Origin of the sequence: Pseudomonas cyclaminis (assembly GCF_015163715.1) — a bacterium.
Lineage (GTDB): Bacteria > Pseudomonadota > Gammaproteobacteria > Pseudomonadales > Pseudomonadaceae > Aquipseudomonas > Aquipseudomonas cyclaminis.
Genome location: NZ_JADDUM010000019.1, coordinates 1 through 50,184, shown reverse-complemented (window position 1 = coordinate 50,184; position 50,184 = coordinate 1). Strand labels below are relative to the sequence as shown.

45 protein-coding genes and 3 pseudogenes are annotated in these 50,184 nt (G+C 53.7%); 15 read left to right on the top strand and 33 right to left on the bottom strand.

The window, feature by feature from the left end:
- On the top strand, nucleotides 1–732 hold a 732-nt coding region (locus IQK56_RS02285; RefSeq protein WP_193901522.1), incomplete at its 5' end, for an efflux RND transporter permease subunit.
- A complete protein-coding gene (locus IQK56_RS02280; protein WP_193861950.1) occupies nucleotides 729–1,079 on the top strand; it encodes a copper-binding protein in 351 nt (116 codons plus the stop codon). The genes IQK56_RS02285 and IQK56_RS02280, both read left to right, overlap by 4 nt.
- Nucleotides 1,080–1,538: 459 nt before the next feature.
- Here the strand turns inward: IQK56_RS02280 and IQK56_RS02275 are convergent.
- A pseudogene (locus IQK56_RS02275) lies at nucleotides 1,539–2,104 on the bottom strand (aldehyde dehydrogenase family protein).
- A 66-nt stretch (nucleotides 2,105–2,170) separates the two neighbouring features.
- Nucleotides 2,171–2,788, bottom strand: coding sequence for a TetR/AcrR family transcriptional regulator (locus IQK56_RS02270; protein WP_193861951.1), 618 nt, complete (start codon nucleotides 2,786–2,788; stop codon nucleotides 2,171–2,173).
- Between the two features lie 137 nt (nucleotides 2,789–2,925).
- Here IQK56_RS02270 and IQK56_RS02265 point away from each other — a divergent pair, with 137 nt between their 5' ends.
- Nucleotides 2,926–3,519, top strand: a complete 594-nt coding sequence (locus IQK56_RS02265; protein WP_193861952.1) for a carbonic anhydrase — start codon at nucleotides 2,926–2,928, stop codon at nucleotides 3,517–3,519.
- Nucleotides 3,520–4,030: 511 nt separating this feature from the next.
- On the opposite strand, the gene IQK56_RS02260 is transcribed toward IQK56_RS02265, so the two are convergent.
- The gene (locus IQK56_RS02260; protein ID WP_193861953.1) at nucleotides 4,031–4,834 is read right to left on the bottom strand and encodes an HD domain-containing protein; all 804 of its coding nucleotides are present in this window, start codon (nucleotides 4,832–4,834) and stop codon (nucleotides 4,031–4,033) included.
- A gap of 543 nt (nucleotides 4,835–5,377) precedes the next feature.
- On the opposite strand from IQK56_RS02260, the gene IQK56_RS02255 reads away from it, so the two are divergent.
- Entirely contained in the window at nucleotides 5,378–6,259 is an 882-nt protein-coding gene (locus tag IQK56_RS02255) for an NmrA family NAD(P)-binding protein (protein ID WP_193861954.1), read from the top strand.
- Between the two features lie 51 nt (nucleotides 6,260–6,310).
- The gene (locus tag IQK56_RS02250) at nucleotides 6,311–6,772 is read left to right on the top strand and encodes a MarR family winged helix-turn-helix transcriptional regulator (RefSeq protein WP_008071425.1); all 462 of its coding nucleotides are present in this window, start codon (nucleotides 6,311–6,313) and stop codon (nucleotides 6,770–6,772) included.
- Between the two features lie 78 nt (nucleotides 6,773–6,850).
- On the opposite strand, the gene IQK56_RS02245 is transcribed toward IQK56_RS02250, so the two are convergent.
- From IQK56_RS02245 to IQK56_RS02220, 6 genes are all read right to left on the bottom strand, one after another.
- Complete coding sequence (locus tag IQK56_RS02245; RefSeq protein ID WP_193861955.1) at nucleotides 6,851–7,540, bottom strand: haloacid dehalogenase type II; 690 nt, start codon at nucleotides 7,538–7,540, stop codon at nucleotides 6,851–6,853.
- 340 nt (nucleotides 7,541–7,880) lie between these two features.
- Nucleotides 7,881–8,369 (bottom strand): copper chaperone PCu(A)C, encoded by a 489-nt coding sequence (locus tag IQK56_RS02240; RefSeq protein ID WP_024777165.1) that lies wholly within the window; start codon nucleotides 8,367–8,369, stop codon nucleotides 7,881–7,883.
- Complete coding sequence (locus tag IQK56_RS02235) at nucleotides 8,369–8,971, bottom strand: SCO family protein (RefSeq protein ID WP_193861956.1); 603 nt, start codon at nucleotides 8,969–8,971, stop codon at nucleotides 8,369–8,371. The genes IQK56_RS02240 and IQK56_RS02235 overlap by 1 nt, the downstream gene beginning before the upstream one ends.
- 156 nt (nucleotides 8,972–9,127) lie before the next feature.
- Nucleotides 9,128–10,429 carry an MFS transporter gene (locus tag IQK56_RS02230; protein WP_024777167.1) on the bottom strand — a complete coding sequence of 434 codons (1,302 nt, stop codon included), beginning with the start codon at nucleotides 10,427–10,429 and terminating at the stop codon, nucleotides 9,128–9,130.
- A gap of 1,379 nt (nucleotides 10,430–11,808) precedes the next feature.
- The gene (locus IQK56_RS02225; protein WP_008071430.1) at nucleotides 11,809–12,519 is read right to left on the bottom strand and encodes an SDR family oxidoreductase; all 711 of its coding nucleotides are present in this window, start codon (nucleotides 12,517–12,519) and stop codon (nucleotides 11,809–11,811) included.
- A gap of 96 nt (nucleotides 12,520–12,615) precedes the next feature.
- Nucleotides 12,616–13,155 (bottom strand): hypothetical protein, encoded by a 540-nt coding sequence (locus IQK56_RS02220; protein WP_008071431.1) that lies wholly within the window; start codon nucleotides 13,153–13,155, stop codon nucleotides 12,616–12,618.
- 463 nt (nucleotides 13,156–13,618) lie between these two features.
- Between IQK56_RS02220 and IQK56_RS02215 the strand changes: the two genes are divergently transcribed.
- Nucleotides 13,619–14,656: a GlxA family transcriptional regulator gene (locus tag IQK56_RS02215; protein WP_193861957.1), complete on the top strand. Its 1,038-nt coding sequence runs from the start codon at nucleotides 13,619–13,621 to the stop codon at nucleotides 14,654–14,656.
- Nucleotides 14,657–15,097: 441 nt separating this feature from the next.
- Here IQK56_RS02215 and IQK56_RS02210 read toward each other — a convergent pair whose 3' ends face one another.
- The 10 genes from IQK56_RS02210 to IQK56_RS02170 all read right to left on the bottom strand — a co-directional run bounded on the left by IQK56_RS02210 (nucleotide 15,098) and on the right by IQK56_RS02170 (nucleotide 22,649).
- The gene (locus IQK56_RS02210; RefSeq protein ID WP_024777170.1) at nucleotides 15,098–15,718 is read right to left on the bottom strand and encodes a glutathione S-transferase family protein; all 621 of its coding nucleotides are present in this window, start codon (nucleotides 15,716–15,718) and stop codon (nucleotides 15,098–15,100) included.
- Between the two features lie 42 nt (nucleotides 15,719–15,760).
- A complete protein-coding gene (locus tag IQK56_RS02205; protein ID WP_008071435.1) occupies nucleotides 15,761–15,991 on the bottom strand; it encodes a hypothetical protein in 231 nt (76 codons plus the stop codon).
- A gap of 35 nt (nucleotides 15,992–16,026) precedes the next feature.
- Entirely contained in the window at nucleotides 16,027–16,638 is a 612-nt protein-coding gene (locus tag IQK56_RS02200) for a LysR family transcriptional regulator (protein WP_193861958.1), read from the bottom strand.
- 22 nt (nucleotides 16,639–16,660) lie between these two features.
- Nucleotides 16,661–17,257: an SIS domain-containing protein gene (locus IQK56_RS02195; RefSeq protein ID WP_008071439.1), complete on the bottom strand. Its 597-nt coding sequence runs from the start codon at nucleotides 17,255–17,257 to the stop codon at nucleotides 16,661–16,663.
- Between the two features lie 78 nt (nucleotides 17,258–17,335).
- Nucleotides 17,336–18,076 carry an aldehyde dehydrogenase family protein gene (locus tag IQK56_RS31375; protein WP_279649173.1) on the bottom strand — a complete coding sequence of 247 codons (741 nt, stop codon included), beginning with the start codon at nucleotides 18,074–18,076 and terminating at the stop codon, nucleotides 17,336–17,338.
- 28 nt (nucleotides 18,077–18,104) lie between these two features.
- Nucleotides 18,105–18,743, bottom strand: coding sequence for an aldehyde dehydrogenase family protein (locus IQK56_RS31370; protein ID WP_279649171.1), 639 nt, complete (start codon nucleotides 18,741–18,743; stop codon nucleotides 18,105–18,107).
- Nucleotides 18,744–18,845: 102 nt separating this feature from the next.
- Nucleotides 18,846–19,967, bottom strand: coding sequence for an alkene reductase (locus tag IQK56_RS02185; RefSeq protein ID WP_193861973.1), 1,122 nt, complete (start codon nucleotides 19,965–19,967; stop codon nucleotides 18,846–18,848).
- Nucleotides 19,968–20,046: 79 nt separating this feature from the next.
- Nucleotides 20,047–20,808 (bottom strand): SDR family oxidoreductase, encoded by a 762-nt coding sequence (locus tag IQK56_RS02180; protein ID WP_024777175.1) that lies wholly within the window; start codon nucleotides 20,806–20,808, stop codon nucleotides 20,047–20,049.
- 208 nt (nucleotides 20,809–21,016) lie between these two features.
- Nucleotides 21,017–21,898: an NmrA family NAD(P)-binding protein gene (locus IQK56_RS02175; RefSeq protein ID WP_063321042.1), complete on the bottom strand. Its 882-nt coding sequence runs from the start codon at nucleotides 21,896–21,898 to the stop codon at nucleotides 21,017–21,019.
- A gap of 109 nt (nucleotides 21,899–22,007) precedes the next feature.
- On the bottom strand, nucleotides 22,008–22,649 hold the full coding sequence (locus IQK56_RS02170) for an HD domain-containing protein (protein WP_024777177.1): 642 nt from the start codon (nucleotides 22,647–22,649) through the stop codon (nucleotides 22,008–22,010).
- A gap of 103 nt (nucleotides 22,650–22,752) precedes the next feature.
- Between IQK56_RS02170 and IQK56_RS02165 the strand changes: the two genes are divergently transcribed.
- The gene (locus tag IQK56_RS02165) at nucleotides 22,753–23,799 is read left to right on the top strand and encodes a GlxA family transcriptional regulator (protein WP_032830645.1); all 1,047 of its coding nucleotides are present in this window, start codon (nucleotides 22,753–22,755) and stop codon (nucleotides 23,797–23,799) included.
- A gap of 80 nt (nucleotides 23,800–23,879) precedes the next feature.
- Here IQK56_RS02165 and IQK56_RS02160 read toward each other — a convergent pair whose 3' ends face one another.
- Both IQK56_RS02160 and IQK56_RS02155 read right to left on the bottom strand, forming a co-directional pair.
- Nucleotides 23,880–24,713, bottom strand: a complete 834-nt coding sequence (locus tag IQK56_RS02160) for a DUF2182 domain-containing protein (protein WP_193861960.1) — start codon at nucleotides 24,711–24,713, stop codon at nucleotides 23,880–23,882.
- Nucleotides 24,710–25,378: a DUF1326 domain-containing protein gene (locus tag IQK56_RS02155; protein ID WP_246500121.1), complete on the bottom strand. Its 669-nt coding sequence runs from the start codon at nucleotides 25,376–25,378 to the stop codon at nucleotides 24,710–24,712. Before IQK56_RS02155 ends, IQK56_RS02160 begins: the two co-directional genes overlap by 4 nt.
- Nucleotides 25,379–25,480: 102 nt before the next feature.
- On the opposite strand from IQK56_RS02155, the gene IQK56_RS02150 reads away from it, so the two are divergent.
- Nucleotides 25,481–26,461 (top strand): GlxA family transcriptional regulator, encoded by a 981-nt coding sequence (locus IQK56_RS02150; protein ID WP_193901521.1) that lies wholly within the window; start codon nucleotides 25,481–25,483, stop codon nucleotides 26,459–26,461.
- A gap of 75 nt (nucleotides 26,462–26,536) precedes the next feature.
- On the opposite strand, the gene IQK56_RS02145 is transcribed toward IQK56_RS02150, so the two are convergent.
- Nucleotides 26,537–27,145 (bottom strand): SCO family protein, encoded by a 609-nt coding sequence (locus tag IQK56_RS02145; RefSeq protein ID WP_193861961.1) that lies wholly within the window; start codon nucleotides 27,143–27,145, stop codon nucleotides 26,537–26,539.
- Nucleotides 27,146–27,316: 171 nt separating this feature from the next.
- Here IQK56_RS02145 and IQK56_RS02140 point away from each other — a divergent pair, with 171 nt between their 5' ends.
- Entirely contained in the window at nucleotides 27,317–28,345 is a 1,029-nt protein-coding gene (locus IQK56_RS02140) for a GlxA family transcriptional regulator (RefSeq protein WP_008075257.1), read from the top strand.
- Nucleotides 28,346–28,620: 275 nt separating this feature from the next.
- Here the strand turns inward: IQK56_RS02140 and IQK56_RS02135 are convergent.
- Nucleotides 28,621–29,198 (bottom strand): annotated as a pseudogene (locus tag IQK56_RS02135) (TetR/AcrR family transcriptional regulator).
- 172 nt (nucleotides 29,199–29,370) lie between these two features.
- Between IQK56_RS02135 and IQK56_RS02130 the strand changes: the two are divergent.
- The 4 genes from IQK56_RS02130 (at nucleotide 29,371) to IQK56_RS02115 (ending at nucleotide 35,655) form a co-directional block, all read left to right on the top strand.
- On the top strand, nucleotides 29,371–29,649 hold the full coding sequence (locus IQK56_RS02130; protein WP_024777185.1) for a LysR family transcriptional regulator: 279 nt from the start codon (nucleotides 29,371–29,373) through the stop codon (nucleotides 29,647–29,649).
- A 140-nt stretch (nucleotides 29,650–29,789) separates the two neighbouring features.
- A complete protein-coding gene (gene mexE / locus IQK56_RS02125; protein ID WP_193861962.1) occupies nucleotides 29,790–31,034 on the top strand; it encodes a multidrug efflux RND transporter periplasmic adaptor subunit MexE in 1,245 nt (414 codons plus the stop codon).
- Nucleotides 31,035–31,045: 11 nt separating this feature from the next.
- Nucleotides 31,046–34,237 carry an efflux RND transporter permease subunit gene (locus IQK56_RS02120; RefSeq protein ID WP_193861963.1) on the top strand — a complete coding sequence of 1,064 codons (3,192 nt, stop codon included), beginning with the start codon at nucleotides 31,046–31,048 and terminating at the stop codon, nucleotides 34,235–34,237.
- Nucleotides 34,237–35,655 carry an efflux transporter outer membrane subunit gene (locus IQK56_RS02115; protein ID WP_193861964.1) on the top strand — a complete coding sequence of 473 codons (1,419 nt, stop codon included), beginning with the start codon at nucleotides 34,237–34,239 and terminating at the stop codon, nucleotides 35,653–35,655. The genes IQK56_RS02120 and IQK56_RS02115 overlap by 1 nt, the downstream gene beginning before the upstream one ends.
- 194 nt (nucleotides 35,656–35,849) lie before the next feature.
- On the opposite strand, the gene IQK56_RS02110 is transcribed toward IQK56_RS02115, so the two are convergent.
- The 7 genes and pseudogenes from IQK56_RS02110 to IQK56_RS02080 all read right to left on the bottom strand — a co-directional run.
- On the bottom strand, nucleotides 35,850–37,364 hold the full coding sequence (locus IQK56_RS02110) for a UvrD-helicase domain-containing protein (RefSeq protein ID WP_193861965.1): 1,515 nt from the start codon (nucleotides 37,362–37,364) through the stop codon (nucleotides 35,850–35,852).
- A complete protein-coding gene (locus tag IQK56_RS02105; protein ID WP_193861966.1) occupies nucleotides 37,361–39,112 on the bottom strand; it encodes an ATP-dependent nuclease in 1,752 nt (583 codons plus the stop codon). Before IQK56_RS02105 ends, IQK56_RS02110 begins: the two co-directional genes overlap by 4 nt.
- Nucleotides 39,113–39,796: 684 nt before the next feature.
- On the bottom strand, nucleotides 39,797–41,290 hold the full coding sequence (locus IQK56_RS02100) for a tyrosine-type recombinase/integrase (RefSeq protein WP_193901520.1): 1,494 nt from the start codon (nucleotides 41,288–41,290) through the stop codon (nucleotides 39,797–39,799).
- Entirely contained in the window at nucleotides 41,274–41,780 is a 507-nt protein-coding gene (locus IQK56_RS02095) for a hypothetical protein (RefSeq protein WP_193861968.1), read from the bottom strand. Before IQK56_RS02095 ends, IQK56_RS02100 begins: the two co-directional genes overlap by 17 nt.
- Nucleotides 41,773–44,028, bottom strand: coding sequence for a hypothetical protein (locus IQK56_RS02090; protein WP_193861969.1), 2,256 nt, complete (start codon nucleotides 44,026–44,028; stop codon nucleotides 41,773–41,775). The genes IQK56_RS02095 and IQK56_RS02090 overlap by 8 nt, the downstream gene beginning before the upstream one ends.
- A gap of 57 nt (nucleotides 44,029–44,085) precedes the next feature.
- The gene (locus tag IQK56_RS02085; protein ID WP_193861970.1) at nucleotides 44,086–46,158 is read right to left on the bottom strand and encodes a hypothetical protein; all 2,073 of its coding nucleotides are present in this window, start codon (nucleotides 46,156–46,158) and stop codon (nucleotides 44,086–44,088) included.
- 138 nt (nucleotides 46,159–46,296) lie between these two features.
- Nucleotides 46,297–46,806, bottom strand: a pseudogene (locus IQK56_RS02080) (U32 family peptidase); the annotation flags it as partial.
- A gap of 160 nt (nucleotides 46,807–46,966) precedes the next feature.
- On the opposite strand from IQK56_RS02080, the gene IQK56_RS02075 reads away from it, so the two are divergent.
- Nucleotides 46,967–48,034 carry an AI-2E family transporter gene (locus IQK56_RS02075; protein WP_150761780.1) on the top strand — a complete coding sequence of 356 codons (1,068 nt, stop codon included), beginning with the start codon at nucleotides 46,967–46,969 and terminating at the stop codon, nucleotides 48,032–48,034.
- 3 nt (nucleotides 48,035–48,037) lie between these two features.
- Here IQK56_RS02075 and IQK56_RS02070 read toward each other — a convergent pair whose 3' ends face one another.
- From IQK56_RS02070 to IQK56_RS02060, 3 genes are all read right to left on the bottom strand, one after another.
- The gene (locus tag IQK56_RS02070; RefSeq protein WP_099584879.1) at nucleotides 48,038–48,220 is read right to left on the bottom strand and encodes a hypothetical protein; all 183 of its coding nucleotides are present in this window, start codon (nucleotides 48,218–48,220) and stop codon (nucleotides 48,038–48,040) included.
- Nucleotides 48,221–48,311: 91 nt separating this feature from the next.
- Entirely contained in the window at nucleotides 48,312–48,506 is a 195-nt protein-coding gene (locus tag IQK56_RS02065; RefSeq protein ID WP_032886687.1) for a hypothetical protein, read from the bottom strand.
- A 234-nt stretch (nucleotides 48,507–48,740) separates the two neighbouring features.
- Nucleotides 48,741–49,094 carry a hypothetical protein gene (locus IQK56_RS02060; RefSeq protein ID WP_099584880.1) on the bottom strand — a complete coding sequence of 118 codons (354 nt, stop codon included), beginning with the start codon at nucleotides 49,092–49,094 and terminating at the stop codon, nucleotides 48,741–48,743.
- A 156-nt stretch (nucleotides 49,095–49,250) separates the two neighbouring features.
- Between IQK56_RS02060 and IQK56_RS02055 the strand changes: the two genes are divergently transcribed.
- On the top strand, nucleotides 49,251–50,069 hold the full coding sequence (locus IQK56_RS02055) for a shikimate 5-dehydrogenase (RefSeq protein ID WP_193861971.1): 819 nt from the start codon (nucleotides 49,251–49,253) through the stop codon (nucleotides 50,067–50,069).
- Nucleotides 50,070–50,184 lie beyond the last annotated feature (115 nt).

Here is a 50,184-nt window from a genome sequence, read left to right as displayed (position 1 = left end):
CCGCCGATGCTCAAGAGCGAGAACGCACGACCCTCTGGTTGGGTGTACATCGACGTGCGTGGCCGGGACATTGCCTCGGTAGTCGCCGACCTGCGTCGGGTCGTCAGTGAACAGGTCAAGTTGCAGCCCGGCATGAGCCTGAGTTACTCAGGGCAGTTCGAGTTTCTCGAAAGGGCCAACGCACGACTCAAACTGGTGGTGCCTGCCACGCTGTTGATCATCTTCGTGCTGCTCTACCTGACTTTTGCCCGCTTCGATGAGGCCTTGCTGATCATGGCCACTCTGCCATTCGCACTGACTGGCGGGGCATGGTTCCTCTATCTGTTGGGGTTCAACCTGTCAGTCGCCACCGGGGTCGGCTTTATCGCGTTGGCCGGTGTCTCTGCGGAGTTTGGCGTAATCATGCTGCTCTATTTGAAGAATGCCTGGGCCGAACGTGAAGACCTTGGCGACAGGACCGAACGCGGACTGGTGGCGGCGATTCGCGAAGGCGCCGTGCAGCGAGTTCGGCCTAAAGCCATGACCGTGGCCGTCATCATTGCGGGCCTGTTACCCATCTTGCTGGGCAGCGGGACCGGTAGTGAAGTGATGAGCCGCATCGCCGCGCCCATGGTCGGCGGCATGGTCACGGCACCCTTGCTTTCCCTGTTTGTCATTCCGGCGGCCTATCGCTTGATGCGCCGCCGAAACCTCCCCATTGAACCCGTCACCCTTGAAGGAAAAGTCGTATGAAACTGACCCTGATTGCAGTTGCCAGCACCGCTGCTGTGTTCTCTCTTGCTACCCATGCGCAGGACATGCCGGGAATGAAAATGGACGGTATGGAAGGCATGGAAATGAAGCAGGAATCGAAGCAAGCTCCTGTCGCCAGTGCCGAGGGCACGATCAAGGCTATCGATCCTGCGAAACATACGGTGACCCTCGCTCACGGCGCTGTTCCGGCCGTGCAATGGCCGCCGATGACCATGGCCTTTTCCGTGGCAGAGGACCAGTTGACAGGGCTTTCGGTGGGAGACCGTGTATCGTTTTCCTTCCGACTAGAGGGTGGAAAAGCAACGATTGTTTCCATCAAAAAATGAAATATTGATGTTGTTCGTAGCCCGGCACGCATCGTCGTGCCGGTTTGACCATTTTCACAATAATCAGCAAATCAGCGCTTCGGAGACGAGGCGTGAATGGCTGCTTCTGACCCAGAGCGTGTAAAAACGTTTTTGAGCGCGACAGGCACTCAAAGCTGGACTGGAAATCGCGCTTCTACGCGAAATCCACATCTGCTGACGTGCCGATAAATTTCAGATTTAACGTAGACGCGCACACTTCAATTTTGGCGAAGCGTTTTTACACACTCTGGGCCGCTTTCTGCCTGTCGTGAAGGACAGAAAACGACCCAGGCAAACGTTCGCCAATGCCCCTTGATGTAATAAAACGATAGTCTAGGCGGGGGCGTAGCCGCGTCTTGAATCGGTTGACGTGCTCTGTCCACTCATCCATTTACAGAGCGCGTCCAGGCATTCGACTAGTCGTCCACCGTCTAGGTATTAGAAGAACCCCAACGGATTGATGTCATAGCTCACCAGCAGGTTTTTTGTCTGCTGATAGTGATCAAGCATCGCGACCAGCACGGTAATGCCCAGCGGGGTTTGCTCGGCAGGCTTGAGCACCACGCAGTTACCGGCGGCCAGCGCTGGGGCGAGTTTCCAGGCGGCCATCAGGATCGGGAAGTTCCACGGGATGATCTGCCCGAACACGCCCCGCGGTTCATGGATGTGGTAGGCCACAGTATTGCCGTCGATTCGGCGGCGCTGATGCAACCGGCGAAGTAGCGAAAGTGGTCGGCGGCTAGCGGGATGTCGGCGTTCAGGGTTTCGCAAACGGCTTTGCCGTTGTCCAAGGATTCGGTGATTATCAGCAGTTCCAGGTTTTGCTCGATGTGGTCGGCGATTTTCAGCAGCACCAACGAGCGCGCCTAGGCGGACGTGGCGTCCCAGGCATCGGCGGCGGCATGGGCAGCGTCCAGGGCCTTGTCGATGTCTTCGGCAGTGGAGCGTGGGAATTCGGCAATTGGTTGGCTATTTGCTGGCGAGTTATTGGTGAAGTACTGCAACGCAAAGCGGTAAGATAAGAAAAAGTGGGATCAAGAAGCTGCCGAGGATCGGTACAGCCCGGAAAATTAGCCTGCTCTGGCAGTTAATAATATTTCAGCTATCTGCTTGTTTAGTTGCGCGATTTTTACATTGCCTGAGGCGTGGGCAACAACGGTAGTTCCGGTAATAAGGCTTAGAAACTGTGGGAGAATAATGTCTGCCTTTTCGGGTTCCACGAACAGGGACAAGCGCGCCATAATGAAGTTAGCCCATTCAACGAAATGCACGCTGACTTTGGCGCGTAAAATTTTCGATGCGTCATCATTAAAGTCATTCAGACCGCGAGCAAATGCGCAGCCTCTGAAATCTTGTTCTGAAAACCAATATTCAAGGAAATCAAAGATCGCCAAGAGTTCGGCTTTTGGATCGCCACTCACTCGCGCGGCGAACTTGTTCAGGTTCGTAAAACGGAGCCAATGCCAAAAATCCAAATAGGCAGCAATCAGATCAGCCTTTGAAGGGAAGTAATTATAGAAGGTTCTCTTCGATACACCGCTTTCAGCAATAACTCGATCAATTCCGACGGTGTGCACGCCACGTTCATTAAAGAGGATTATTGCCGTCTTTAATATACGATCCCGTGGCTTGAGAGATGCAATGTCCTCGAAGCGAAGGTCTTTGAAACTTGAAGCAAAATTCGTCATGGAAATCCTCCAGCTTCCACCGTAGCAGGGGTAAACAGATCTGTCTACTTTTTCTTGAAAGAGTAGACAGATCTGTGTACTTTTAGCTGACTGGCTCGGTCCAGTCACAAAATATTCAAGAGCGCTGGAGACACAAAATGCCCAACTTCAATGATTTCTCTTTCAAAGCACAGCCTTGGTACAACGAAGCGGAGTTCCGTCCGCTCTTCGCCAAGGCGGTGAGTCTCAACACCATCGTCATCCACTGCTTCGATCCACGTGCTTCGGAAATACCGGCCGTTGTTGCCAAGCATTTTGGTGAGGTTTACCCAGGCGAGAACGTTCTTGATGAAGCTGGAAATCGGGTAGGACATACGACGACCTTATTCCCAGTGTCTGTCGCTGGTGGTCGTGCTGTCGCAGGTGTGCAGTCGATCGCCACGATGGTCCATCTCTTCGGCATCGAAAGGGTAGTGGTTGTGCACCACTCATTCTGCGGTGCTACGTCTTTCACCAATGAAGGCATCATTGACGCGTTCAAACATGAGCATGGCAGCGATATTTCCTCGGCGTTTGACCATGACAGCATCTGCATTTCGGATTTCGAGACCTCGCTCAAATACGATGTCGGAGTTGTTCGAGCAAACCCAGGGGTGCCAGCGCACGTGAAGATCTACGGCTTCTTCTACAATATCGATACGCTGGAACTGACTGAGGTAGTGAGCGACATTCCTGACCAGGCCAAGGCCTGATTTCAGAGCGGCGACTGACATTGTTGGTCGCCGTATTTACGTGCAGTTGGATGTGGTCTTCAGCCCCCAGGTGGCTGCACGTCTCTCATTGAACAGCCCTCGACCGCCGAATAAATGGCGGTGCGGCCGTTGCCGACTCTCGCTCGGAGTGGAACGGCAACGTTGAACTATTTACTTAATTGTTAAGCTGTTTTAGGCGATCGATGAAAACCCCGACGCTTGGGTCCCTGACATCTCGCCTGTGCTAACCACGCACGTGAAGGTCTGGTAGGCGACTCGCTACAGTATTCTCCCTTAGCCTACTGCTGACGATCTCGCTGCGCTCCGCTTTATCGCATGCTAGACAAGTATCCACAGAGCTTTTCCTTGTAAACGTCCAACTCGTTTGTATTTTGAACACTGATTAAGATCATCACAACGTCAGTGGGCTTATAAGATGTTTCGGAAGGGCAGAAGCCAGGCTGGGAACTACTAACTAAGTAAGTCGCAGCCTGGACATTCTGTAAGCAGATTAAACGAAGGGAGGTAAATCAAGTGCGTGCGGAACTGTTTCCACCAGCCCACTTGTCACGGCCTTAAATGAAACTTCAAATCGCGTGCCGACGAGGTGTTCAAATGCTGTCGCGCTGAATACGCTGTAGAGTTCGTCTCGGGAGTACTTGGCAAGCACATCTTTTATTGATTGTTGAGACATTCGTGACACACCTGTGCCGAACACATCACAGATAGCGCCGCGCGTAACCAAGAATGCCTCTGCACCATGTTCCTCAGCCGGAACGTGATAATTAAGGTGCACTGCAATGGCGTGCGCCACCGTATCGGCATGCGCGCGCGCGAAGCCCTGTCCTAGCAGGAAGTCTCGTGCGTGCACGCCACCGTTGACGGCGAAGCAACAGTCACACGGTCGCGGGTCAGCTGTGGGTGTTAGGCCAAGGTCGTGAAGCATGGCCGAGGCGAAACCTAGTTCACGGTCAAATTCGATACCATCGTGCAACGCGATCATTGATCCGAAGTAGTAGGTGCGCCAGCAGTGTCTCATTAGAGTCGGCTTATACAAGTCCTGAACATAGGCTAGAGACTCTCTGACCATTTTGGTATCAGGCGGTAAAAGGTCATCGATGGAAATGTACTTTGGATTCAGAAGGCCAAGTCGGTGGCGTTCTGCATCCAGATTCTCTTGGCTAAATATGTACTTCAAGTTTTCGATGAGCTGGACTTGTTCGCTCTCACGGAGAATGCCTTTGGTGGATTCTCCCCATTCCACGGATCCGACTGAAACATCGAGTGCGCTTGATGAGCTAGACACAATCTTCATTCTTAACTCCTGGACGTTTTCGTCACGGTGTTGCGACTACTACTTATTGCAATTCAGCAAAGTGCTGTAAGTAGGGATTTGATTTTTTACTGTCCTGCCGAAGCAAAATGGTCTGAGAACCTCGCTGGGTCTGCGTTCCGATCTTGCGACAGCTACCCGCGGGCTTTAGAGCTACCCGCTTGAGACTGAGAATACGGGGGGAGGTTTGTGGTAACCAATGGCGATATCGACATAATCGGAGTCGATATCGACACCTTCTGGTTTCGCTGGCTAAGTGACATTGATGACCTTTTGCGTTGTCGCATGCTGCTCGGGGACCCATTGGATCGGCCACTAAATAGGCTTTAACCCCAAGTAGTACAAGGCCCCGCGTCCGGTAGCAAAGAAGCAGCGGGGTCCCCCAGACTGGTCGACCCGCCGAACGGTCATGATCATTAATTGACAATAGGAGCGCATGCTCCTATCTTGAGTTCCAGATAGGGGCATATACTCCTATCGTGAATCAACGAGCATATGCTCCATTCAATTGAGAGGATTACGAACATGAGCGCAGCAGATATTCTTGTAAGCGGTGCAACCGGGCGGACTGGCGCAGCAGCAATTGATGAGCTGCTTAAACTGGGCAAGAGCGTCCGCGCTTACGTGCGTTCGGACGACGAAAGGGCTGCTGCTTTGCGCCAGCGCGGAGTTGAAATTGCAATTGGCGATTTCACCGACATCGATGCTATTCGTGCAGCAATGGAAGGAATTCGCTCGGCCTATTTCCTTTATCCACTTGCACCTGGGATCGTCGAAGGTGCAGCCTATTTTGCCCAGGCAGCGAAAGAGGCTGGGGTAAAGGCAATCGTGAACATGTCGCAGATCTCCGCGCGCCGCGATTCCAAAAGTCACCTAGCGCAGGATCACTGGATATCAGAGCGCGTTTTCGACTGGTCAGGCGTACCGACAACGCATCTTCGCCCCACTTTTTTCGCAGACTGGCTGGCGTATCCTCACTTTGCAAAAGAAATCTGGGCCAAGAAAAAAATCGAGTTTCCCTTTGAAAATGGCCGCCACGCGCCTATCGCGACCGACGACCAAGGCCGGGTGATTGCCCATATCCTGGCCAACCCAGCGGGGCACGAAGGTAAGATCTACAGCCTTCATGGCCCGGTCGAAATGAACCATACCGAAATCGCCGCCGCCATGAGCGAAGTGCTTGGCGCGGAAATCCAGTACGCACCGACATCAATCGAGGCGTTCGAGCATAAGATGGAGCACGAGTACAAGTTTCCAGCGGCTCTCGTGCAGCATTTGGTCGAGGTTGCTCAGAACTACCGTGAGGGCGTCTTTGCGGGTGAGAACGACGTAGTAGAGAAGGTTACCGGTACGCCCGCTCTGTCGGTGCAGGCCTTCGTGGAAAAGTACCGCGACGTGTATGTGTGACCTGAATACCCAGGGCACAAAAAATCAAACAGTAGTGAAGAGGAAGTAGAGATGCTGCCGGTGAAACAACCACTAGGGATCGACCATTGCAACTGTTCCGCCATTAGGAAGGCGAGCCGGCAGATCACCCGTTTCTATGATGCGCAGCTCGAGCCTTCGGGGCTTCGAATCACTCAGTACCTTGCCCTGGCAGCGCTTAATGAGTTGGGAAGTGCTGCAATCAATACCCTTGCTGAGCGGCTCGACATCGAGCGCACGGCGATGGGAAAAATGACCGGCTTGCTGGAGCGCGATGGATTGATCTCGATCAGTCCTTCGCCATCCGACGCCAGGAGTCGCCTGGTTAAATTAACCGAGGCGGGGCGAGACTTGTTTGAAAGAACAGCGCCTCTATGGGAAGAGGCTCAACGGCAATTTGAGCAGTTGAACGGCACGGAACAAGTAAGCTCGTTGCGGCAGGGGCTGGCTGCTATGGTGGTCGGTGATATCGAGCGCGTCGTATCGAACGACTGAGTTATCGCACTGCCTTCCAGGGGGAACCCGGGCACAACAATCACCGACAGATTCCTCCGACTCCTGCCTCCGTATCAATTAGCGGATCTGTGCAGTCACACGCGAAGCTATGCCGCTCAATGATTCGAGCTTCGTTGCCTTATCGTACAACCCATATTCTTCGAGCTGCCTGGATCGATTAAGCCAAAACGCGTGGAAACCGAACGCATGAGCCCCTATGGCATCCCAAGCGTTGGATGAGAAAAAAGCGATCTCTTCGGTCGACGACACATTCAGTGCTGCTACTGCAATCTCGTAGGCCGCCGGATCCGGCTTGTAGATTTGTACCTGCTCAATGGAAAGGCACTCATCAAGCAAAATATCCAAACCCGCAGACCGAACCGCGCTTTCCAGCATCCGGGGAGATCCATTCGAAAGGATCGCTGTTCGTACGCCTGCTTCGCGAAGGCTGTGCAATGCTGCTGGGACATCAGCGTAAGCGTCCAGCGTCAGGTAGCTTGTTAGTAACGTCTGTTTTAGCCGCTCATTCTTCACATTGTAAAAAGCCAGGGCATAGTCGAGCGCTGCCTCGGTTAACGTCCAGAAATCTGTATGGTGCCGCATCAGGGTATGAACCCACGAATACTCCAGTTGCTTGGTGCGCCATAGGATCGATATTTCGCGAGCGTGCTTACCCAGCTCATCGGCATGTCTTGCAACCGCCGAATGTACGTCGAAAAGAGTCCCGTAGGCATCAAACACGCAAGCGGAGATTCGTGGTGTGGTCATGATTGCCCCTAAACATTCTTAACTGGTTAACAGGGTTTGGAACTCGCGCATTTGCTTATCGTGCAGCTCCCTCTGTAGCGTTAAAGCGCTTAATCGATGCATCAAAGCCTTGGGTTGTTTCTGAAAACTCGTTGGCGTCGCTGCTCTACTGTGCCCTAGATACTGAAAGGGGGGCGTAAAGCGCTCTCAGCTGCGTGGGCGTGAGACGGATTTCGGCTATCGCTGAGTATTCACTGTGAGGTGCTCAGTCTTTACTTTCCGATAAGGTTTTGTGCCGCGGATCCTGGTAATCGTAGCCTGACCACCAGGATTGAATTTCGTCGAGTAAGAAGGGGAGAGGTTACTTCATGTCGTCGCTGTCAGACGCATTCAGTGCTCGTGCATCGACGTCCAGCTTGACTGACTCCTTCTTGCCGGTAGCGTCTTCCACTGTCAGTGTCAGAGGCACTTTGTCACCTTCTTTCACTTGGGCGGATAACCCTATGAACATCACGTGGTAGCCGCTTGGGTCAAAAACGATGGTTTTACCAGCAGGTAACGCGACCGAATCAACGGGGTCCATGTGCATCACTTCGTTTTGCATGGTCGTTCGGTGAATCTGGACCATTTTTGCCGCCGGGGATTGAACGTTAACCAGTTTACTGTCCGTACTGGACGTCACCTTCAAGAACGCGCCAGTCGATTGCTGCCCAGGCACGGTTGCCCGAATCCATGCGTCTTCAATTTTGGTCTGAGCGCTCGCTTGCCAGGCCATCCCCAGCAAAGAAAAAAGTACCACGATTTGTCCCAGAGGCTTGATGAGCGATTTTTTGTAGGATTGAGATTTCATTAGCTGACCTTCATGACAGTGAGTAGATCTTCCGCGCATTCCTGTTCCGTGAGCGACTGACTCAACCCAAGACACAGCGTCCCCTTGGAGTCATAGACATAGCTCATTGCGGTGTGAGAAATGGTGTAGGTCTCGCCGAGGGGGACTTTTTCATAGATAACGCCAAATTCTGCAGCTGTTGCCGCCGTGGCTTCGAGGCTTCCATACAGTGCCTCAAACGTTGGATCGAAAGTTTTTACATAGGCGTCCAGGACGGCTGGCGTATCGCGCTCCGGATCTAACGTAATAAAGACGACCTTCAGTCGGTCGCCATCAGGACCTAAAAGTTTTTTGATTTTTGCGGCTTTGGACAGTGTGATAGGGCAGACGGCTGGGCATTGGGTAAAACCAAAAAAAATCATCGCGACCGAGCCCTGATAGCTCGACAGCGTCTTTTGATTGCCTTGCGTGTCGTTCAAGGTGAACGAACGTCCGCGCGCCTGACCTCTCAAATCCCATCCGTTTTTAAAGGTCGAAGCGAAGCTATTGAAGCTTGCAAAAATGCCTAGGCCGAGCACTCCCATACCTGCGATCACGTTGCGGCGAGTTAAAAGAGTATTCATGTGCAGGTACCTATATGAAGATGAATGTGCCGCCGAATTTCAATGTGTGTGCTCCTCCCTGAGCTGGTGATTTAACGAAAAGCGTCAAAATTCGACACCCTAACGGTTGGCGCGAACGGAGCCACCAACCGCATGAATTGACCTATCTAGAGTTGTTCAACTCGCAGCTTGGACAGCCGTTGCGATTTTCTTTTCCTGCTGTCTGATCGTCATGATGGCTACCGCGGCAATCAGACAAAGCGCACCGCCCGTAAAGAATGCAGGCAGGTAGCTCAGGAGTGTCACCCGTGACCAACCGGCCCCAAAAGCGGCGGCGGCCGCACCGATTTGATGACCGGCAAAAATCCACCCGAATACAAGCCCTGCGCGCTCCGCACCAAAACGGGAGGCCGCAAGACGCACGGTTGGAGGAACGGTCGCGATCCAGTCGAGGCCATAAAACACAGCGAACAATGACAGGCCGTAGATCGAGAAGTCAGTGAAAGGCAGCACGATCAATGACAAACCACGAAGGCTGTAATACCAAAACAGCAGGTGGCGGTTATCGAAGCGATCGGACAGCCAGCCGGACGCGATGGTGCCGACAAGATCGAATACACCCATGGCTGCGAGTAAGCCGGCAGCTTTCACCTGCGAAATACCAAAGTCACCGCACATCGGGATCAAGTGAACTTGCACCAGGCCGTTGGTTGTCGCGCCACAGATGAAGAATGTTCCGAACAGGATCCAGAACACCTTGGTTTTTGCGGCGTCGCGCAGGGCGCCGATTGAGGCGGCGATGATCGACGCGCTGCTTGACGTAGGTACAGTGATCGGATCAGTTCCGACATCTCCGTAGGGCCTCAAGCCCATGTCACTCGGACGATCACGCATTACCAGCAGCACCGCCAATGCAGCAATCACCAACATGACGCACATCAAACCGAGAGCCCAGCGCCATCCCCATTGGTCGGTGATGCTTGCGAGAATCGGCATAAAGATAAGCTGCCCAGTCGCTGTACTGGCGGTGAGAACGCCAACGACGAGACCTCGACGAGCACTGAACCAACGTGACGCGACTGTGGCGCTGAGTGTCAACGCTGTCATGCCAGCGCCGATGCCGACTGCGACGCCCCACAAGACTACCAGTTGCCAGACCTTCGTCATTCCGAGCGAAAGCAACAGGCTGACCACAATGATCGTCAATGCAGTGAGGGTGACATGGCGCAAGCCGTATCTGTTCATCAGTGCGGCGGCGAAAGGAGCCATCAGCCCGAAGAGCACGAAACGGATCGAAAGGGCGGAGGAGATCTCCACGGTGTTCCAGCCGAACTCCATCTGCATCGGTACGATAAAGACACCCGGCGCACCTACCGATGCAGCACTGATGAGGGCGGTTAAGAAAGTGACCGCGATCATGGCCCAGCCGTAGTGAATGTTACGGCGGGCGAGAACGCTCGAGAGCCATCCGGAAATCATAGGTACTCCTTTTTTGTGGCACTCATCGCCACTACGATTGCAAGAAAGTGAGAGCTGTCGAACGATGAATTCAACAGCTTTTTAGCGGCTCTCGCCTCGCGTACCGTGCGTTTCAAGCTCCAAGGAATCACTCGTCAGTCTTCATTTCGACCGAGGTATTCAACATCGCTGAACAACAGGAGAACTAGCGGCCTGCCGGCTCCTAGCCTGCGCCCGATACAGCTACGGACGGGACTGGCTGCTTCTTTTCGCAACCGGGTGATGCCGAGCGAAGTGCTTGCCGCAAAAGGCATCGCTCGCGTTACCTCGGTTTGAACTTCTACCCAGCCTAGTCACTGTCAATGGCGAGCTTGTTATTTAAATTATTATCGTCATATGAAGCGATGTATCACATCGCGTTTGGCCAACCAGAAAGACTCCTCCGTGAGTATTTGGATCTTTTCCGAACCGACCCGACAGGTCGGTTTCTACGGCTGATTTCCTGGGCTGCCGCTACTGGGGGGCTGGATACCGGATATCTTGCATCCACCAGTAAGAGCTAGCCGAAACCGACTCTATGTGTTTTTCATAGGTAAGAATTGACTGTTTCTGGATGATTTGTGCCAAATTTTGAGGCGGATCTATTCTGGCCTTGTAGGCATACCGAATCATCACTCCACGCGCGGGCCCCGACTTTCACTGCTGTTCACGTGCCTCTGCCAAGCGTCACCGTTCGTTCTCAAGAAACACATTCGTCTATGGGGGGGCTGCGAAGATCGAAACCCATGCGTTATTCAGGAGAAAACCCGGAGTCCAACAGTTCAGCCGGCAGCGTTACAGATCCTCGAACGCTTTTAATCTCCGCTGCACAGCGGGCCTGACGAAGGATTCCAAGTTTCCGCCAGCCTTGGTACGGCATCTGGTTGAAGTCGCTCAGGACTACTAAGAGGGGGGGCTCGGCTGTGAATGACGTAGTGGGAAGGGTACCGGCGCACCCGCGCAGTCCATGCAGGCTTTCATTGAAAAATACCGAGATGTCTATGCGTAACCAGTACGCAAATGCTTAAGCAATCATCAGTAGCAGAGAGTCAATATAGAGGTGCTGCCGGCTAGCCAATCGTTAGGTATCGATCAGTGCAATTGTTCCGCAATAAGGAAGGCGAGTCGGCAGATCACTCGCTTATACGATGCTCAGCTTGAGCCATCGAGTCTCCGAATCACCCAGTACCTCATTCCTCTGATGCTCTTAGGTGACAGGGCCCTTAACGACATTTCTGAAGCATTCACTATCGGCACGTGCAACCAGCACATGGCGCGAGACTGGTTCAAAGTTTTAATGAGCTGAATTTGATCGAAAAGTGCCTGAATCGCGAGCGAGATTCAGTTCATGCGTCCCTCGACTAGAGAATTTCAGGATCGATGTACGCTGGAACCTTGGACGAAAGCGTTTGCTTCAATGCACGAGTACCTTCATCCGCCAGAACCTCACTTTCGCCCGCCTCAAGGGCATCGTAGGCTTGGCGGACTACGTCCATCGGGTTCGCCTTCGGCACGTCGAAACCCTTCGTGAGGTCGGTATCTACGAAGCCAACATGCAAACCGACCACCTGAATGCTTCTTTCTTTAAGATGCACCCTGATGTTGTTGGTATAGCTCCATGCCGCTGCCTTCGATGCTGAATACGGTGCAAGCATTGGCACGCTTCTCCAGGTGACATCGGACAATACATTTATGATACCGCCCGTGCCATTGCTGGGAAGGGAAGCCTGAAACGCACGAGTCGTTCGCATAAGGCCATAAAAATTCGTTTCGAAGATTCGCCGCGTTTGATCATCTGCGCCTTCGGAAAACGGCGACTCGGTGATCTCCGCAATCCCGGCATTGTTCACCAGAAGAGTCACATCGGATGCGATCCTTGCCGCCGCGATGACGGACTCTGGATCGGTGACGTCGAGCTTGACTGGAACGAGGCCGGGCTCCGTGAAGTCTTCGGGGTTGCGGATCCCTGCATAGACCTTTTTAGCACCGCGAGCGAGCGCCTCACGGGAAAATGCCAGGCCGAGTCCGCGACTCGCTCCCGTCACGAACACGACTGAATTCTTGATCTTCATATTCAAAACTCCAGGGGCAGTGCAATAGAAGGATCGAAGGCCCTTGCTCGGGATGTCCAGTGCTGGCCAGCCCGAGCAGCCCGCTCTTGGCTTTCCTTAAGTACCAGGCAGGAAAGGTCGTATTGCAGCGGCAGAGATATCTGGCGGCGTCAGTCGGCGATTCGTCGTTGAGCCGCCGATGTAGCGCTCGGCGATCCTCCAACCGTTTTCGGTCTCGCGAAGTCGATCAAGCATTGGCGAATACATCCAGATCATCGGTAGATAATCGCTCTCGGTCAGCTCACCGTCGCTCATTTTCGGAGCGTCTTCCGGTACTGCGTAGCGCACAAGAAGGTTGTGATATCGGACTGCGATGAGTCCATTTTCTTCTTCATCAACAATGTGACCTGAGCCGCAACGACTGATTCCTGGAACCAGATAAGGATAGATCTCAGTGAGAAAATGGCGGATGTTGGATTCGCCGCTTACTTCACCCTTGAAATGAATGACCTTCGCATCAGCAGTAAATGAACTGATCATTTCCTCGAGATCCCATGTCTCGAACAGCCAATTGACTCGGTTGACGAAATCAACTGCACTCGCTCGCTTATCGGGATCAATCTTGTGCGCAGCAACTACCTTCGGAAAGAAGCGCATCTTTACCTCCTAAACAAATAGTTAGCACTGACACTGCAAAGCGAATGCTCGGTTCGCTCGTTCCGTCTTACCCCGATTGGGTAAGGTTCGTTATAGTGCGCTTGGCTCCCACCCACGCCACAAGCCTCTGCAGCAACCGGCCTGTCCACTTGGCCCACAAGCGACGGTCATAGGGCGAACAGCCCTTCAGGCATCTCCTTAGAGCTATGTCCTCAGATGTTGCATAAATTGGCGAATAGCTGTTGCGACCGCCTCGGGACTTTCGGGTGGTGACAGGTGTCCAGTGCCAAACATTTCCGTTCTCCGCGTCTATCTACGTGCTCACGAATGGCAGGTTCGCCGAGGCAATGCGAGGGGCAGCGAATTTCAGTCTAAGCTGTTCGGACGGAGCACAAGTGACAGATCCAAGACTATTTCTGCCACAAATGTTCACTCTAAGCCCGGACGCACGGGGCCTCCTCCAATGAGAAAATTTACGAAACCAGCCGCTCCGCCTGCGAACATGAGGCAAAAGCGGATTGTCATATTGGGTTTGCCACCGGTGGACGCGCTCGACGTGATCGGCCCAGCGGAAGTATTCGCGTGGGCGAATCAACTGGACCGCGGTGGACTTGCCCCTTACTTGCTCGAACTAGTTAGCTCTGCCGCTGATGTGCACCTCGAGAGCGAAACAGGTATTGCACTCAGAGGGCATAGCACACTCGAGCAAGAGCGGCGTGCGAACAAACCCATTGACACCTTGCTCGTGACAATGGGTTCGAGGTCGTTCGAACAGATCGACCAGAAAGCCATAGAGTGGCTTCGAGCGCGCTCGAAGACTGTGCGGCGCGTGTGCTCTATATGTGTTGGGGCGTTCGCGCTGGCTGCCGCGGGTCTTCTGGACGGCCGCAGGGCGACGACTCATTGGAGCGTGGCACGACGCTTGGCGGAGCGCTATCCCAAGGTACAGATCGATCCGTCTCCCATTTGGGTGAAAGACGGCAATGTCTACACGTCGGCTGGCATATCGTCCGGAATCGACCTCGCGCTATCGCTGGTAAGTGAAGATCTTGGAAACGACTTCGCCATGGAGATAGCGAAGAATTTGGTTCTGTACTTGCATCGTCCGGGCGGACAGGCGCAGTTTAGCTTCGCGCTTCAGTCACAGCATGCGCACAATTCAAGTCTGAGCGAATTATGCCTCTGGATCAGTGAGCATCTGCATATGGATCTCACAGTCGAGATAATGGCAGCCAGAGTTTCAACCAGCGTCAGAACGTTGATACGAATGTTTCAGCGAGAATTGCAGACCACACCTGCAAAATACGTCGAAAACGTCCGGCTGGAGGCTGTCTGCCGTTCGCTTGCGCTTGGCGAGAAATCGATGCACGACATCAGTCGCCGGAACGGTTACCACAGCGTCGACGTGCTCAGGAGGGTATTTACGCGCCGCTTCGGCTTGAGCCCAATGGAATATTCCCACCATTTCGGCAAAGGCACCGAGCCGACGGAGTCCGGTTGATATTGGCCTCCAGCACCGACAAGCAATACCCCCAAACCTACCTTCTGAGGCATGAACCGAGCAGGCTGGAGAAAATCATCGGCCGATATGCTGGGTTCTATGGCGACGTCGATCCGGACGACTTCCGACCGGTCACCCTAAACTTCCACACATTCTGCTTCCGTGAACGACAGCCTCCGTCCAAGCCTATAGTTCCCTCGGAGTCATAGGCATGATTCATCACGCGTTCTGGACTAATGCAGCTTTCTTTTCCTTCTGTCTGACCGTCAATATGCCAATAGCGGCGATCAAGCAAAGTACGCAGCCTGTAAAGAACGCGGGTAGATAGCTCAGCAGTATCTCGCGCAACAATCCTGCTGCGAAAGTCGCGATAGCCGGCCAAATTTAGAGTTTGCACGTGGGCCGAGAATCTGGTTGTCGGAGTGCTCCCCAAGATTGCGACTACGGCTTCTCGAAAGCTCTTATTCCCCGTTGTACGGCAGGTCTAGCATCGACTGCATTGAACCACCGCGATAAGCGAGGCAGCGTTGCCCAGTTCAATTTGTCACGTACTGATGCAGCAATGGTGAACGCTGAGATATCTGCCATGGAGAAATGATCGCCAGCCATGAAGGCGTCGGTAAGAAAACTTTCCGAATAGACCAGTTGCTCGATGACAAGCCGCTCGATCTTTGCAGCTGCATCGTCAAGTCCAGTTTGGCGCAAGAAGAAAGCTGCGTGGCTAGGCGCAATGACGTCAGTCACGAAAAAGAAATACCGATCAAAAACCCGATCACGTTCCGATCCAAGTTGTGCGGGGGCTAGCCGGCCGGGAGCACTAGCGTCGGCGAACTGAATGATTGCGTTTGATTGATTGATGATCCGTGCCGGTACTGATGTGTTATCAACCAGAGTCGGGACTTTTCCAGCGGGATTGAGCGCCAGGTACGCCGGGTCGCGGTGCTCAAGTGCCCGCAGATTCAATAGGCGTGCCGTGTACGGCACACCTGCTTCCTCCAAGGCGATTGCAGCCCTCAGGCTGTTGCCGGTTTGGGCGCCGTACAGCTCTATAACAGCGTTCATCAGACACTCCCTCGCGCGGGATTTGGTTAGGCACGCGCTGCCTCAGGATGCGAGGTCGGGGCGACGGCGATGCCATTCGGTACTCTGCTGAAACACGTGGCCAAGATTCAGTAGCCTGTCCTCGGAAAATTGCGCTCCTACCAGCTGAAACACAATAGGAGTCGTGCTTTCACCCACGCCACAAGACAATGTTACCGATGGTCCGCCAATCATGTTGAACGAGCGAGTAAACGTGTGCAGTGCTGTGATCATCTTGAGATCGACATTGGCCATCCGTTCCTTTTCTGATCTCGTAAGGGCTATGGGGTTTAGGTTTTCTCGTTGAAACATTTCAATAGTTCACTTCGAAGCCAGACCTCGGCCGGATCAGATTCATCTGCGCGGCGCCAAACAAGACAGATAGCAGTTTTTCCGAGTGCGGTTTTCTGTAGTTCAGGCGCTAAATTGGGTGCGTGGCCTACACCCACTGAAATGTCGCCAGACATTAACATCTCAGACATTTGTTCGGTATTTGTATACCGTATGACTAACCCTACACCAGGCATTGCTGACGTGATTCTCTTGGTCAACGTAGAGAGCGGAGCGGGTGCAATGTCAAGATTGACACCGATGTGAAACTCAACAGGGCTGATCATTGGCTTAACGTTGCTCATCGCACTCACTGCAGTACAGACTGAATCCAGAGCTGGGGTAAGCATATGTGCAGCGCGTATTGCCATGGCTGTGGGCTCCATCTTCCGCCCAATGTACTCAAACAAGGGGTCGTCAAGCAGTGTGCGTAAGCGCTTCAGCGCTGCATTGACAGCCGGTTGTTTTAGCGACAGCTTCTCCGCGGTACCAGCCATACTCCGCTCTTGAAACAGCGTCTCAAAAATGACTAACAAATTAAAATCGATACCGTACAGATTGCTACGATTCATTGGTTACGGTCGCTTTAAGTTTTTATTCATTGTCCAGCCTGGCCTTATGGCCTAGGTAACCACCATGATGGCGAATACCATAATCGTGGCGCGTGATTCCTTTTTCCTCCATCAGCGTTAGAGTAATAGCGTCACTAATCGCGCTCATGACTGCGATGCTCGCGCTTGGAGTCAAGCCCAAGTAGCAGGGTTCTTCTATAATTCCCATATCGAGAACCAGATCAGCGTTGTCCCTGAGTTCACTTTCTGGATGAGAAGTGATAGCGATAACTTTCCCGGAAGTAAGGTGCCGGCTGAACTTAATCAGTTCAATGACTTCTCGAGTTTTCCCACTGGTAGAAAACGCAAAAATCAGGTCATTTTTCTCGATGACGCCGAGATCACCATGAGCGGCCTCTGCGGGATGAATGTAGACAGCAGGGGTTCCCGTTGAACAAAGCGTCGCCGCGAATTTCTTAGCGATAAACCCCGCTTTGCCGATGCCGGTGATGATCAGTTTTCCCTCACAGGTTTTCATCAGTTCAATGGCTTGGTCGTAACGATCGTCGATTTCAACACTGCTGATAGCCTTGGCTTCTGCAGCCAAAATACCTTTGATTCTATTCAGTCTTTGGCTCATGGCGAGTACCTCGCGCCTATGGAAGTTTTATGCGGTGGGAATCTCGGCCAGAAGCTTGTCTGGCCAAGCATCATGCTTTCAACCGAGTACTGCCCGAGAGCGCCAGACCATCATCTTCTCGACTTGCATTTCCTTCATGGTGTGCGGGATCCCACCTACGCCATGACCGGACAACCGCGCTCCGGCGAACGGCATCCAGTCCACTCGGAACAGTGTGTTCTCATTGATCATGACGGCAGTAGCGTCAAGGTTCTGGTAACACTGCATGGCGGTGTCCAGATCCTGGGTGAACACTGCGGCCTGAAAGGCAAACGGCAGGGCGTTAGCCAGCTTAATTACATCTGCGAGGTCTTCGTAGCCGTACACCGCGATCACCGGTCCGAACACTTCTTTCTGCATCACATTCGAGTTAATCGGCGGATTTAACAACACCGTGGGCGCATAACAGTTGTGACTCAGCGAACTACCGCCTGTGATCAAGCGTGCACCACCGGCAATGGCCTCATCGACCCATTGGCCAACTCGCTCAACTTCGCGTTCGGCGATCAGTGGGCCGACGTCGGTATGGATGCTAGCTGGATCACCGACCATCAAAGCATTACCTATATGGCCTAGACGCACCGCGACCTGTGTGGCGATGCTGCGGTGACAGAAAACTCGCTGCACACTGACGCATGCCTGTCCGGCGTGCCAGAAACCGCCGCGGGCGATACGTGGCAGGGCGTCGTCAAGGTCAGCGTCGGCAGCGACGATCACCGGCGCCACGCCGCCGTGCTCCAAAGCACAACGAGTGCCTGGGGCAAGGGTCGAACGCAACATCCAACCGACGGCAGCGGACCCAATGAAGCTAAAAAAAACCTACTCGCGGGTCAGAAACCAACTTGCCGGTAATAGCGTTTTCAGTTGGCAGCACCATTTGAGCCCAGCCTTTTGGCAGGCCAGCTTCAGCCAAAATATCGAGCAGGGTCTGGCAACTGAGCGGAGTGTTGGCTGCGGGTTTTACGATCACTGGCGCGCTGACAGCAATGGCCGGTATCACCTGGTGCACAATCAAATTGAACGGATGGTTGAACGCCGAGACCGCGGCGACTACGCCGATAGGTTCATATTGGGTGAACGCCACACGATTTGCGGAAGTAGCGTTTAAGCCCATGGGGACAACATGACCGGCTTCAGTGCGAAGTACTTCGATGCAGTTGAGGATACCGTCGATGCCGCGCTCTACTTCAGTGACGGAGTCCTTCAACGGTTTGCCGCCTTCGTTGGCGGCCTGGGTCGCAATCTGTACCTTGCGCGTACTGATCAACTCGGCGGCGCGGTGCAGGATTTCTATGCGCTTTGGCTTTGACAGCCACTGGTTACGGTCGCGGAAAATACTATGCGCGACAGCCAGCGCCTGCTCCACATCTGCCAGGGTAGAGACCTCCACTTTGCCAATGACAGTGCCATCGTAAGGGGAGTGTACAGCCAGGGTTTGTTCAGACATTGGGCTCACCTATCCATTAACGCGATACGCAATGCCCCTAGCCAAAGTGAGCAGGTTTCGCCGCCTACTCTGGTCTGGGGGGGCAATCATCCAAGCGGTAACCTATCCCGCGTACGGCGGGTAGTCGATATAGCCTTCGGCTTCGCCCTGATAGTAGGTGTCACGATCCGGCGGCGTCAGCGGCCAGCCATTTTGCAGTCGCGCCACCAGGTCGGGATTGGAGATAAAGGGTTGGCCGAACGCCGGCAAGTCGATCAGATCGGCTTCGACCAATTCGCGGGCACGCTCCAGTGTCATGTTTCCAGCCAGGATCAATGCGGTCGTGTTCAGGCCTTTGCGGCAGCTGCGTAGGAGTGCCTTCAATGCATCCTCGCGGGCTATCGAATTCTCAGCTGCCAGGAAAAAGTGTGTTTGATCCATGACGTGAACGTAGGCAATATTTCGCTCGCCCAGACCCGCGCAGAGGGCCATGTAGGTTTCGTCGATTTCCGGGTAGAGCGGCATGTCCATCAACTGACCGTAAGGCGAAATACGGATGCCCACACGATCTGCGCCGATGCGCTCGCACACAGCGTCCACCACTTCGAAAACAAAACGCAGGCGGTTTTCCAGGTTCTGCGAGCCGTAGTGATCGGTCCGGTCGTTGACCATCGGGTTGATGAACTGCTCGAGCAGATAGCCGTTGGCGCCATGCAGCTCAACACCATCGAAGCAAGCTTCTATGGCATTAGCAGCGGCCTGGGCGAAGTCTTCGACCACGCGGCGTACTTCGTCGGTCGCTAAGGGACGGGGCGTGGATGTCGGCATAAAACCTGGCTCACCATTCTCGGTGTAGGCGTAGGCTGTAGCGCCATTTGCAGCCTTCCCGGTTGCGCTGACAGGGGCGGCACCGTCGATTTGAAGCGAGGTGTGGGAGACGCGACCCACATGCCACAACTGGGCGAAAATCTTGCCGCCGACGCTGTGCACCGAATCAGTGGCGAGTTTCCAGCCAGCAATTTGCTCTGGCGTGTAAATGCCTGGGTTGAACAGGTAGCCCTGGCCCTCTCGCGAGATAGGCGTACCTTCGGTAACTATCAAGCCAGCTGTTGCGCGTTGGGTGTAGTACAGCGCCGTTTGTTCAGTGGCGATGTCTTGAAAAGCACGGGAGCGTGTCATCGGGCCCATGACGAAGCGGTTCTTCAGAACCAGGTCGCCCAGTTTGAAATCGTTAAAAAGACTCAAGGTAAAATTTCCCGCGTGGAATGTTGAAGTTGGCGCAATCAGCAGGCCATCGATGGCTTGATGGCCTGCCGACCCGAGGTCAAGGTTTCGGAAGTGGATGGTCAATGAACATTTGGTTGAGATAGTTCACGACATCGTGTTCGCCCGGGCCTGCGCTATTGCGCAGTTGGCGGCCAGCATCAACGACGACCTCGGTTGTCGCAGTCTCCAGCAACGCCATCGTTTGCTCGATGAAGGGCTCCAGTTGCAAGGCGCGTTCGTCACCGCTTTTATAAACGAGGTCGGTATCAACCCAAGGTGGCGCAATTTCCAGGACGTGCACGCTGGTGTTGCGCAACGCGAAGCGTTGGGAAAGCGAATAAGAGTGGATGGCGGCTTTGGTCGCGGAATAGAGCGCGAACATTGCCATCGGAATAAAAGCAGCCGTGGAGCTATTGTTGATGATGTACGCCAGTGGTTGGCGTTTCAGGTGTTCGATGAACGCGCCACTGATACGTACCGGTGCCAGCAGGTTCGTGTCTACCAGGTAAGTGGATTGTGCATCGTCGAGCGGGCCCGTTACATCGTCGAACGGCATGATGCCGGCGTTATTGATGACGACATTCAATTCCGGGTACTTATGGATGAGATCTGCCGCGACGCTGGCGATCTCCGCCGGGTTACTCACGTCGATTTCTACCGAATCTATACCAGGGTTGGCTTGGGTGATTTCATCCAGCAGTGCCTTGCGGCGGCCGCCGATAATTACCTTGTTTCCTTTACTGTGAAAGGCCTCGGCAAGCCCGCGTCCAATGCCAGAAGTTGCTCCTGTAATAAATATAGTATTGCCACTGATTTTCATTGCAGGTACCTCTGTGGAGAGTTGTGGTTAGGGATTTTTTCGTCGAAAAAACCTTAATGAAAATGTTTACGCTTACCTGATTTAGTTTGGCCGCAGGAAGTGAAATACAGCCGGCAGCCAGTCAGATGACGCCTGCACCCAGTCAATCCAAGAGTTAAAAATGGAGCATGCGAAGACAACAAACACCCAACGCATGCGCCAAAAAAAATCACGACTCAAATGCTTTTTTATTAGCACGAACGAAGTCGCTAACTGTTTGTGGAGGCTGACCCGTTACCTCGCCAATCACTCCATCTTCACCAGCAAAAATTCCGTTCTGGTAGTCGATAGCAACGGCAAGGAAATGCTGGATCAAAAAGTCCGGCAGATTGTAGGTCTCCAAGTGCTTGCTATATTCTTCGATGGTCGATGGGCTGTAGGTGATAGTTCGGCCTACAACGCTGCTGATCTCATCGGCAATTTCTTCGTGGTCCAGTTCGACCGGGCCATAAAGTGGGTAGGTCTTTCCGATATGACCAGAAGGCTGCGTGAGAACGGTGGCGATAAATCGAGCTTGATCTTCAGCGGCAATCGGCGCGTGTCTTCCACCACCATATGGCAGCGTGATCTTGTCTTCTTTAACGATCTGATCAAGGACCCACGGGAAGATCAGCCATTCAGCAAAGAACGTCGGGCGGATATGGACGGTCGGCACACCAGACCAGTCGAAAATGCGCTCGGCAATCCAATGGTCGCGGGCCGCGTGGCTCAACGAGTCTTCACGAGCAGAAATCTGCGACATTTCCACGACGACCTCGACGCCCGCTCGTTTAGCAGCATCTGCAAAGTAGGCAGTCGCCTGGATGTAGCCTGGCCGAACGGGGTAACACAAATAAGCACCTGTGATCCCATCCATCGCCCGGATGATGTCGTCATGCTCCAAGAGATCGCCAACAAATATTTCGGCGCCCTCATTCTTTAGTGCTTCGCTACGTTCGTCTTCTTTGTGAACGAAAGCTCGTACCGCGTGCCCTCCGTTGAGGAGATAACGAATGGTATACACGCCTGTTTTCCCGGTGGCCCCGGTGACGAGATACTTACGTTGCTGCATGATAAATTCTCCGGTGTTGGTGATACGCACGTTGCTCGGCGGAGGACACTGCGTCAGGTCTTATCAAGACTGAAGTGTCGTAGAGCGTTCTGCTGCGCAACGTCGTTTGTCAGCTGTCGAAGGGGGCGTTATCAATCAGGTCGCACACGTTCGGGCAATCGAAACCATGGATGTGGCGACGTCCGACGTCAGCGAGCCCGGTGCCGATGGCAGTAAAAGGTTTTTTCCGGGCGACTTCGGCAACTGCCTCGGTAAAGGCGGCCTTCATCCCGATACGAGGGTAGAGTGCGAGGGCATCTTCGATCAGCGAAGGCGTGATCTGCTCAATGTTCAGCCCCATAACGTCGACATGGGCGCCGAGGTAAATGAGGGCAATCTCCGGCTGTTTGCGGTCGGCGATGCCAGCACTCGAGTGAAGCGCGATTGCATCCCACACGAGTTCAGTTTTCGACTTCGAATAACCGTTCTCAAGCAGGAAGCGGCTAGCGGCATCTGCGCCGTCGACTTCAAAGCGTTGGTCGGCAGAGAATTCGTTTGTCAGTCCCAGATCGTGTAAAAGCGCGGCGAGGTAAACCGTCTCGCGGTCGTATTTCAGACCACGTTGTTGGCCCAGGAATTCGGCAAACCACCATGTCCGGTGCACGTGGTGCAAAAGCGCCTTTGAGTGGACGCGCTCGACGAGGGCAGACGCTTTACGGGCGAGTTCAGAGTCTGGAGCACTGAAGCCACCGATGATGATTGGTGTACTCATGATTGCTTCCTCAGCGTTGAATCGGGTTGAAGTTCAGTCTAGGTATTTTTGCTTGGCGTAATTGACTATTTTCGGTCTTTTTGTGCCAATATGCTTATCTCGTATGTGTGGGGAGATAGCCGTGAGCAAGTCAACGAAAGCAAGCCATCCGCTTATCAGTGCCAAGCAAAAGCGAGTGGTGATTTTGGGGTTGCCTCCAGTGGACTCGCTCGATGTGACCGGCCCAGCTGAGGTGTTTGCCTTTGCTAATCGGTTGCATCGCGGTGACACCGCACCCTATCTACTCGAGCTGGTCGCTGCAGGCGCCAACGAGCACCTGGAGAGCAGCACGGGCATCGCGCTGATGGCACACAAGACGCTTGACCAAGAACGTAGTGACAACGAAGCAATTGACACGTTGATCGTGACGTCGGGCTGGAAAGCTCGGGAGCAGGTGGACGAGTCCGCTATCGATTGGATAAGAACAAAGTCCGAGAGTGTTCGGCGGGTGTGTTCGATCTGTGTCGGGGCGTTCGCTCTGGCTGAGACAGGACTTTTGGATGGTCGCAGGGCAACGACTCATTGGCGTATGGCGCGAAGCCTGGCCGATAGCTACCCCCAGGTGCAGGTCGATCCTAATCCGATCTGGGTCAAGGACGGCAACGTCTACACGTCAGCCGGTATTTCCGCCGGCATCGATCTTGCGCTTGCGTTGGTCAGCGAAGATTTGGGCGATGAAGTGGCTATGGAGATCGCGAAAAATCTTGTCCTCTTTCTGCGGCGTCCTGGCGGGCAGGCGCAGTTCAGCGTTGCTCTTCAATCACAGCATGTTCCTGGTTCCAATCTGGATGAGTTGTGCCTGTGGATTGCGGAACACCTGCACTCGGACCTGACAGTAGAAATACTCGCGGACAAGTTCTCCACCAGCGTCAGGACGTTAATCCGCTTGTTCCAACGAGAGTTGCAGACCACGCCGGCGAAGTATGTCGAGGACGTACGAATAGAAGCTGCCTGTCGCTCGATTGAACTGGGTGGACGGTCTATGGAAGAGGTCGCGCGGCGGAGTGGCTACCACAGCGTGGATGTCCTGAGAAAAGCCTTCGTGCGGCGGATTGGCGTGAGCCCGAAGGAGTATGCACAACGCTTCTCGCCCAATGGCGAGATGGCGTAGTTCGCTGCGATGGGCAAAAGACTAGGGCGCGGCATAAAATGCCGCCGTCCCCATTACGGAAAACGAATTCACTCCGTAAGTCAGTGCACATGCGGCTTGCAAATGGTGCCTGTCATAGGGTTTTTCAGAAACGGAACTGTGTCGGGTGACAGCGCTATCCAAATCCCCATGGCTCCGAGGAACACGGCGATTGGAATCGCGAGCTTATGCCCACTGGGCAGTACCTTTTCAGCGAACATCAACAGGGTCAGCAATGCCATCCAGATAGGACTCATGACGCCGACAGCGAACATCACCGCCATCATCGCCCAGCAGCAGCCCACACAGACCATGCCGTGTCGCGCGCCCATCAGAACAGCCCCGAAATCGCCCCCTCGCCAATATTGAGCGAAAAAAGACAGCGGCGAACGGCATCCCGTAAGGCAAACATTTTTCAAGGCCGAGACCTGGAAGATTCCCGCGATAATCAAAACAGCGCCAGCCCAATAGGGACCAGCGCTGTACCACGCAAGAAACTCGAGGTTGAGGGCACGAATCGCATAGTCCAGCAGATAGGCCGCCAAACCGTAGCCGATCCAGGCGACGCCATAGCCCGCTATAAAGCAAGCCATGCGCCGCGTTCGTGCAAGTGATTTTCCTCCGCGGGACTTCAGCATGGCGGCAAACGCCGCAATGTAGTTGAGTTCTGACGGCAGCATCATTGCCGTCAACATGACAACCCAACCAATAAGGTAGGCGGGTAAGCCGTGTAGCGGGGTTCCTGGCCCCTCATCCATGTCACCCATGACCACCAGCATTTCGAACCAGGCGGCGAGGCTGAGCGCAACGACAACTATCGTCCAGCCTAAGCCCGCTTGACCCCGCCCGAGCGCAGAAGCTGCGGATCGTGAAGCGGAGAGGACCGATTTCATCATGGTGCGTCCGGTCCGTGCCAGTCGAAGGGGATATGCTTACTCGCTTGGCCGGCCGGGATGTTTTGATCGAACCCAAATGCCTTCCAACGGCCCGCAACGCTTTTGCCCCAAGTCACGGGCGCGTCGGTGGGACCGACTTCGCTGCCGGGTGGATTGAAGCTCTGTAGCAGTTTGGTCGGATCGGAGGTCGGCCCCTTCATGGCCTGCCCACTCGCCTCGACCTTGTCATCGACGGTCACCCGCCAGTGTTCGAGCGTGCTCTCGATGTCGACTGAAATCTTCGCAAACTCGACGCCCCTGAGCTCACGCACGTGCGTTGGTACGAACTGTGTCATCCAGCCGCCGGCCTGGCCGGTGAAAATTGCTGCCAAAGCCGCCCGCTGTGCATCGTCGGCGGCAGCGTCGAGGAATACACCCGCATCCAGCCAAGCTCCGTCCCAAAGGTTGCCGGTGAAGTTGGCGAGCAGGACCACCTTCAGACCTGCCATAGGTGTCGGGCCGTAGTGACCCTCATTGATTCGGTACGCCCACAGTACTTCGCAATGATTGCCTGTGGGAGGTTGAGCGAACGTGCATGGGCACGGTGAGTTGCACGAACAGACGTCCAGCCATTCACCTGCAATTCGCCACTCTGGAGTTGCGACTGATGCTACTTCGTTTGTCATCTCCTACCCCTTTAGTTTGGTGGTGAAACTTTTGACATGATGATTCGCAGGCGTGATAGTGTCTCGTGGCGATATCGACATAAACAGGGTTAATACCGACACATGACCAGACCTCTCACAATTGAAATCGGCATCGTCCTTTTTCCTGGCGTACAGCTTGCGGCCGTGCACGGTTTGATTGATCTATTCGGGGTTGCGGATCGCTTTGCGGCGCAGCACTACAAAGAGGCGGGCGTTTTCCTGCAGGTCAGCCAATGGCAGGTTGAGGGACCCAGTGGCACACCTGTCAGAGTCGGGGAGAAGGCGGGGGAGGCCGGCGGCTCTCCTACAGTGCTATTGATGCCACCTCGCTTGGGTACGCAAGTCTCGTCGCAGGAAGCTGCACCGTTTGTTGACTGGCTCCTCGGCCATCATCGCGCGGGCACAACGTTGTGTTCTGTCTGCGGAGGGGCTTTCCTGTTGGCTGAAACCGGTCTGCTGGCGGGGCGATCGGTCACCACGCACTGGGACCATGCCGACTTGTTTCGGCAAAGGTTTCCCGATGCGCATCTTGATATCGATCGGCTTGTCATTGATGACGGCGATATCATCAGCGCAGGGGGCCTGATGGCGTGGATTGATCTCGGTTTGAAATTGGTCGACCGTTTTCTAGGGCCGGTCATCATGGCGGAAACCGCACATTATTTGCTGGTAGATCCGCCCGGCCGAGAGCAGCGCTACTACAGTGCTTTTTCTCCAAACCTGACTCATGGCGACGCCCCGGTTCTGAAAGTCCAACATTGGCTACAGGCGACGGGTGCGAAAGATACGGCCCTTGCGTCGATGGTTCTGCGCTCCGGCCTAGAAGAAAGAACGTTTTTGCGGCGTTTTCGCAAGGCCACGGGCTTCACCGCTATCGATTATTGCCAGAGGCTGCGAGTTGGCCGTGCCCGGGAGATGTTGCAATTCAGTACATTGCCGATCGAGGCTATTGCGTGGGAAGTTGGTTACAGCGACCCCGGCGCGTTCCGCAAAATTTTCATCAGGGTTACTGGGTTGACCCCGGGCGAATACAGGCAGCGGTTTAGCGTCAATCGAATCTAACTTGAGCTCAATGCCTTAGACCTAAGTGCTTGGTCGGTATGTCATTCATCAATTTCGAAGGGAGCGCACTGGAGATCATTCGCAGATCTCCATAAGGTTCAGCAAATCTTCCGCGCACTCTTGCGCAGAAAGCGATTGAGACAGGCCGAGGCGCAGCGTTCCCCTGTAGTCATAAACATAGCTCGTGGTTGAGTGAGACAGTGTGTACGTCGATCCGCTGGGAATTTTCTCGTAGGCCACATTGAACTCTTTCGCGGTGGCGGCCGTTTCCTTCGGCGTGCCGTAAAGGGCAACAAATGATGGATCAAAGGATTTGACGTAGGCATCCAGTCTCGCCGGTGTATCCCGTTCGGGGTCTAAGGTGACGAATATGACCTGGAAACGCTCGCCGTCTTTGCCCATCATTTTTTTGATTTCTACCGCGCGAGCCAAGGCAGTGGGGACGATCGAAGGGGATTTGGTAAAGCCAAATATCACCATTGGCATCATGCCGCGAAAGCTTGAGAGCGACGTCTCATAGCCATCGGTATCCGTTAACTTGAATGTGCGCCCAAGTATCTGATTACTCAGATCCTTGCCGTACTTGTACAGCGGCCTACCTCCAGAATCGCAGCCGGCCAGTAGGCTGAGACTCAATACTCCTAAGTCTGCAATAACCTTGCGGCGACTTACCAAAACACTCATTCGTCTAGCCTCGTTCGGTCACCGGCACGGTGTCGAAAAATGCCGCTCACTCGAATTTTGCTCCTTGAAAATGAAGTCGCCCGATGTTTAACGTGTCTTTCAGTTTGGCAATATTAACTATTTAGAATGATTTGTGCCAATATGCGCCCATGACAAAGGTGGGAGCGGGCCGTGAAGAAAAAGACCAGTGCAACTCATCCAACTGTAGGTCGGACGCAAAAGCGAGTGGTGATTTTGGCCATGCCGCCCATAGATGCGCTCGACGTGGTTGGACCCGCAGATGTGTTCGCCTTTGCGAATAGTCTGTACGACAGGGAGGCTGCCCCCTACGTACTTGAGTTGGTTTGTTCGGATGCTAATGAACATCTGGAGAACAGCACCGGCTTCAAACTCACAGCGCACAGGACGCTTGCGCAAGAGCGCCTCGAAAACAAAGCAATCGACACGTTGATCGTGGCTGCGGGCTGGGAAGTAATGGGTCAGCTTGATGAGGCGGCTATCACATGGATTGGCTCGCAGTCCGAGACGGTGAGGCGCCTGTGTTCGATAAGTGTAGGTGCGTTCGCACTTGCCGAGGCAGGAGTCCTGGAGGGGCGCAAGGCCACGACGCATTGGCAGATGACGCGCGCGCTGGCTGAGCGCTATCCAAATGTACAGGTTGATCCAGATCTGATCTGGGTCAAAGACGGTAATGTGTACACGTCGGCTGGCACATCCGCCGGGATCGATCTTGCACTGGCATTGGTTGGCGAGGATTTAGGCGATGACGTCGCTTTGGACATTGCGAAAAACCTGCTCCTGTTCTTGCGGCGTCCTGGTGGACAGGCACAGTTCAGTGTCACCAGTCGGTCGCAGGATGTACCCGGTACGAATCTGGGTGAGCTATGCCAGTGGATCAGGGAAAATCTAAATTCGGAACTGTCAGTCGAAGCACTGGCCGGCAGGCTTTCCACAAGCATCAGGACGTTATTACGCATGTTCCAGCAAGAGCTGCAGACTTCGCCGGCAAAGTACGTCGAGGACGTTAGGGTGGAAGCAGCCTGCAGAGAACTTGAGCTTGGAGGGCAGTCGATATCAGAAGTCGCGCGTCGCTGTGGTTACCACAGTGTGGATGTCTTAAGGAATGCATTTGTGCGACGTCTTGGGGTTAGCCCAACGGAATACGCACAACGTTTCTCCCGAAATGGCGAGTTGACCTAAGCGTTGTAAATAGTCAGAGCTCTAGGGGGCTTGTATCTCTACCAGTTTCCCATCGCCGTTTATGTCAATGGTTTCAGCGTCGTCATTGGATTGCTCGGCAGTGCAGTCCAGCAGGTGATACTGCAATCCAGCCCACCCAAGTAGTTGCCGTACCATCTAACGTGATCTGCCGCTAGTCGATCAGACGCCCACGTTTCAGCGGTGTTTCGCGAGAGTCTTCGATCAGGGCTGAGGATGGTTTTAGTTTGTCCCCATATGAAAAAAATTGAATGGCGCTACGCAGCCCGCTCTTTTGGTGCGGGAGCAGTAGGCCAAGCACTGATCACCGACTGCAGAAACTGCTCGGATAACTCAGGCTTGTTCAACGCCCTGGCATCAGCATGGCCCCTGCGATCGATGACAGGATGCGCAGCGATTCCAGATACTTCTCGTCATGGCTTTCCCCATCGACCAACGCCATCAACGTTTCGATCAAGCGTTCGACGCCTTTGGTGAAGGAAACACTGACGGTCCCACCCGTGCGGGCCACGTCGGCGCCCAGCGCGGGGATAGGGCAGCCCTCGGTCCAGTTATCAAGATGCGCTTGCGTCAAGTAACCCTTGATCAGTTCGGGAATGGATTTGGCGTTTTGCCAGTCCTGGATATTGGACTCGAACGTCCGACTGACGGCCTCTGAGGCTAGTTGTTCCTTGCCGCCCGGAAACTGTCCGTAGAAGCCGCCATGGGTCAGGCCCACGGAGCGCGACAGTTCACCAATGCCGATGCCATCGATGCCCTTTTCCCGATACAGCCGGGACGCAGCCGTGAGGATCGCTTCTTTGTTCGCGGCGGCCTGGTCTTTTGTGACTTTCATGAGACTGCTCCTGTAGCCCAGTCGGTTGCACTTGGGAAAAGCGTCGCTGAGAGGCTGGTATTTATTATGGGCGTCATATAAGGTCGTTGCAATGGCTTTGCCCGAATCGACGCAAGTCTGTCGGATCCCGAGCCTGTGGCTCAAGTTGAAAATCTCTACGTGGACCGGACTCATGAATCGTAATGATCTGCGCAGTATCGATCTGAACCTGTTGGTGGTGTTCGAGGCGCTCATCCAGGAACGTAATCTCACCCGCGCCGCCAAGCAATTATCCTTGGGCCAGCCTGCGGTCAGCGCGGCGCTGGTGCGTTTGCGCAAGCTGTTCAACGACCCTTTGTTCGAGCGCATCGGTCGCCGGATGGTGCCCACTAAGCGAGCGTTGAATGCTGCGCAGGCGTTGGGGCCGGCGCTGGATTCCGTTTGTACCGTGCTCACCAATACCAAGGTTTAAGCGGGATCGATCCTTTTTTTACCCTTAAACATGATGGTCATCATTATTGGTGATAGCCAACTTCACTCCGTTCAATTCGTCGCGACCTCGCGCGACGCCGAGAATCCGGAAATTCCCAAACCGTCTGGCGGACACTACCTATGGAACAGTCACTCAAACCTTTGCGTTATCCCCTTGCTGCACTGGCGTTGGTAGTGCTTACCGCGTGTGAACGCACACCCAATCCCGCCCAGGCGCCGGGTGCGCCGCACGTCACCGTGGCCAAGGTGCTGGAGCAACCCATTACCGAATGGGACGAAGTCACCGCCCGCCTGGAAGCGCCGGAAACCGTCGAGGTTCGTCCTCGGGTAACCGGGCAGATTGATCGCGTAGCCTTTAACGACGGCGCGCTGGTGAAGAAGGGCGATTTGCTGTTCCAGATTGACCCACGCCCGTTCGAACACGAAGTGCATCGCATCGAGGCGCAGCTGCAACAGGCGCGCGCCACCCTGGTCCGCACCGGCAACGAAGCGCAGCGGGGCCAGCGCTTGTTGAGCAGTAACGCGATCTCCGCCGAGCTGGCCGACACCCGCACCACCACCGCGCAGGAAGCCCGGGCCGGGGTCGATGCCATTCAGGCGCAGTTGGACCTGGCGCGCTTGAACCTCAGTTTCACCCGCGTCACCGCACCGATCACTGGCCGGGTCAGCCGGGCGGAAATCACCGCCGGCAATATCGTGACCGCCGACACCACACCGCTGACCAGTGTGGTCTCCACCGACAAGGTCTACGCCTATTTCGATGCGGACGAACGCATGTTCCTCAAATACAGCCTGCTTTCCCGCCAGGGGCAGCGCGGTCAAGCCACGCCGGTGTACATGGGTTTGTCGAACGAGGAGGGCAACAGTCACCTCGGGCAGATGAACTTTGTCGACAACCAGGTCAATCCGAAAACCGGCACCATTCGTGGTCGCGCGGTGTTCGATAACGCTGACGGGCAGTACACCCCCGGTCTGTATGCGCGCTTGAAACTGGTGGGCAGCGCCGCCTATCCCGGCCTGCTGATCAAAGATGAAGCGGTGGGCACCGACCTCGGAAAAAAATTCGTGCTGGTGGTCGATCAGGACAATAAGGCTGTTTATCGCAGCGTCGATTTGGGACCGAAACTTGAAGGTTTACGCATCGTGCGCAGCGGTCTGCAAAAAGAAGATCGTATCGTCATCAACGGCCTGCAGCGCGTGCGGCCCGGCGCGGTGATCAGTCCTGAGGATGCGCCAATGGCGAGTCCTGAAGTCGTGTCGATCCTTGAGCAAAAACGTCAGGCGATTGAAGCCTCCCATCAGCCGGTTTCCACGCAATCACCTGCACTGGTGAAAGCGGAAGCAGCCGCCGCACCTCGCGGATAAGGAGCACCGACATGAAGTTTTCCCAGTTCTTTATCACGCGACCGATCTTCGCGGCGGTACTGTCGCTGCTTATCCTGATTGCCGGCGCGATCTCGCTGTTCCAGCTGCCGATCAGCGAATACCCAGAAGTGGTGCCACCCACCGTGGTCGTCCACGCCAACTACCCCGGCGCCAACCCGAAAGTCATCGGTGAAACCGTGGCCGCGCCGCTGGAGCAGGCGATCACCGGCGTCGAGAACATGCTGTACATGTCCTCGCAATCCACCGCTGACGGCCGACTGACTCTGACTGTGACGTTCGCCCTGGGTACCGATCTGGACAACGCCCAGGTCCAGGTGCAGAACCGTGTGACCCGCACCGAGCCCAAGCTACCCGAGGAAGTGACGCGCATCGGCATCACCGTCGACAAGGCGTCTCCCGAGCTGACCTTGCTGGTGCATTTGGTGTCGCCGGACAAGCGCTACGACATGCTCTACCTGTCCAACTACGCGATTCTCAACGTCAAGGATGAGCTGTCGCGCCTGGACGGTATTGGTGACGTGAAGATGTTCGGTATCGGCGATTACTCGCTGCGTATCTGGCTCGATCCGAACAAGACCGCTTCACGCAATCTGACTGCGACCGACGTGGTTAACGCAGTGCGCGAGCAGAACCGTCAGGTCGCTGCCGGGCAACTGGGTTCGCCGCCAGCGCCAAACGCCACGAGCTTCCAGATGTCGATCAACTCCCAAGGGCGTTTGGTCAGTGAGGAAGAGTTCGAAAACGTCATCGTCCGCGCCGGCCCGAACGGCGAAATCACCCGCCTGAAAGACATTGCCCGGATCGAGCTGGGTTCCAACCAGTACGCCTTACGCGCCTTGCTCAATAACGAGGAAGCGGTGGCGATGCCGATCTTCCAGCGTCCGGGGTCCAACGCCATCGACATCTCCAACCAGGTGCGGGCGAAGATGGCCGAGCTGAAGAAAAACTTCCCGGAAGGCATGGACTACGAAATCGTCTATGACCCGACGATCTTCGTGCGCAGCTCCATCGAAGCGGTGGTTCACACCCTGTTTGAAGCGCTGATCCTCGTGGTGCTGGTGGTGATTCTGTTCCTGCAAACCTGGCGCGCTTCGATCATTCCGCTGGTGGCGGTGCCGGTGTCGCTGATCGGTACGTTTGCCGTGATGCACCTGTTCGGGTTCTCGCTGAATGCGCTGTCGCTGTTCGGGCTGGTGCTGGCCATCGGGATCGTGGTCGACGATGCGATCGTGGTGGTGGAGAACGTCGAACGCAACATCGAGTCGGGGCTGGAACCGGTCGAGGCGACCAAAAAAGCCATGGGCGAAGTGACCGGCCCGATCATCGCCACGGCGCTGGTGCTGTGTGCGGTGTTCGTCCCTGCGGCGTTTATCTCGGGCTTGACCGGGCAGTTCTACAAGCAGTTCGCCCTGACCATCGCCATCTCCACCGTGATCTCGGCGTTCAATTCCCTGACCTTGTCGCCGGCATTGGCCGCAGTGTTGCTCAAGGCCCACGGCGCACCGAAAGACCGCTTTTCGAAAGTGCTGGATCGCCTGCTGGGTGGCTGGTTGTTCAAGCCCTTCAACCGTTTCTTCGACAAGGCCAGCCATGGCTATGTGATTGCCGTGGCCAAGGTCATTCGGGGCAGCAGCGTGGCGTTGTTGGTCTACGCCGGCCTGATCGCCATGACCTACATGGGCTTCAGCACCACGCCCACCGGTTTCGTGCCGACCCAGGACAAAAAGTACCTGGTGACCTTCGCCCAATTGCCGGACGCCGCCAGCCTGGATCGCACCGAAAACGTGATCCGGCGCATGAGCACCATCGCCATGAACGAGCCAGGTTTCGACAGCGCCGTAGCGTTTCCGGGCCTGTCGATCAACGGCTTCACCAACAGCCCGAACGCCGGTATTGCCTTCATCGGTTTGCGGCCGTTCGATGAGCGTAAAGACCCGAGCCTGTCAGCCGGGGCGATTTCCGCTTCGTTGAACGCCAAGTTCGGTGGCATCCAGGACGCCTACATCGCGGTGTTCCCGCCGCCGCCCGTCCAGGGCCTGGGCACCATCGGTGGTTTCCGCTTGCAGATCGAAGACCGGGGCAACCTGGGTTACGAAGAGCTGTACAAAGAGACCATGAACATCATCGGCAAGAGCCGCAGTGTTCCGGAACTGGCGAATCTGTTCACCAGTTACACGGTCAACGTGCCCCAGGTTGACGCCGCCATTGACCGGGAAAAAGCCAAGATCCACGGCGTGGCCATCAACGACATCTTCGACACGTTGCAGGTGTACCTGGGCTCGCTGTATGCCAACGACTTCAACCGTTTTGGCCGGACTTATCAGGTCAACGTGCAGGCCGAGCAACAGTTCCGCCAGGAGCCGGAGCAGATCGGTCAGTTGAAAGTACGCAACAACAAGGGCGAGATGATCCCGCTGGCGACCTTCGTCAAGATCAGCCCGACCTCCGGACCTGACCGCGTCTCCCACTACAACGGCTTCGTCACCGCGGAAATCAACGGCAGCGCCGCGCCGGGCTACAGCTCCGGCCAGGCCCAGGCAGCGATTGAAAAGTTGCTGAAAGAAGAACTGCCCAACGGCATGACCTACGAATGGACCGACCTGACCTACCAACAGATTCTGTCCGGTAACACGGCGCTGCTGGTGTTCCCGCTCTGCGTGCTGTTGGCGTTCCTGGTCCTCGCGGCGCTGTACGAGAGCTGGAGCCTGCCATTGGCGGTGATCCTGATCGTGCCGATGACCCTGCTGTCGGCGATTGCCGGGGTGATCATTTCCAAGGGCGACAACAACATCTTTACCCAGATCGGCCTGATCGTGCTGGTGGGCCTGGCCTGCAAGAACGCGATTCTGATCGTCGAGTTCGCCAAGGATAAACAGGAGCAGGGCATGTCGCCGCTGGATGCCGTCCTGGAAGCCTGTCGCATGCGGTTGCGGCCGATCCTGATGACGTCCTTCGCCTTCATCATGGGCGTGATCCCGTTGGTGACGTCCACCGGTGCCGGCTCGGAAATGCGCCGGGCGATGGGGGTGGCGGTGTTCTCCGGGATGCTCGGCGTGACCTTCTTCGGCTTGCTGCTGACGCCGGTGTTCTTCGTGTTGATTCGCCGCGCCATCGAGCGCAAGAACGCGCGCAAAGCGGTTCGCATTAATCCAACTCATTCGCTGAATTCGGAGGCTCACTGATGAACGCTTTCAAGCTGTTTTTACCCAGCCTTCTGGTCGCCGCACTGGCCGCTTGTACCGTGGGCCCCGACTACAAAACCCCCGACACCGCGCCGGCCACCCTGGTGTCGATCCAGGGCGGGCACTACGATCAATCGCGGTTTGAAACGGTGTGGTGGCAGCAGTTCGATGACCCGACGCTCAACCAATTGGTGAGCAAATCCCTGGAAGGCAACCGCGACTTGCGTGTCGCGTTTGCCCGCTGGAAAGCGGCCCGGGCGATTCGCGATGACGTCAGCAACGACAATCTGCCGGTGGTCACCAGCCGCGTCAGCAGCCAACAAGGCAAAGGGCAAGTGCCGGGCCAGACCGAGAACCGGGTCCATCAGGAACGCTATGACCTGGGCCTGGACATGGCCTGGGAAGTCGATTTGTTTGGGCGGATCCAGCGCCAACTGGAATCCAGCGATGCCCAGGAAGACGCCGCCGCAGCGGACTTGTATCAGCTTCGCGTAACCATGATTGCCGAACTGGTGGACGCCTACGGCCAACTACGGGGCGCTCAACTGCGGGAAAAAATCGCCCTGGCGAACCTGAAAAATCAGCAGGACTCGCGCACTGTGACGGTGAGCCTGCGCGACGCCGGTGTGGGCAATGAACTGGACGTGGTGCGGGCCGATGCCCGACTGGCCGCGGTCGAAGCGACGGTGCCGCAACTTCAGGCGGAGCAGGTGCGGGAGAAAAACCGCATTGCCACGCTGTTGGGTGAGCGCCCGGATAAATTGAGCGTGTCGCTCAATCCCGCCGACTTGCCCGCCATCGCCAAGGCCCTGCCGATCGGTGACCCCGGCGAGTTGTTGCGCCGGCGTCCCGATGTCCTTGCCGCGGAGCGCAGGCTGGCATCCGCTACAGCGGATATCGGCGTGGCCACTGCCGACTTGTTCCCTCGGGTCAGCTTGAGCGGCTTCCTCGGCTTCACCGCCGGCCGTGGTTCACAGATTGGCTCCAGCGCTGCCCGGGCCTGGAGCTTGGGTCCGAGCATTACCTGGGCGGCATTTGACCTGGGCAGCGTGCGGGCGCGCATTCGCGGTGCCAACGCCAACGCCGAAGGGGCCTTAGCCACCTATGAACAGCAAGTCTTGCTGGCGCTGGAAGAGTCGGAAAATGCGTTCAGTGACTATGGCAAACGCCAACAACGCCTGCTGTCGCTGATCAAACAAAGCGAGTCGAGCCGCGCCGCTGCAGACCTCGCGGCCATTCAGTACAAGGAAGGGACCGTGGATTTTCTGGTATTGCTGGATGCGCAACGCGAGCGACTCAATGCCGAAGATGCCCAGGCCCTCGGTGAAACCGACCAGTACCGCGGCATCGTTGCGATCTATAAAGCCTTGGGAGGAGGGTGGAATAGCGGCAGTGGCGACGTTGCGGCGATTAACTGAATAGAACCTAAATATGCCTTAGTGAATTCTGGGTATAAATCTTGCGCAAGTGAGGCTTTTTTGAGTACAAAAAAGGGCCTTTCTTAGGTCCTTTTGTTAGGGGCACAAAAATCGTTTCAAGGCGTGGGCCAAAACCGCATAAGACTCTCAATATTAAGCTGGCGTGTTGAAATGCAGTCTTGCTCTTTCTATTTTCACATCATTATCCATGGGGTCGGCGTCGTAGGTGACAGAACTAGCGTCAATGAACTGCTGGCCCGGCTCAAGCCGACGTAAAGTAGGCAGCGATTTTTCTCCGCCGCAGAGAAGTGATGGGCATCACAAGGAATCAGCAGCGCGTTGGCGCATTCAAGACCTTTGGCCTTGTGAATGGTACTTATAGCGCGGAGCGGTATGGACGGCTGCATTTGAACTCTTTGGCTGCGCAGCTGCGAGTAGCCCTGTTCCGGCTCATCGAAACTTCCCAGCTTGAGCGCCTCATGAAACTCGCGTCGAAGATCTATTTTTACACAGGAGAAAGCCTCTTCGTCTCTTATAAATCCATGTAATAAGTTCAAGGCCGTTCCAACCCCTCTATGGTCAGGGGTTTCCAGAAGACAGAGTCCCAATCTCTGAATTAATGCCGGCTTGCCACGGCATCTAACCGCGCATCCCGTTTGGACTTCCTGCTTCAAGCGATTTCCAAAGCTAGACGGCGTGAAACCAATACCAATCTCTCCAATGAAATCGCAAAAGGCTCCGGCCAACGCATTAGCGTTTCCAGCATGCTGACGGCAACTGATTGCGAGTAGTGATAATGCTGATCGGGTAAAGCCCTCCCATATCGGAATGGTACGCCCCCACATAGCATTCAGACTGCGGATTGTCGCGTTGTGAGCAGAAAGAATGAGAAGTCCTCCGTTTCTTCGTGTCACGCTATTGATCTGCCGACCTTCCTCTCTGGAAACCTGATACTGGCCATGTCGCTGAGCTTGGTTGTCAGCCTCAATTATTGAAAGGCCTCGTGGAAGCTGACCTCGCAAATCTAAAGCGTTTCCTTGGCGTAGCATCTCGCGCGCTTCCAGAGTCCACTCGCCCAACGCGCGCGAGCCTTGATCCCAGCGATGTGGATAGTCCAAAAGCTCTGTGGCGTTGCTAGCTCCCAGGAGCCGCTCCCACCTGGTGGTAGTCTCAGCGTTAGAACCGTAGATAGCCTGCATTGGATCTGCAAACACGATCAGCCGAGATCCGGCAATACCGATGGCCATAATGACTCCGTGTTGTCCCTCGTTCGCGTCTTGGTGCTCATCACAGATAACAATGGGGTACCTGCTTGCCAGTGCTCCGCATATGGCAGATGACCGGTCCAGTAACGCAGAGACTTTACGAGCTAGCTGATCAAAGCCGGTACCACCCTGAGCAAAAGCCCATACTGAAACGTCGGACGGCAGATTGAGCACGCGATGATAGGCCGTCGCGATTTGGACAATGAGAGAGTCTATAGTGCCGATCTGCACTCGCGAACCGACTCCTCTGGTTCTCGCGGCAAACACGCTACAAGCGGCGTGGGTATGAGTCAGAATCAAGATTCGTTGGCCTTGTCTGACCGTGCTTGCAGCTTCTCTTGCATACTCCGCTGCTTGGTAAGTTTTCCCGCAGCCCGCGGGAGCCTCTATGACGACTAAGCGGGCATCCGAACGAAGAGCCGCTGCAACGGAGGCATCGCTCATTGTTCAGCCTCTGGGAGAAGAGCAAGCCCAATACTGGTTCGAATAGCATTTAGGAACGGCACCATACGTGCCTGCAGGAGCGGCCATGTCTCAAGCGCGTGAATCTTGTCAGCTAATTCACGGCCGCCAGTTACAGACTTGAACCAAACGGAGGAATGCCCCTTATAAGGGTTTTTGATGCTTCTTTCAGCAGCCGCCAAACGCTCGGGGATCTGGCCTGTCGCAGCGGCAACAATCAAGTTTTTTAACTCTTGATCGGAGCGATCAGATATCAGGTCGAAATCAGCCACCTCGATCTCAAGCCGGTCGGCTAAGGTCCTCAGACGCATGCCTGTTTTTTCTGCAGCAGGGTCTTCGATGAGTTGAAATATGCGAGCTGGAGGTATCAGGGGAATAATATTTTCCTCCAGGCAACCTTGTTCCCATTGGAAGAGGAGATTGCCCATTCGATGCCTTAGCGTTCGCCAGCGTCCCTCGCACCGATCTTCAAAATCCGCGAAACCAGCAAATTTTAAACCGCCTGAAGACAGCGCCTCCAATAGACTTAAAACATTATCGTTCCCAGTTGCGTCGCTGATGTAAATACCATGATCGCGCCACTCCGGCACGTACCTATCCAATAGAGCTGCCAGGAAACCTACCTCTGTTGCGCCCTCTGCAACAATTGTAAGCCTGGATAGGAACGTCTCTGGGTCTGCCGATTGGTGCCGCTCAACTTTATCCCGAGGTAAGGCGCCAATCCTACCGGTCGAATCAATGTACCAAAGGGAAGCGGGTCCTGAGGCACTGACAACCGTGGAGCTGTGGGTCGTGACAAATGCTTGGCCTGCGCCTTCGATTAGCGTCTTCATCAGCTGTCGCTGTCGGTAGGGCTCCAACCCGCGCTCTAGCTCATCTAAGACTGTGATCGGATGGCCTTCCTGCAGGGAGTCAGCAATAGCCAACGCAGCTAATCGCCGAGTTCCCGATCCCCAACTGATTAGGGGAAGAGCGATTCCGTTTTTATCTGAAGTCAAGCCGACCAGTGCGTTGACCGACACTCCCGCATTGCCAACAAATGCCAGGCCTAACTCGGTTGGTAGCGATCTAAGCCCAAACAACTCGTCCAGTGCATCTAACTTTTCTCTGGCTGGCTGATCCAGATGTTGCTCAATTTGGTCAGACGCGATCTCTCTGCCGAAGCGTGCGCGCAGCCCTCGGTCAGCGAGCAGCCTGTCCAAACCGGCGCCGTACACCAGACGCAAATCGCGGTCGCTGCGATCATCTCCAGAGAGTTTAACGACCCCGATGGATCGACGAAGAGCCACTGACATCGAAACACAGGTGCCATCCGGCTGAGCTATTTCAAACGCCAGCTCCAGCTCAGCGGTACCCCTGACTCTTAACTTGTATACGGCCGGTCGGGGTGCTTGCTCAATATCTTCAGCAACTTCAGGGAGGACGGCATTGCTGCCATCCCATTCCCAAGGCCAAGCCATTGCTCCTTGTTGATTAATAGCGCCTTCACCGGGTAACGAAATCACTGTCTCAATGAGAAATTCGGCCGCTACATCACGATTCCAGTAATCAGCATCTGCCAAGGTGTAGCTGTTGGTTGGACTGAGAAGAAGAGCAATCGCTTCCAGTAACGTCGACTTCCCTACGTTACCTCCCCCAAGGATGACGTTGACCCCAGCGTTGGGGCGCCATTCCAAGGAATGGATGCCTCTGAAATTTTCAATTTTCAGGTAGTGAAAGCATGCGGCCATTAGGGTCCATCCTCTGTTCCTGTCTAGGGTAGACAGGAGTGAAGACGTGCACGCGATATCAGTCAATGCGCAGCTAAACAGTCTTTTTTACAGTGATCCCTCAGAACTGTGAGATTTATCCTGCCAGGATTCGATTGGTTACTTCATTTGGCCAGCTGGGTTCGGATTCCGTCACAGAAACTAATGACTTCGTTTTATTTTCTAATGACCACTGAAGGCATGGCAGGCAGTGATTTTAATAGACTATGTAAACCAAAAGTTTACAGTGACGCCTGTAGAAACCTTCGTCGGTATCGAGTGTTTGAGGCCTCTCAAAAAATCTGGTCTCCGAATTTGTGATTTATCCATTGGTTCCAGTCGGGAAATTCGATTAGGTCCAAATTTCAGCCATCGGCGGGATTAACCAGTATGCATTTCGATCGCGTCCAGACTCATCCATACGTCCCTTTACCTAACAACGCTCTCTCTGTCGCTATGATGGGAGGGCGCTGGAATGCTAGCATTTGACACCTACAAACATGGTCAAACTCTCTATCTGTCACTTAGTGGTGACCGTCGAGGCAGGCGGGGTGCTTTTAGTCTAACTGAACGTGCGTTCAAAGGGGCGGGGGCACAGTCCCTTCTTGGACAATTGCTAAATGTCACGGAGTGTTGGAAACAACCCATTGCTGGCTGTAGTGTATTTTAGTCGTCTTTTGGTTTTGTCGTCGCGTTGCATTCGAGAGTGCGCAATAATCCACTCTTTATATTGAGCAGCGCTTCTTTAGTGGATCTGAGTAGTTCTGAGGAACTTTGGCCGTTTGGTTTTTCTAGTAATCCGATAATTGAAATTACCTGAGTCGTGGTACTTTCTAATGACGCATCAATGGCAATAAATTTATCAATTTGATTGCCGAATCCTAGCTCGTCCCATGCAAGATCAATGTAATGTAAGAGGCTAAGCTCGCTAGCGTGGCCAGTTACAGTTGCTACTTTTCTAAGAATGGTTCGGTAGTCTGAATTTGTCATAAATTCTCTAGTTTTGGCTTCTGCTCGGAGATAAAACTCTAGATGAATTGCAACTTGCTTTGTAATGAAGCGGTGGCGAAACATAGACATGCAGCACTGGTAGTTTCCTAGTCCGGCAAATTTGGATAGCCGATTGAACTCCGACTCCATTACTCGCTCAGACGTGGCGTTTCCGTTAACGCTCAAAAAAACTCGATCCAGTGGAGTTGCATTGCCACCTGAAGCTCTAATCGCTTGTAAAATAATTCTTCTATGTTTTTTTATGAATACTGTTAGTCGTATGGCAACGCTAGGCTGAAGTGGAATTATGCGCTCAATTTGTCGGCGCCGTTTCAAAGTCACTAGCGTCAAAGTATGTGATTTATCGCAGTCTTCATTTTTGGAAACACTAAGTCGAGAAAGTTCACCGGGCCGTGCGCCTGTAGCTTCCAATAGTTCTAGCAGCAACTCGCGCCTGGCTTTAAGGTAAATATCAATTGTAGAACCGAAATCGCGGTTTTTTGCCCAGTATGGTGGATTGACCGGCTTTGCTGTCATGCTAGATACTGCAGCCCAAAGAGCATTGCGCTTGAGGCTTGATATTGGGCGTTTTGGTTCTTTTACGTCTCTTGGAGGGAGTGAGTGATACACAAGCTGAATGTGAGAAGTGTTCAGGCGATGATCGAATATCTTGCGCTCTTTCAGTCGAATGCGAAACCCTGGTCCTTTTCCGATTAAACGAACGTCAACTATGATTTCGTTCTGAATCCAAAGTAAGAACTCAACGGTAGAAGCAATTATTGCCCGAACGGTGTTGTTGTCACGAGCTCTATTTAGTGGTGAGTTTTTTCTACTGTCTGACATTAATGATACTATTAGTTTGTCAATGTCAGTGTTGTCCAGCTCCCAGAAGTCACGCTGAGTATTCCAGCAATAGCGGATCAGGTGAATTAGTTTTGAGACTATTGCTCTTAGACTTCCACCGTCCTCCCTGGTTGAAGATCCTAGTCGAAATTTATGTATTAGGAAAAGTTCAATCATCGTACATGGTGTACCATTAGGCCATGTTACGGCAAATGTGGCAGGCATCGTTGAAATCATAGGTGTATATGTGCCACGCAAGGGGTCATGACTTGAGTAGCAAGTTACATCTACCTGCTTTAGTAAAAAAAAATTAGCTTTGTTGTTCATTGTCATTTGCTAGCGTAATGCGTTTCAGAGAGAATACTGCAAGGTGTTGGTTTATAAAGCTTGCCAATTCAGGTTCGGTCTTTACAAGTATGTGCATTCGTTGAAGAAGTGACTCGTAGGCAATTTGAACTCTTATTCGGTATCTTCTCTCTAGGTCTAGAGCATTTTGTAGTTCTATTAATTGCTGCTTCTGATTTTCTTTGTTTCTGTGTTTTGTAATAATCCCATGGCTTCCAGTTTTATAGATAGTCAAATAGGCCTTGCGCAACGAATCTAATTTTCGCCAGCCACCATCTTCTATAAATTGATTTGCACTTGATTTAAGCGTATTCAATGCCATTGATCCGATTCCCTCGGATGGATAAATGTAACTTGCGAAACTCCCTTGCGAATAACATGCCTTGGATAGCGACGCAGGGGCACTTTTATTGTCTTGTAGGGCTTTGGTGAGGATCTTGAGCCTGGCGAGTGTGCTGCCGCGGTTATCCATGATTGTCTACCTTAGTTTTTGCAGGCGACACTCTGAAGGAGATTTCCGTATTCAATCCGCCATCGGGGCATTTAATCGAATGGGGCATAATTTCGAATTCATGAGTTTCAAACTGAAGTTCAAGCCAGTCCTTTAGGATAGACTCGTCAATCCATGAAACATCACGAACAGAAAAATGCGTGCAAACTGCCTGGTAAAGAGCATCAACATTTTTGGTCCCCGTCGGTGTCCCTAATTCCTGATACTCACGTAGAATTTTGCTAGCGTATTCGGCCTCTAGGGCCGGTAACTCTTCTCCCGGAAAATTGGCTTGGATGTATGCATATATATGAGATACATCGTCATGCCCTGCTATCCAACGGGATGCATCTAGGCTCGCGTAGCGAAAAGACCAGAAGAAAGTAATCAAAAAGCTTTTTCTCATCTCATGCACACGTAAGTACCATCGGCGCCCTTGCGGGTCTGGGGCAATTGCAACGTAATCACAAAAGGCGTCAAATATCTGGAGAAGTCGTGTTGAAGATGGTATGGAAACGCTTGCTTCGAAGACTCCGAACGACGGCAACGTAACCAGTGAATCAAGAAACCATGGATCACTAGTTCCCAGGATTTTTTTTATTCCGTTTGTAAGGCGTTGAAGGAGTTGTATAGCTCGAGCGGAAATAGCCGGTATTGGCCGCGAGTTTTGTAGAAGAACTCCATTGATGTATTTTTTTCTTATATCTTGTCTTAGCCAGTATCCGTCACCTGAAACGAATTGAATGCAGTTGTTCTTTAGCGAGCGAAACTCTGATTCACGCATCGGTTTTGTCATTGTTACTATAATAGTAATTGCACCGATTAATACTGTTATCGCATCCATTAGAGACGGTGATTTTCTAAGTTTTTCAAAAGCCTTTTTTCCTTTTATACTTCCATAGCAACCCATTCCCTTGATGTTAAGATGGGAAATTGATTCTGGGAAGGGGATACTTGAGATGATATCTTCACGCTTTTTTGTAAATTGTTTAGAAAAAAAAGCGAGCTCAGCTGCAGAAGGGTTTTCGACTCCAGGAGCCGGTGCGGATACCAATAAACCATGCTCATATAATGTTTTGTATGCTTCTAAAAAAACAGAAACTAAATCTTCTCCGTATAAATGTACCCATCGTAGTGCTTCATTGGTATATGTCATTGCAATAGGTAATGGTATCCATGGCGTGTGTTTTGCCGCGCTAGTCAGAGTAATGATTTTTTGCCTGATCTCCTTTGTATTAAAGGTCATTGGGTTTGGGCAGATTTTTGGTAGGTGGCGGTACAATGCTATTATATATTTGATGTCGGAAAGATATTTATCTAGCGTTTTTTCCGATATTAGTTGCGATTTTGCTTCGCTTTTGGTGGCTGTACGTTGAGTTGGAAATTCACGGCGGCATGTTGATCCACTAATGATGAGATCACTGCCGGTAATTGAAAAATTCTCGCTGGATTGAAATTGAAGAAGAAATGCGCGCCATTTTGGACCTCCTGAAACTGTGTCCGCGTCGACGTCAATCAGTTGAGCAACAGAGGAAGGGCTTAATACCTTTTTTCCTACTGATCGATCTTTATTGACCATGTAACCTTTGTCGGTAAGCCATCTAGATACCAGAAAACACGTTTCTATAGAGAGGTCTAATGGTTCGTCCAACTCTTCTTGAAAAGGTGCTCGATCGAGAGCTAAGGGGAATAATGATATAAGAAGGCGCTCAGGGTAACGGAGGGCAAATGCAGTACCTCCTTTAGCCAGGTCATTGAATAGATTTATAAAGTGTTGCTGCTTCAACTGTGTAAGGGAGTGCTTGCAGGGATCGAGTTCATTGCCGTGTACAAACATCCATCTGACTAAAAAATTGAGGCTCCATATAAATGATTTTAAAGTCGTCAGTGTCGCAGGGCCTCCGGGTAGCTCTCGCACTAAAAAGGTAAGTCGTTGTATGTCATGTAGTAATTTTCGATTCTTTGGGTCGACTAAGTTTGAGCCGTCATATAGTTTGGTTGACCATTTATATTCGTAGTGGTCCTTCAATGTGCCGTCCACATACCTGGTTTCTTCGCCTTTTCTTAGCTGCCATATCTCAGCATGAATTGAAGAAATTAACCAAGGTGCAGTGTAGTCACCGTTGTAGATTTTAGTTGCAGAATTCGCTTCCTCTAGGAGGGCTAAAAGCTGACATTGCTCTAATGTCGAAAAGTTTTCCGGAAAGCTATTGATATTTATTTTGCTCATGAACTTTTCCTCGGCGAGCAATAATTAAATAATGCTGAGTATCCTTGGGAGCACAATTTAGAGGGATTGATTAATCATTGCAGTCCACTTTTTCCTATTAATTGGGTCGTCTGAATAAGATCTGGCTATTTCATGACATGCTACGTATTCAGTGTTTTTATCTAACGGTAATTGTGATTGAAGAAGATCTGCAAGTGAAATGAGGTGCCTGGGCGTTAAACCAGTTATGATATCCGCCTTGTCTAAAATATCACTGGATAAACCTATATCGATTACGGCTGCTTGATATGAATAGAGAGCTGATAGCCCCGCCCTGCTTATGCCGATGTGCAAGTGAGCATTATTGTCTGCAATGTTGAAATCTTCATCGACTAAAATACCTAGTCTGGTGTGTAGTAGTTTCGATAGTGGTGAGTCTGTTTCGCTATGTAGCATTAGCATGTCGCGAAGGAAAGTATGAAGCTCGGCGATACTGCTGAAATCCGTTATTTCTAGTAAGTAGTCTTCATTTGCGGTTGCGACTGAAAGCCAAAGGTTTTGAAAGCGTCTAATTATGCGTACATTCCACGCATCCAGTAATGCTTTTGGTATGTAATGTTGAAGCACAACTTTTTCGGTGTTGCCCAGTACTCTAGCAACAGCGCGCATACTTTTTGTTTTGAACCAAGCCAACACTCCCTGAGTGTTGCGGATTTTCACGAAAGATAGCGTGCCGGCTGTTAATCCAACGGCTGGTAATTCTGGGTATACAGATCCGAGCCACACTTTTTTTTTCGAGTCACTGCCCCTGAGAAAGGCGCTGTATGTTGAAGATGTCGTGCAAGATATTTTCATAAAGCTGCAAGGCAAAAATAGTAGCGATGCCCTGGAGTCACCATTTTCCCGCATTTTTCTGCGCACGGGATCATAGGCCTCTATTAAGGTTGATATGATTTCGTAAGCTAGTGGATCTAATTCTTCCAGCTTCATGGATTTAGCACGATGTTTTTTAACTTCGTATGAGTATCCTTTTTCAGAAACATCTAAGTAGTTCTTATTGTCACGATTTACGATTTCCGAAAACAACAAAGCGCTCATTGTCCATGACGGCTGTAGTATCATTAAAAGCGCTGTTAATGCTGCTACATCGAAATGACTGATCCTTCCTTGCCACCAGAGTAGAACAGAGCGATTAGACCATCCTCCCGAATTATACGGCGCAGAAGGAGCCCCAGTAAGCTTGGCAACATGCTCAAATGAACCGAATGAGCACTGTCTAGGAATTAAGCTGTTTTCGGGGGATATGCTGTTTTTTCGGAGTGTATCATCTGATGGTGCAATTCCATCATAGTGGTGATGAATTACAGCCAAGTAATTAGCTAGACCTTCCAGAGAACTAGGGTAGGCTGGATGGTTTTTTGGTTCTTTGGTTGGGTGAGCATTGATGAGTGAGAGTAAATTTGGCCAGTCGACTAAGTCGATTAATTTTTTACCAAACTCCATATTGGATTTAATATATTTCCAATGTTTAATGAGTGCTTCTTTTAAAATGTGATTTCGGTTTGAGAGTGTTTCTCTCAGCTCTTCAAGGTATTGTGCGTCTGTTCGTGAAATATTTATCGAACAAATTAGCTTGTCTACCACATTGCCTGGTCCAATGGGCTTCATTGCCGACTGACCCAGTACCCGATCTTTATATGGGTCGATATCAACTGAGTCCAGAGTGTCTCGAACCGGTGGTAAATAAGTCGATATGGGAATCACGCCACCTTCGACAAGTTGTCCTAGGTAAAAGCGAATCGAAACCCAATCGTTGGAGCAACGGTTTTTTAAGCTAGATCTGCTGTTTACGCGACTGAGAACATAGCGGTGGATATCGGTGACAAGGATTTGCCAGTCCTCAGGATTACTAGGTAGTTGCTTGAATTTTAAATGGGTGAGTGTTTCACCGAGCAATCTCAACCTGGACATATGTCCACGAATGCTGGCAATTGACATCAGCCGGATAGGGCCAAGGATTATTTTGAGCAGTTGGTCAAGATTTTCGCCAAGCACCATCAGTGGAGAGAGGTCAGCTTTAGCCGTTTTTCCCCGCTCATTAGCGTAACAACAGATCAATTGACCTTCCACGACCTGTATGGAGACATCCATTGCATGCTCCCTGATTTGTCAGAATCAGATTGTCATTTTTTTTCTTTTCGTCGTATCAGCTTAGAGTAGAGCTCCCTCAGTTCAAGGCCATTCGTCTTTTTCTTGTTTTTTTGACAAAATTTACTGCTTGGAAAAGATCCCGTGCACAAACACTTCCAGCTCCATGGCCGGCACCTGCTGGCGGATTTCTTCGATCTCTTCCAGAGACAGTTCCCGCGACAGGATCACCCGGCAAATCCCTTGCTGCTGCCAGAACCCCACGCTGGCCCAGTTCACCGTGTTGGCCTGCACCGACAAGTGAATCGGCATCATCGGGAAATGCCGGCGCACCAGCATGATCAGGCCGGGGTCGGACATGATCAACGCGTCCGGGCCCATGGCAATGACCGGGGCCAGGTCCTTGAGGAAGGTTTTGAGCTTGGCGTTGTGCGGCGCGATGTTGACCACCACGTAGAAGCGCTTGCCCTGAGCATGAGCCTCGTCAATGCCGAGGGCCAGGTGGGCGTGGTCGAATTCGTTGTTGCGCACGCGCAGGCTGTAGCGCGGCTGGCCGGCATAGACCGCATCGGCGCCGTAGGCGAAGGCGTAGCGCATGTTTTTCAGGGTGCCGGCGGGGGCGAGCAGTTCGGGGGCGATGACAGGAGGCATGGGCTTGGGTCGCAAAAAAGCGCGAGGGTAGATGAAGCGGCGCAGGGCTTTATTGATCTGGGTCTACGCTTAGCGCAACAAAGATGGCACTCCCAGGAGTTGCGGCGGACTAAGCACCGGGACGCAAACGCGCGCCCTGCTTTTTTGACATGGACCGAACATGAATCAAACCAACCTGCAATTCAAAACCCTGTTGCTGCTGCTGGTCCTGGTGACCGTCGCCTTTATCTGGATATTGCTGCCGTTCTACGGTGCGGTGTTCTGGGCGGTCATCCTCGGCATCATCTTTGCGCCCATGCAGCGCCGCCTGCAGCAGCGGTTCGGCTGGAACCGCAACCTGACGTCACTGGCCACCTTGATGGTGTGCCTGGTGATCGCGATCCTGCCGGTGATCATCACCAGCGCCTTGCTGGTGCAAGAGGGCGCAACGCTCTACAAAAACGTTGAAAGCGGCAAGCTCGACGTGGCCGGTTACATCGAGCAGTTCAAGAACTTCCTGCCGCCGTATTTCCAGCATTTGCTGGACCGTTTTGGCATGGGCAACCTTGAAGGCCTGCGCGAGAAAATCGTCAAGAGCGCGATGCAGGGCAGCCAGTTCTTCGCCACCCAGGCGTTCAGCTTCGGCCAGGGCACGTTTGATTTCCTGGTGAGCTTTTTCATCATGCTGTATTTGCTGTTTTTCCTGCTACGCGACGGCCCGGAACTGGTACGTAAAGTGCGCACGGCGGTGCCGCTGGCCGAGCCGCAGAAGCGCCGGTTGCAGCTCAAGTTCAATCGGGTGGTGCGCGCCACGGTCAAGGGCAACGTGCTGGTCGCCGTGACTCAAGGCGCGCTGGGTGGTTTGATCTTCTGGTTCCTGGACATTCCCAGCGCGTTGCTCTGGGCGGTGTTGATGGCGTTCCTGTCATTGCTGCCGGCGGTGGGCGCGGGGATTGTGTGGGGGCCGGTGGCCGCCTACTTCCTGCTCAGCGGTTCGATCTGGCAGGGCGTGGTGCTGGGCTTGTTTGGCGTGTTTGTGATCGGGCTGGTGGACAACGTGCTGCGCCCGATCCTGGTGGGCAAGGACACCAAGATGCCGGACTACCTGATCCTGATCTCGACCCTGGGCGGCCTGTCGGTGTTTGGCCTCAACGGATTTGTGATCGGGCCGCTGGTGGCGGCGCTGTTCATGTCCAGTTGGGCGCTGTTCGTGGAGAGCAAGCCGCGGGTCAAGCTGCCGTTGCCATAAACCTCAGGCGTGGAGCCGGAAATTCGAGGCGTGTTGCCGTTGTTTTTCGGCGGCGGACAGGGAAGTGAGCGGGCCGCTGATGGTTTCGCCATCGCGTACCAGGTACCAGCAGGCGAGCAAACCCAGCTCCCGAAGCGGGGCGGGGACGGCGCTGCCGATGACGGACATGATTTGAACAGTGGGCATAAGGACCTCCAATCGCTATGGGGGTCACCTTACGGGGCCTGGCGGCTTAGGAAAAATCACCTGGCTCAATAGTCGACATCAACAAAACGCGTCAGTCGACCACCTGGTCGAGCATGCTCACCACTTCCTGCTCATTGAGCAGGCCTTTGCGCACCAGGTTTTCTGCCAGCAACGCCAGGAACTTTGCAGTGCGGTGGCCTTCCAGGTGCTTGAGCTCCGTGAGGGCGCTGTAGACCTTGCTGGACGTACAGAGGCCAGCGGTGCGGTGCGGGTTTTGTGTGGGCATGGTCTGTCGTCCTTGTTGTTATTGGGTGGACCGGATCGATAGTGGGAGTGTGTGGTGACACAAACATGACAGCGTACGCCCCGGTCGGGCAAGTAGACTTTCGACCTTAATAATGTGGGATTACCGCTTGGCCATTGTCCTCAGAGCGACCTTGGCACGATAAATCCGGACGTCGTATACAAAAAAAGGCCCCGCTTGTAGGGCGAGGCCTGTGTCTGACATCACGATAAGGGCTTACCAACCGCGACGGTAGTAGCCGTGGGGAGGGCCGTAATAACCACGCGGTGGGCCGTAATAGACCGGTGCCGGGCGGTAATAAACCTCTTGCTGCACATACACCGGTGGGGGCGGTGCGTAGTAGACCGGCGGTGGTGCGGCATACACCGGCTGCGGCTGCACGTAGACCGGCTGCTGCACATAGACCTCACGGGGTTGGCTGGCAACCACGGAGCCCACCACGGCGGCGCCGACCAGTGCACCCAAGACGGCCGGGCCACCCCATCCACCACCGTGGGCGGAGGCTTGGCCGGCCATAGCGAGTGCACCTACCAGCAAGGCGATCTTGGGGATTTTACGAATCATGGTCATTCCTCGGTTGGCCCCTGCGCTTGTGGTCTGCAATCAATAGACTCAAGTAATGTCGCGGGGATACTTTTAAGACAACATATTTCTGAAAAACAGCACGGCCGCTAGGTAAAGGTTGTGTAAGGTCTGTACCGATTTGCTTACTCAAAGGAGTTATCCATGCAGATGCACCCCAACAAGGACACCCAGCTGTGCATGTCACTGTCGGCCCGCCCCGGGAATTTTGGCCTGCGGTTTCATAACCACCTGTACGAACAGTTGGGTCTGAATTTCTACTATAAGGCGTTCAGCAGCCAGGATTTGCCCGGCGCGATCGGCGGTATCCGGGCGCTGGGCATTCGCGGGTGCGGGGTGTCGATGCCGTTCAAGGAGGCCGCCATTGCCTTAGTGGACGAACTTGACGATTCGGTTCAAGCCATCGCCTCCCTCAACACCATCGTCAATACCGATGGGCACCTGAAGGCCTACAACACCGATTACATCGCCGTTGAGCAACTGCTGAAAAAGCACGCTGTGCCGAAAGATTCCACCTTCGCCCTGCGCGGCAGCGGCGGCATGGCCAAGGCCGTGGCCAGCGCCTTGCGTGACGGGGGATATGCCAAGGGCGTGATCGTGGCGCGCAATGAAGTCGCGGGCAGGGCGCTGGCGCAGAGCCTGGGGTATGAGTGGCGGGCGGAACTGGGCGACTTGCGGCCGCAGATGCTGGTCAACGTCACACCGATTGGCATGACCGGCGGCGCGGAGGCGGATGCATTGGCGTTTGAAGCGGATGCGGTTGATAACGCGCAGACCGTGTTCGATGTAGTGGCGATCCCCGCCGAAACACCGTTGATTGTGCGTGGGCGGGCTCAAGGCAAGCGGGTCATTACCGGGCTGGAAGTGATTGCAATCCAGGCGTTGGAGCAGTTTGTGCTTTATACCGGGGTGCGGCCAACCCAGGATCAATTCGAAAAAGCCGTGGCCTTCGCCCGGAGCTGAAGATTGCTGGTAATCAGAAGCTGAAGACTGCTGGTAATCAAATGTGGGAGGGGGCTTGCCCCCGATAGCGGTGGTTCGGTCAATACATTCATTGCCTGATACACCGCCATCGGGG

Excerpts from the sequence above, each read along its gene's own strand:
- IQK56_RS02235 (WP_193861956.1), bottom strand. The coding sequence starts at position 8,971 with ATGAATACTCTTTTAACTCGCCGCAACGTGATCGCAGGTATGGGAGTG.
- IQK56_RS02230 (WP_024777167.1), bottom strand. The coding sequence starts at position 10,429 with ATGATTTCCGGATGGCTCTCGAGCGTTCTCGCCCGCCGTAACATTCAC.
- IQK56_RS02265 (WP_193861952.1), top strand. The coding sequence starts at position 2,926 with ATGCCCAACTTCAATGATTTCTCTTTCAAAGCACAGCCTTGGTACAAC.
- IQK56_RS02240 (WP_024777165.1), bottom strand. The coding sequence starts at position 8,369 with ATGAAATCTCAATCCTACAAAAAATCGCTCATCAAGCCTCTGGGACAA.
- IQK56_RS02175 (WP_063321042.1), bottom strand. The coding sequence starts at position 21,898 with ATGCAGCAACGTAAGTATCTCGTCACCGGGGCCACCGGGAAAACAGGC.
- IQK56_RS02160 (WP_193861960.1), bottom strand. The coding sequence starts at position 24,713 with ATGATGAAATCGGTCCTCTCCGCTTCACGATCCGCAGCTTCTGCGCTC.
- IQK56_RS02170 (WP_024777177.1), bottom strand. The coding sequence starts at position 22,649 with ATGAGTACACCAATCATCATCGGTGGCTTCAGTGCTCCAGACTCTGAA.
- IQK56_RS02085 (WP_193861970.1), bottom strand. The coding sequence starts at position 46,158 with ATGGATGTCTCCATACAGGTCGTGGAAGGTCAATTGATCTGTTGTTAC.
- IQK56_RS02095 (WP_193861968.1), bottom strand. The coding sequence starts at position 41,780 with ATGGATAACCGCGGCAGCACACTCGCCAGGCTCAAGATCCTCACCAAA.
- mexE (WP_193861962.1), top strand. The coding sequence starts at position 29,790 with ATGGAACAGTCACTCAAACCTTTGCGTTATCCCCTTGCTGCACTGGCG.
- IQK56_RS02280 (WP_193861950.1), top strand. The coding sequence starts at position 729 with ATGAAACTGACCCTGATTGCAGTTGCCAGCACCGCTGCTGTGTTCTCT.
- IQK56_RS02105 (WP_193861966.1), bottom strand. The coding sequence starts at position 39,112 with ATGGCCGCATGCTTTCACTACCTGAAAATTGAAAATTTCAGAGGCATC.
- IQK56_RS02110 (WP_193861965.1), bottom strand. The coding sequence starts at position 37,364 with ATGAGCGATGCCTCCGTTGCAGCGGCTCTTCGTTCGGATGCCCGCTTA.
- IQK56_RS02255 (WP_193861954.1), top strand. The coding sequence starts at position 5,378 with ATGAGCGCAGCAGATATTCTTGTAAGCGGTGCAACCGGGCGGACTGGC.
- IQK56_RS02145 (WP_193861961.1), bottom strand. The coding sequence starts at position 27,145 with ATGAGTGTTTTGGTAAGTCGCCGCAAGGTTATTGCAGACTTAGGAGTA.
- IQK56_RS02225 (WP_008071430.1), bottom strand. The coding sequence starts at position 12,519 with ATGAAGATCAAGAATTCAGTCGTGTTCGTGACGGGAGCGAGTCGCGGA.
- IQK56_RS02215 (WP_193861957.1), top strand. The coding sequence starts at position 13,619 with ATGAGAAAATTTACGAAACCAGCCGCTCCGCCTGCGAACATGAGGCAA.
- IQK56_RS02055 (WP_193861971.1), top strand. The coding sequence starts at position 49,251 with ATGCAGATGCACCCCAACAAGGACACCCAGCTGTGCATGTCACTGTCG.
- IQK56_RS02155 (WP_246500121.1), bottom strand. The coding sequence starts at position 25,378 with ATGACAAACGAAGTAGCATCAGTCGCAACTCCAGAGTGGCGAATTGCA.
- IQK56_RS02260 (WP_193861953.1), bottom strand. The coding sequence starts at position 4,834 with ATGAAGATTGTGTCTAGCTCATCAAGCGCACTCGATGTTTCAGTCGGA.
- IQK56_RS02205 (WP_008071435.1), bottom strand. The coding sequence starts at position 15,991 with ATGGCCAATGTCGATCTCAAGATGATCACAGCACTGCACACGTTTACT.
- IQK56_RS02250 (WP_008071425.1), top strand. The coding sequence starts at position 6,311 with ATGCTGCCGGTGAAACAACCACTAGGGATCGACCATTGCAACTGTTCC.
- IQK56_RS02100 (WP_193901520.1), bottom strand. The coding sequence starts at position 41,290 with ATGAACAACAAAGCTAATTTTTTTTTACTAAAGCAGGTAGATGTAACT.
- IQK56_RS02075 (WP_150761780.1), top strand. The coding sequence starts at position 46,967 with ATGAATCAAACCAACCTGCAATTCAAAACCCTGTTGCTGCTGCTGGTC.
- IQK56_RS02120 (WP_193861963.1), top strand. The coding sequence starts at position 31,046 with ATGAAGTTTTCCCAGTTCTTTATCACGCGACCGATCTTCGCGGCGGTA.
- IQK56_RS02090 (WP_193861969.1), bottom strand. The coding sequence starts at position 44,028 with ATGAGCAAAATAAATATCAATAGCTTTCCGGAAAACTTTTCGACATTA.
- IQK56_RS31375 (WP_279649173.1), bottom strand. The coding sequence starts at position 18,076 with ATGTTGCGTTCGACCCTTGCCCCAGGCACTCGTTGTGCTTTGGAGCAC.
- IQK56_RS02070 (WP_099584879.1), bottom strand. The coding sequence starts at position 48,220 with ATGCCCACTGTTCAAATCATGTCCGTCATCGGCAGCGCCGTCCCCGCC.
- IQK56_RS31370 (WP_279649171.1), bottom strand. The coding sequence starts at position 18,743 with ATGTCTGAACAAACCCTGGCTGTACACTCCCCTTACGATGGCACTGTC.
- IQK56_RS02220 (WP_008071431.1), bottom strand. The coding sequence starts at position 13,155 with ATGCGCTTCTTTCCGAAGGTAGTTGCTGCGCACAAGATTGATCCCGAT.
- IQK56_RS02195 (WP_008071439.1), bottom strand. The coding sequence starts at position 17,257 with ATGAGCCAAAGACTGAATAGAATCAAAGGTATTTTGGCTGCAGAAGCC.
- IQK56_RS02245 (WP_193861955.1), bottom strand. The coding sequence starts at position 7,540 with ATGACCACACCACGAATCTCCGCTTGCGTGTTTGATGCCTACGGGACT.
- IQK56_RS02210 (WP_024777170.1), bottom strand. The coding sequence starts at position 15,718 with ATGAACGCTGTTATAGAGCTGTACGGCGCCCAAACCGGCAACAGCCTG.
- IQK56_RS02180 (WP_024777175.1), bottom strand. The coding sequence starts at position 20,808 with ATGAAAATCAGTGGCAATACTATATTTATTACAGGAGCAACTTCTGGC.
- IQK56_RS02115 (WP_193861964.1), top strand. The coding sequence starts at position 34,237 with ATGAACGCTTTCAAGCTGTTTTTACCCAGCCTTCTGGTCGCCGCACTG.
- IQK56_RS02130 (WP_024777185.1), top strand. The coding sequence starts at position 29,371 with ATGAATCGTAATGATCTGCGCAGTATCGATCTGAACCTGTTGGTGGTG.
- IQK56_RS02270 (WP_193861951.1), bottom strand. The coding sequence starts at position 2,788 with ATGACGAATTTTGCTTCAAGTTTCAAAGACCTTCGCTTCGAGGACATT.
- IQK56_RS02065 (WP_032886687.1), bottom strand. The coding sequence starts at position 48,506 with ATGCCCACACAAAACCCGCACCGCACCGCTGGCCTCTGTACGTCCAGC.
- IQK56_RS02165 (WP_032830645.1), top strand. The coding sequence starts at position 22,753 with ATGTGTGGGGAGATAGCCGTGAGCAAGTCAACGAAAGCAAGCCATCCG.
- IQK56_RS02060 (WP_099584880.1), bottom strand. The coding sequence starts at position 49,094 with ATGACCATGATTCGTAAAATCCCCAAGATCGCCTTGCTGGTAGGTGCA.
- IQK56_RS02200 (WP_193861958.1), bottom strand. The coding sequence starts at position 16,638 with ATGAATCGTAGCAATCTGTACGGTATCGATTTTAATTTGTTAGTCATT.
- IQK56_RS02150 (WP_193901521.1), top strand. The coding sequence starts at position 25,481 with ATGACCAGACCTCTCACAATTGAAATCGGCATCGTCCTTTTTCCTGGC.